Annotated in this window: 53 protein-coding genes (1 of these 53 only partly in view); 32 read left to right on the forward strand and 21 right to left on the reverse strand. The window is 38.1% G+C overall.

All coding sequences use genetic code 11. The features are described 5' to 3' along the window. Positions 1 to 24: 24 nt before the first annotated feature. Positions 25 to 1,326 carry a hypothetical protein gene (locus tag AC1DDX_RS02650; protein WP_477621761.1) on the reverse strand — a complete coding sequence of 434 codons (1,302 nt, stop codon included), beginning with the start codon at positions 1,324 to 1,326 and terminating at the stop codon, positions 25 to 27. A gap of 151 nt (positions 1,327 to 1,477) precedes the next feature. Between AC1DDX_RS02650 and AC1DDX_RS02655 the strand changes: the two genes are divergently transcribed. From AC1DDX_RS02655 to AC1DDX_RS02665, 3 genes are read left to right on the forward strand one after another with little or no spacing between them, the layout of a single operon-like run. After that, positions 1,478 to 3,160: a hypothetical protein gene (locus tag AC1DDX_RS02655; protein ID WP_216854413.1), complete on the forward strand. Its 1,683-nt coding sequence runs from the start codon at positions 1,478 to 1,480 to the stop codon at positions 3,158 to 3,160. A 14-nt stretch (positions 3,161 to 3,174) separates the two neighbouring features. Next, on the forward strand, positions 3,175 to 4,719 hold the full coding sequence (locus AC1DDX_RS02660) for a glycoside hydrolase family 172 protein (RefSeq protein ID WP_172661686.1): 1,545 nt from the start codon (positions 3,175 to 3,177) through the stop codon (positions 4,717 to 4,719). Positions 4,720 to 4,752: 33 nt separating this feature from the next. Further along, on the forward strand, positions 4,753 to 6,234 hold the full coding sequence (locus tag AC1DDX_RS02665; protein ID WP_337717319.1) for a family 43 glycosylhydrolase: 1,482 nt from the start codon (positions 4,753 to 4,755) through the stop codon (positions 6,232 to 6,234). An 18-nt stretch (positions 6,235 to 6,252) separates the two neighbouring features. Here the strand turns inward: AC1DDX_RS02665 and AC1DDX_RS02670 are convergent, their stop codons facing one another. Genes AC1DDX_RS02670 through AC1DDX_RS02680 form a run of 3 tightly spaced genes read right to left on the reverse strand, consistent with a single transcriptional unit; the run spans position 6,253 to position 8,653 of the window. Further along, positions 6,253 to 7,173 (reverse strand): molybdate ABC transporter substrate-binding protein, encoded by a 921-nt coding sequence (locus AC1DDX_RS02670; protein ID WP_337717321.1) that lies wholly within the window; start codon positions 7,171 to 7,173, stop codon positions 6,253 to 6,255. Positions 7,174 to 7,207: 34 nt separating this feature from the next. Further along, a complete protein-coding gene (locus AC1DDX_RS02675) occupies positions 7,208 to 7,669 on the reverse strand; it encodes a DsrE family protein (protein WP_172661683.1) in 462 nt (153 codons plus the stop codon). Further along, positions 7,670 to 8,653, reverse strand: a complete 984-nt coding sequence (locus AC1DDX_RS02680) for a c-type cytochrome (protein ID WP_337717323.1) — start codon at positions 8,651 to 8,653, stop codon at positions 7,670 to 7,672. Between the two features lie 132 nt (positions 8,654 to 8,785). Here AC1DDX_RS02680 and AC1DDX_RS02685 point away from each other — a divergent pair, with 132 nt between their 5' ends. Then, on the forward strand, positions 8,786 to 9,682 hold the full coding sequence (locus AC1DDX_RS02685) for a LysR family transcriptional regulator (RefSeq protein ID WP_172661681.1): 897 nt from the start codon (positions 8,786 to 8,788) through the stop codon (positions 9,680 to 9,682). A gap of 207 nt (positions 9,683 to 9,889) precedes the next feature. On the opposite strand, the gene AC1DDX_RS02690 is transcribed toward AC1DDX_RS02685, so the two are convergent. After that, complete coding sequence (locus AC1DDX_RS02690; RefSeq protein ID WP_172661680.1) at positions 9,890 to 10,699, reverse strand: helix-turn-helix domain-containing protein; 810 nt, start codon at positions 10,697 to 10,699, stop codon at positions 9,890 to 9,892. Between the two features lie 278 nt (positions 10,700 to 10,977). Between AC1DDX_RS02690 and AC1DDX_RS02695 the strand changes: the two genes are divergently transcribed. From AC1DDX_RS02695 to porN, 6 genes are all read left to right on the forward strand, one after another. Then, entirely contained in the window at positions 10,978 to 11,955 is a 978-nt protein-coding gene (locus AC1DDX_RS02695) for a DUF4271 domain-containing protein (protein ID WP_172661679.1), read from the forward strand. Between the two features lie 16 nt (positions 11,956 to 11,971). Next, positions 11,972 to 12,742, forward strand: coding sequence for a uroporphyrinogen-III synthase (locus AC1DDX_RS02700; protein ID WP_048907674.1), 771 nt, complete (start codon positions 11,972 to 11,974; stop codon positions 12,740 to 12,742). Between the two features lie 161 nt (positions 12,743 to 12,903). Beyond that, entirely contained in the window at positions 12,904 to 14,271 is a 1,368-nt protein-coding gene (gene porK / locus AC1DDX_RS02705) for a T9SS ring complex lipoprotein PorK/GldK (RefSeq protein WP_172661678.1), read from the forward strand. A gap of 40 nt (positions 14,272 to 14,311) precedes the next feature. After that, entirely contained in the window at positions 14,312 to 15,124 is an 813-nt protein-coding gene (gene porL, locus AC1DDX_RS02710; RefSeq protein WP_172661677.1) for a type IX secretion system motor protein PorL/GldL, read from the forward strand. Between the two features lie 46 nt (positions 15,125 to 15,170). Further along, positions 15,171 to 16,709: a type IX secretion system motor protein PorM/GldM gene (gene porM, locus AC1DDX_RS02715; protein ID WP_172661676.1), complete on the forward strand. Its 1,539-nt coding sequence runs from the start codon at positions 15,171 to 15,173 to the stop codon at positions 16,707 to 16,709. A 6-nt stretch (positions 16,710 to 16,715) separates the two neighbouring features. Then, positions 16,716 to 17,597: a type IX secretion system ring subunit PorN/GldN gene (porN, locus tag AC1DDX_RS02720; protein WP_172661675.1), complete on the forward strand. Its 882-nt coding sequence runs from the start codon at positions 16,716 to 16,718 to the stop codon at positions 17,595 to 17,597. Positions 17,598 to 17,722: 125 nt separating this feature from the next. Here porN and uvrC read toward each other — a convergent pair whose 3' ends face one another. The 4 genes from uvrC to AC1DDX_RS02740 are packed head-to-tail and all read right to left on the reverse strand — an operon-like array spanning position 17,723 to position 24,353. Next, complete coding sequence (gene uvrC / locus AC1DDX_RS02725; RefSeq protein WP_288883885.1) at positions 17,723 to 19,519, reverse strand: excinuclease ABC subunit UvrC; 1,797 nt, start codon at positions 19,517 to 19,519, stop codon at positions 17,723 to 17,725. A gap of 24 nt (positions 19,520 to 19,543) precedes the next feature. Then, positions 19,544 to 21,766 carry a penicillin-binding protein 1A gene (locus AC1DDX_RS02730; protein WP_172661673.1) on the reverse strand — a complete coding sequence of 741 codons (2,223 nt, stop codon included), beginning with the start codon at positions 21,764 to 21,766 and terminating at the stop codon, positions 19,544 to 19,546. A 2-nt stretch (positions 21,767 to 21,768) separates the two neighbouring features. Further along, on the reverse strand, positions 21,769 to 24,090 hold the full coding sequence (gene porW / locus AC1DDX_RS02735; protein WP_477621762.1) for a type IX secretion system periplasmic lipoprotein PorW/SprE: 2,322 nt from the start codon (positions 24,088 to 24,090) through the stop codon (positions 21,769 to 21,771). An 8-nt stretch (positions 24,091 to 24,098) separates the two neighbouring features. Continuing rightward, positions 24,099 to 24,353 (reverse strand): hypothetical protein, encoded by a 255-nt coding sequence (locus AC1DDX_RS02740; protein WP_477621763.1) that lies wholly within the window; start codon positions 24,351 to 24,353, stop codon positions 24,099 to 24,101. A gap of 211 nt (positions 24,354 to 24,564) precedes the next feature. Between AC1DDX_RS02740 and AC1DDX_RS02745 the strand changes: the two genes are divergently transcribed. The 10 genes from AC1DDX_RS02745 to AC1DDX_RS02790 all read left to right on the forward strand — a co-directional run bounded on the left by AC1DDX_RS02745 (position 24,565) and on the right by AC1DDX_RS02790 (position 31,660). Next, positions 24,565 to 24,783 (forward strand): AtpZ/AtpI family protein, encoded by a 219-nt coding sequence (locus AC1DDX_RS02745; RefSeq protein ID WP_172661671.1) that lies wholly within the window; start codon positions 24,565 to 24,567, stop codon positions 24,781 to 24,783. A 53-nt stretch (positions 24,784 to 24,836) separates the two neighbouring features. Beyond that, entirely contained in the window at positions 24,837 to 25,223 is a 387-nt protein-coding gene (locus tag AC1DDX_RS02750; protein ID WP_172661670.1) for a hypothetical protein, read from the forward strand. 17 nt (positions 25,224 to 25,240) lie between these two features. After that, positions 25,241 to 26,362, forward strand: a complete 1,122-nt coding sequence (gene atpB / locus AC1DDX_RS02755; RefSeq protein WP_172661669.1) for a F0F1 ATP synthase subunit A — start codon at positions 25,241 to 25,243, stop codon at positions 26,360 to 26,362. Between the two features lie 41 nt (positions 26,363 to 26,403). Beyond that, positions 26,404 to 26,616, forward strand: a complete 213-nt coding sequence (gene atpE / locus AC1DDX_RS02760; RefSeq protein WP_048907663.1) for an ATP synthase F0 subunit C — start codon at positions 26,404 to 26,406, stop codon at positions 26,614 to 26,616. Positions 26,617 to 26,708: 92 nt separating this feature from the next. Further along, positions 26,709 to 27,203 (forward strand): F0F1 ATP synthase subunit B, encoded by a 495-nt coding sequence (locus AC1DDX_RS02765; RefSeq protein WP_172661668.1) that lies wholly within the window; start codon positions 26,709 to 26,711, stop codon positions 27,201 to 27,203. Between the two features lie 34 nt (positions 27,204 to 27,237). Next, entirely contained in the window at positions 27,238 to 27,786 is a 549-nt protein-coding gene (gene atpH, locus AC1DDX_RS02770; protein WP_172661667.1) for an ATP synthase F1 subunit delta, read from the forward strand. Between the two features lie 62 nt (positions 27,787 to 27,848). Then, the gene (gene atpA, locus AC1DDX_RS02775; protein WP_172661666.1) at positions 27,849 to 29,423 is read left to right on the forward strand and encodes a F0F1 ATP synthase subunit alpha; all 1,575 of its coding nucleotides are present in this window, start codon (positions 27,849 to 27,851) and stop codon (positions 29,421 to 29,423) included. A 26-nt stretch (positions 29,424 to 29,449) separates the two neighbouring features. Beyond that, positions 29,450 to 30,331, forward strand: a complete 882-nt coding sequence (gene atpG / locus AC1DDX_RS02780) for an ATP synthase F1 subunit gamma (protein ID WP_172661665.1) — start codon at positions 29,450 to 29,452, stop codon at positions 30,329 to 30,331. Positions 30,332 to 30,415: 84 nt separating this feature from the next. Then, positions 30,416 to 30,631 carry a hypothetical protein gene (locus AC1DDX_RS02785; protein ID WP_172661664.1) on the forward strand — a complete coding sequence of 72 codons (216 nt, stop codon included), beginning with the start codon at positions 30,416 to 30,418 and terminating at the stop codon, positions 30,629 to 30,631. A gap of 165 nt (positions 30,632 to 30,796) precedes the next feature. Next, on the forward strand, positions 30,797 to 31,660 hold the full coding sequence (locus AC1DDX_RS02790) for a DUF4349 domain-containing protein (RefSeq protein ID WP_337717327.1): 864 nt from the start codon (positions 30,797 to 30,799) through the stop codon (positions 31,658 to 31,660). On the opposite strand, the gene ruvC is transcribed toward AC1DDX_RS02790, so the two are convergent. Next, entirely contained in the window at positions 31,650 to 32,216 is a 567-nt protein-coding gene (gene ruvC, locus AC1DDX_RS02795) for a crossover junction endodeoxyribonuclease RuvC (protein WP_172661662.1), read from the reverse strand. The two genes, AC1DDX_RS02790 and ruvC, sit on opposite strands and share 11 nt — an antisense overlap. 43 nt (positions 32,217 to 32,259) lie before the next feature. On the opposite strand from ruvC, the gene AC1DDX_RS02800 reads away from it, so the two are divergent. From AC1DDX_RS02800 to AC1DDX_RS02830, 7 genes are read left to right on the forward strand one after another with little or no spacing between them, the layout of a single operon-like run. Further along, positions 32,260 to 33,237 carry a hypothetical protein gene (locus tag AC1DDX_RS02800; RefSeq protein WP_172661661.1) on the forward strand — a complete coding sequence of 326 codons (978 nt, stop codon included), beginning with the start codon at positions 32,260 to 32,262 and terminating at the stop codon, positions 33,235 to 33,237. After that, positions 33,215 to 34,351, forward strand: coding sequence for a glycosyltransferase family 2 protein (locus AC1DDX_RS02805; RefSeq protein ID WP_477621764.1), 1,137 nt, complete (start codon positions 33,215 to 33,217; stop codon positions 34,349 to 34,351). Before AC1DDX_RS02800 ends, AC1DDX_RS02805 begins: the two co-directional genes overlap by 23 nt. Further along, positions 34,351 to 35,442, forward strand: coding sequence for an ABC transporter permease (locus AC1DDX_RS02810; protein ID WP_288881827.1), 1,092 nt, complete (start codon positions 34,351 to 34,353; stop codon positions 35,440 to 35,442). Before AC1DDX_RS02805 ends, AC1DDX_RS02810 begins: the two co-directional genes overlap by 1 nt. A gap of 34 nt (positions 35,443 to 35,476) precedes the next feature. Beyond that, positions 35,477 to 36,088 carry a ribonuclease HII gene (locus tag AC1DDX_RS02815; RefSeq protein WP_172661658.1) on the forward strand — a complete coding sequence of 204 codons (612 nt, stop codon included), beginning with the start codon at positions 35,477 to 35,479 and terminating at the stop codon, positions 36,086 to 36,088. 18 nt (positions 36,089 to 36,106) lie between these two features. Further along, positions 36,107 to 37,309 (forward strand): glycosyltransferase family 4 protein, encoded by a 1,203-nt coding sequence (locus AC1DDX_RS02820; RefSeq protein ID WP_172661657.1) that lies wholly within the window; start codon positions 36,107 to 36,109, stop codon positions 37,307 to 37,309. 40 nt (positions 37,310 to 37,349) lie between these two features. Next, on the forward strand, positions 37,350 to 38,429 hold the full coding sequence (gene gcvT, locus AC1DDX_RS02825) for a glycine cleavage system aminomethyltransferase GcvT (protein WP_172661656.1): 1,080 nt from the start codon (positions 37,350 to 37,352) through the stop codon (positions 38,427 to 38,429). Between the two features lie 16 nt (positions 38,430 to 38,445). Continuing rightward, positions 38,446 to 39,174, forward strand: coding sequence for a 2-phosphosulfolactate phosphatase (locus tag AC1DDX_RS02830; RefSeq protein ID WP_172661655.1), 729 nt, complete (start codon positions 38,446 to 38,448; stop codon positions 39,172 to 39,174). On the opposite strand, the gene AC1DDX_RS02835 is transcribed toward AC1DDX_RS02830, so the two are convergent. Both AC1DDX_RS02835 and gldB read right to left on the reverse strand, forming a co-directional pair. Then, a complete protein-coding gene (locus AC1DDX_RS02835; protein ID WP_288881834.1) occupies positions 39,158 to 39,949 on the reverse strand; it encodes a patatin-like phospholipase family protein in 792 nt (263 codons plus the stop codon). The genes AC1DDX_RS02830 and AC1DDX_RS02835 overlap by 17 nt on opposite strands. Before the next feature lie 6 nt (positions 39,950 to 39,955). Continuing rightward, positions 39,956 to 40,999, reverse strand: coding sequence for a gliding motility lipoprotein GldB (gene gldB, locus AC1DDX_RS02840; RefSeq protein WP_172661653.1), 1,044 nt, complete (start codon positions 40,997 to 40,999; stop codon positions 39,956 to 39,958). Between the two features lie 62 nt (positions 41,000 to 41,061). Between gldB and AC1DDX_RS02845 the strand changes: the two genes are divergently transcribed. Next, the gene (locus tag AC1DDX_RS02845) at positions 41,062 to 41,724 is read left to right on the forward strand and encodes a porin family protein (RefSeq protein ID WP_288881836.1); all 663 of its coding nucleotides are present in this window, start codon (positions 41,062 to 41,064) and stop codon (positions 41,722 to 41,724) included. Between the two features lie 38 nt (positions 41,725 to 41,762). After that, positions 41,763 to 43,403 carry an NAD+ synthase gene (locus tag AC1DDX_RS02850; protein ID WP_288881838.1) on the forward strand — a complete coding sequence of 547 codons (1,641 nt, stop codon included), beginning with the start codon at positions 41,763 to 41,765 and terminating at the stop codon, positions 43,401 to 43,403. Here the strand turns inward: AC1DDX_RS02850 and lnt are convergent, their stop codons facing one another. Genes lnt through rsmI form a run of 3 tightly spaced genes read right to left on the reverse strand, consistent with a single transcriptional unit; the run spans position 43,404 to position 46,438 of the window. Further along, a complete protein-coding gene (gene lnt / locus AC1DDX_RS02855; protein ID WP_337717331.1) occupies positions 43,404 to 45,023 on the reverse strand; it encodes an apolipoprotein N-acyltransferase in 1,620 nt (539 codons plus the stop codon). Next, a complete protein-coding gene (locus tag AC1DDX_RS02860; RefSeq protein ID WP_172661649.1) occupies positions 45,023 to 45,679 on the reverse strand; it encodes a PH domain-containing protein in 657 nt (218 codons plus the stop codon). The genes lnt and AC1DDX_RS02860 overlap by 1 nt, the downstream gene beginning before the upstream one ends. 48 nt (positions 45,680 to 45,727) lie before the next feature. Then, positions 45,728 to 46,438: a 16S rRNA (cytidine(1402)-2'-O)-methyltransferase gene (rsmI, locus tag AC1DDX_RS02865; protein ID WP_337717333.1), complete on the reverse strand. Its 711-nt coding sequence runs from the start codon at positions 46,436 to 46,438 to the stop codon at positions 45,728 to 45,730. A 77-nt stretch (positions 46,439 to 46,515) separates the two neighbouring features. On the opposite strand from rsmI, the gene serS reads away from it, so the two are divergent. Beyond that, positions 46,516 to 47,787 carry a serine--tRNA ligase gene (serS, locus tag AC1DDX_RS02870; RefSeq protein ID WP_337717335.1) on the forward strand — a complete coding sequence of 424 codons (1,272 nt, stop codon included), beginning with the start codon at positions 46,516 to 46,518 and terminating at the stop codon, positions 47,785 to 47,787. 78 nt (positions 47,788 to 47,865) lie between these two features. Here the strand turns inward: serS and AC1DDX_RS02875 are convergent, their stop codons facing one another. From AC1DDX_RS02875 to ileS, 5 genes are all read right to left on the reverse strand, one after another. Next, positions 47,866 to 48,180 (reverse strand): hypothetical protein, encoded by a 315-nt coding sequence (locus tag AC1DDX_RS02875; RefSeq protein ID WP_048907641.1) that lies wholly within the window; start codon positions 48,178 to 48,180, stop codon positions 47,866 to 47,868. Positions 48,181 to 48,290: 110 nt separating this feature from the next. Beyond that, positions 48,291 to 48,995: an SIMPL domain-containing protein gene (locus tag AC1DDX_RS02880; RefSeq protein ID WP_048907640.1), complete on the reverse strand. Its 705-nt coding sequence runs from the start codon at positions 48,993 to 48,995 to the stop codon at positions 48,291 to 48,293. Between the two features lie 86 nt (positions 48,996 to 49,081). Further along, on the reverse strand, positions 49,082 to 49,684 hold the full coding sequence (locus tag AC1DDX_RS02885; protein WP_048907639.1) for a lipoprotein signal peptidase: 603 nt from the start codon (positions 49,682 to 49,684) through the stop codon (positions 49,082 to 49,084). After that, the gene (locus tag AC1DDX_RS02890) at positions 49,684 to 50,067 is read right to left on the reverse strand and encodes a TraR/DksA family transcriptional regulator (protein WP_068891888.1); all 384 of its coding nucleotides are present in this window, start codon (positions 50,065 to 50,067) and stop codon (positions 49,684 to 49,686) included. Before AC1DDX_RS02890 ends, AC1DDX_RS02885 begins: the two co-directional genes overlap by 1 nt. Positions 50,068 to 50,072: 5 nt before the next feature. Then, positions 50,073 to 53,420, reverse strand: coding sequence for an isoleucine--tRNA ligase (ileS, locus tag AC1DDX_RS02895; protein WP_477621765.1), 3,348 nt, complete (start codon positions 53,418 to 53,420; stop codon positions 50,073 to 50,075). Positions 53,421 to 53,637: 217 nt separating this feature from the next. Here ileS and AC1DDX_RS02900 point away from each other — a divergent pair, with 217 nt between their 5' ends. After that, positions 53,638 to 54,186, forward strand: coding sequence for a GNAT family N-acetyltransferase (locus AC1DDX_RS02900; RefSeq protein WP_172661645.1), 549 nt, complete (start codon positions 53,638 to 53,640; stop codon positions 54,184 to 54,186). A 131-nt stretch (positions 54,187 to 54,317) separates the two neighbouring features. Continuing rightward, positions 54,318 to 56,549, forward strand: a complete 2,232-nt coding sequence (locus AC1DDX_RS02905; RefSeq protein ID WP_337717339.1) for a GH92 family glycosyl hydrolase — start codon at positions 54,318 to 54,320, stop codon at positions 56,547 to 56,549. Positions 56,550 to 56,552: 3 nt separating this feature from the next. On the opposite strand, the gene AC1DDX_RS02910 is transcribed toward AC1DDX_RS02905, so the two are convergent. Next, a protein-coding gene (locus AC1DDX_RS02910; RefSeq protein WP_337717341.1) for a Kelch repeat-containing protein crosses the window boundary here: on the reverse strand, positions 56,553 to 57,671 show its end. It continues 1,422 nt past the right edge of the window; only the last 1,119 of its 2,541 coding nucleotides appear in the window; its start codon lies off the right edge, out of view — the gene reads right to left on this strand; its stop codon occupies positions 56,553 to 56,555.

A 57,671-nucleotide genomic window follows, 5' to 3' on the forward strand; every position in this document is an offset into this window, starting at 1 on the left:
TAGAAAAAGCCTTGGATTGGCTGATCAAACGCGATTCGAAAGCCAATCCAAGGCTTTTTCTACACTCAATTGATGAGACCGCAACCAATCAACATTTCCGTTTAAATCAAATTGCTCGCTGGTATTAATCACGTAGCCTGTTTGAGAGTCTATTGTATAGCCCCACATTGCTTCATAATATCCGGTCTTAGAATTATATGTTCCCGGTATCTCATCACCAGCAGCATTGTGCCAGCGCGATAAAACACGGCCATCACCAAGCATGGCCTGGTCCCGCTCCTGATCTAGTGTTGCCGACATGTTGTTGGTATAGTTCGGGTCATTTACCGCCATCCCGATCTGTGCAAAGAAAGGCTCATGCAAACATTTCCAATTCGTTAACCAGCCATTTGCACCTATTATATTGTTATCTACTACACCATATCGCCCGGTTGTGTTTAGCAGTTCCCGTACTGCCACGGCATCAATACCCGCCAAGGTTCCCCTTGAATATTCGCGGTTATAATCCACATATTGCAGTTCAAAACTTACTTTAAGTTTTCCTTTTTTAACTTMAAAAGGAGCAAATACATCGGCCTTGCCCGACACAAACCTGCTTAAGTCGTATCGCTGTTTCAGTTGTGTATCTGTTACTAATTGCGTACAGGTAAACTCATTTTTCTCGCTATGCGAATACTTTGAAGCAATCTCCTTGCCTTTATCAGTTTTTGCTGTAATACGCAATGCATCTCCAGATTCGGTATTCCAGAAAGTTACTCCGCCTGTATGCACGCCATACGTATCGTTTACCTGTTTAAGGTATTTACACCAAACCATGCCACCATTATCCATAATTCCCCCTTTCCAAACAGATAGGTCAGTAAAATTCCATTTAGGAAATGCCATATCTTCCAGACTAGCAGCATTATTGTAATCACGTGTGATATCCCAAATTATCTTGTTGCCATTCAATTTGAAATCCCACACTTCTTTCACTGAAATTGTGCCATTTCCATAGCTAATGCCACTTAACGTTATCCCATTCGCGTTTTTAGTAAGCGTGATATGCTTATTATCATCGGCCGAAGAAAAGGTTGCATTACTTGTTCTGATTCCTGTATAAACCCCTGACGGAGAAAGCGTATTTTTCCCATTTAAACTCAATTGTTTAATTACACAGCCATTTGAATAATCAATTGTAATTGATGTTTTTTTATCAGGAACAGTGATTGTAATTGTTTTGGCACTAACATTATGCTTAATATCACGGTTCTCTATTTCAATAGAAAAACAGGTGTCTTGAAAAAGGAACAGAAAAAAGGAAAGTAGTAGGATAAATCTCATCATTATAAATTTTGGGTATATCTATCAAAGCTAACCGTAAATCAAAATAGCGCTTTTATAGTAAAGAACATTTTCTTTATACTTTTTGATACTTGCTTATCAGGCCAGAACAGTACAGGATGGCTAAGGATTTCATAGCGTTAAATTTGTGGTAATGATGAAAACCATTTATATTCCAATGAGAACAAGATTCCTTTTTTTACTTTGCTTCCTTGCAGGTATTGCAAGTCCATTTTCTGGTCATACCAAAGAAAAACCAAAACCAAAAATCATCAATATTGTGAATTTTATCCGTTTGCTAGAACCCAGAGATCCAAAGATTACTGAGGATGTGCTTTATCAAACGGTAGTTAAGCAAGTAGAAATGATGAAGAAGTACCGTTTAGGTGGGACTTTCCTATTACAGTATGATGCACTGATGGACAGCCGTTATCAAAAGCTGCTAAAAAGCCTACCTAAGGATGCTTTCGAAATTGGTGCATGGTGGGAAATTCCACAACCAATGGTAGAGAAAGCCGGACTGAAATGGCGTGGACGTTATCCTTGGGACTGGCATGCGGATATTGGTTTTTCTACAGGGTATTCTCCAGAAGAGCGTGAGAAACTGGCCGATGTGTACATGGCCGATTTTAAAAGCATATTTGGATATTATCCTAAATCCGTAGGCTCTTGGTTCATTGATTCTCATACCTTAAATTACCTGTACGAAAAATATCATATTATAGCCTCCAGCAATTGTAAAGATCAGGTAGGTACAGATGGCTATACCTTATGGGGTGGCTATTGGAATCAGGCTTATTACCCAAGCAAAATAAATTCGTACATGCCGGCACAAAATGAAAAGAACCAATTACCTGTTCCCATTTTCAGAATGCTTGGAAGCGATCCGATCCGTCAATACGACAATGGTTTAGGTACCGACAGACAAGGGGTAATTACACTTGAGCCTGTTTATCCTGATGCCGGAGGAGATTCTACCTGGGTAAACTGGTTCTTTAAAGAATTTGTTGAAGGAGAGTCTATGGAATTTGCCTACACTCAGGCGGGTCAGGAGAATTCGTTTACCTGGGATGCAATGTCAAAAGGTTTTCAGATTCAGTTACCGTTAATTGCAAAACTTAGAGACGAGAACAAAGTAAAAGTAGAAACATTGGCAGAATCCGGACAGTGGTTTAAAGATAATTATAAAGTAACCCCGGCAACTTCTGTTACAGTAAATACAGACCTTCCGGGAAGCAACCGGAAAACTGTGTGGTTCAACAGCAGGTTCTATAGGGTTAACTTATTGTGGGAAAACGGATCTTTAAACTTTCGTGATATTCACCTGTTTAATGAGGAATTCCCTTCTGTTTATACCAAAGATAAAGCAACCTCTAATGAGTGCTCTTTTTTTACACTTCCTTTTGTAGACGGTTATATCTGGAGTAAGCCCGGCACTATAGCGGGTATGCGTTTTAAAGCCCTGGAGAATGGCAAAGAAGTATTGCTTGAAGGAGGGAATCCTGTCATCGAAAGCCCGGCTACAGGAAAATTACACATCATATGGCCTTTAAAAGACAAGGGTGCATCGTTGGTTATGGATATTGATGAAAGGCAAATGACATTAAGTGTTAAAGGTGGCAAGCCTATCAACTGGTTCTTGGATATGACTGCTGCAGAAAATGCTGTGCTTCCGTTTAAAGCAATCAATGCCAATAAAATTGATTGCCAGTTTGAAGGAATGGACTATTCTATTACAGCAATTAAAGGTACCTTTAGTAAGCCAGATGATAAAACAGTTTTCAGGATAAAGCCAATTAAGAATACTGTGCAGGTTGATTTTTCTGGTAAAAAGTAGAGCGATTTAATCATATGCAAAAATTTACAACAGGTTTTTTAATAATATTATTGATAGCTGGCGGATTTATTGGACACGCACAAACGGTATCCACAGCCTCACTGCTTAAAGAAATGACAGATTTTAATGCTGTTACTTATTGGCCCAAGCCTTATTACAGTGCAGGGCAGGCCAGCAGTTACGATCGTCATTCCATTTCGCCGGATAAACCAGGATGGTTTGCCAATGGCGATAACTCACAATTTATAAGGGTAGAGCAGAATGAAGGGCATAAAGAATATGTTATGCTCGATCAGGAAGGCCCCGGTGCACTGGTGCGTTTCTGGCTAACCACTTTTAAAAGAGCGGGCAAACTGAGAATTTATTTTGATAACAATCCCATACCGGAAATTGTTATACCATCTTACGATCTGATGAAGATCGACCTAAAACCGGGCCCAGCCTTATTAATCCCTCATTCCAGTTATCAACCATTAGAAAAAGGAGGCAGTACACTTTATCTACCCATGCCTTACGCAAAACACTGTAAGGTTACCTGGGAAGATGCACAACCCGAAATAAAGGAACCCAGATATTATCAAATCAATTTCCGCAAATATGACCCAAGTACAACCGTCAGAACATTTAGTTTAAAGGAGGCTAGGAGTTTAACCACTTTACTAGATAAAGTTAACACGCAGCTTTTAAATCCTGTTAATGTTAGTAAAGGAAAACAGTCATTAATAAATCAAACTATTCTGCCAAAGCAAACGGCATCTGTAAACCTGCCCAAGGGAACAAATGCAGTTAAATTCTTAAGCATTGAAGTTTCAACGCAGGATAATCAAAGTCTAGAGAAGCTGTTGAGATCAACCATACTTAAGATCAAGTTTGATGGCGAGCAAAGTGTTGAATGTCCGATAGGTGATTTTTCAGGATCAGGAGTAGGTGGCAGGCCTTTRCAAAGTTGGTATAGAACTGTTACTGGCGATGGAAAAATTATATCCAGGTGGACAATGCCTTATCAGAAATCTGCTACTGTATCATTAGAAAACCAGAGCGATCAGTCGGTTTCCATCACATTAAAAGCAATCAGTCAGCCTTATTCATGGAATAGTAACAGTATGTATTTTCATGCACATTGGAAGTTTTCAGAAAAGGTTCCGATAAAGAAATGGGATGAGACATCCGGAGCTATTGAATGGCAGCTTAGCAAAATTAAAGGCAAAGGCATCTTCCTTGGAGATAGTTTTGCAGTATTCAATCACATGCATACCTGGTATGGTGAGGGTGATCAGAAGCTATATGTAGACGGCGAAACCTTCCCTTCAGAATTTGGCACAGGAGCCGAAGATTATTACAATACTTCATGGGCTCCAGTGGTGCTTTATCAATCTCCTTTTGCCAATGCACCTCGGGCCGATACCGAAGATTCTTATGGTCACAATACTTTTACCAGAACAAGGAATCTTGATGGCGTAACTTTTAAAACAGACTTTAAATATGATCTGGAAATGTTGGGCTGGGCACATGGCGAAGCCGACTGTGCTGCTACAACTTATTGGTATGGCTTTAGGTAAAACTAAATAAGAACCTTACTTTAAACAACACATATGAAAAGATGTTTACTATTAATGCTAATCGTTTTTGCGACCAATAGCCTTATGGCACAGCTTGGTGTGCGGTACGATCCTAAAATTCAAAGCACTAAGAACCTTCAATACTGGAGGCCTAAAGGTGATTTGTTTGTTGGTGATTGCATGCCTTTTTCGCGAAACGGCACTTACTCGTTTTATTGGCTTCTAGACTCCGCGCACCATGCAAGCCTTAAAGGATTAGGGGGCCATCAATGGGTTTTAAGTACCACAACAGATCTAAAAACCTGGAAGCAACATCCAGTAGTGCTTGGAATTGATGAGGAGTGGGAAAAATCCATCTGTACAGGTTCCATCGTGTATTATAAAAATAAATACTATGCTTTTTATGCAACACGGCTAGTCAACAAGGAAGGACAGGTAAACGAACAGCTGAGTTACGCAATAAGCCCTGATGGTGTTAACTTCGACAAGCAAAAACCAAACCCGTTTTATACCTCAGCTCCGGGTTATAGCAAAAGAGATTTCCGGGACCCAAAGGCGTTTGTTGATGAGAAAACAGGAGAGTTTCATTTATTTGTATCCAGCTGGCAAGAGAATTCTGTATTGAGGCATGCCGGAGGCGCTTTGGTACACCTTACTTCTAAAGATTTAAAGAACTGGATTGTACTTGACCCGGTATTAACCGGACAATCATCAGTACCAGAGTGCCCGGATTATTTCTTATGGAATGGCTGGTATTATTTGGTATATGGCGACAATGGAGATACCTATTACGTAAAATCTAAAAGTCCTTATGGCCCTTGGGAAGAGCCCCGTTACCAAACCATCAATGAGTCGTGGACAAATGTTGTTAAGACTGCTGAGTTTAAAGACAACAGACGTATTGCAGCCGCATGGATTCCTTCTAGAGATCAAAACAAGGATGATGGTGGAGAAAGGTTTGGCGGCAATGCCATCTTTCGCGAAATTATACAGGAAGCAGACGGGACACTAAGTTCAAAGTTCCCGACCGAGATGATCCCTGAAACTGGAACAGAGATTCAACCTGATCTGGTTGCCGATCTGCACGCTTCTATTGTCAGCAAAAACAGTATTTCAATTAAAGCACCTAATGGAGTAGGAGCAGCCCATGCAGCGGCTATTCCATTAAATAGCCGGATTACTATGGAAATAGAAACAGCTGGTTCGGTTGATGAGTATGGACTGTACTTAAGATCACGCGAAAAAGCAGAGGCTGGTTACCGACTAAACTTCTCACCAAATAATCAAACCGTAAGCCTTGGTAATACAATGATCAGAGCTGTTAGCGGTTTAAACAAAACCATTAAGCTTGATATAATAGTGAAAGACGATATTATAGATGTTTCAATTGACAACAAAAGATGCATTGTAAACCGTACTCCAGAACAAAGAGGCGGGTTTTTATGGTTTTACTCCAAGCATGGTGAAGTGAAATTCAAATCCATTAAAGTGAGCCCGCTTAAAGAAGAAAATTAATAAAATTTGAACTCCCGGTTAAGGGAGTTCAAATCCGTACTTGCTGTAAATGGCACGGGCCTCTTTACTTACAAGAAAATCCATAAAATCTCTAGCTGCTTTAGGATGCGGCGCTTTTTTAAGCTGACCGGCATAGTACTGAGCCTTGATGTTCTCGTTTTCGGGAATCTCAATGTACTCAATCGGGTGACCAATCATTTTCTGATAATGTACTTCAGAATACCAAACAGGCCCTGCATCACTTTGCTCATATAAAATGCGCATGGGTGTTTGCCTATGATGAATTTGAGTAAGGTATGTTGTCGAATCCTTCACTTTAGTTTCCATTATGGTGTTTCTAAGCGCATCTCCACCTACTTTTCTATAAGCTTCCTCAATGCGTTTTCCAATTCCTTCCCATTCAGGATTAGGCATGCTCACACGCACATCGCTGCGGCCCAGGTCAGCCAGCTTTTTTACTTGCTTTGGGTTTCCTTTTCGGGTCATTATAGCCAGTTTATTTTTAGCATAAAGCCCAGTTCTGCTAAACCAGTCCTTACTTTCATCAATTCTGCTTTTGCCGGCAGTGTATACATCTGGCTTTAATGTTATCCGCATGTTGCCAATAACAATGCTACCTGCTTCAATCTGCTTTGCTAAAATACCAGGAGGAAGGGTTTCTGCAAGCACCCGGGTATACTGCGGGTATTTAAGCTTAAATGATTTCATCAAATCATCAATAACCATAAACTGGTTGCCGGCAAAAAATACAACCAGCTGAGGGTCATTTATGTCGCCATAAATATCAGGGACATTATCAATCCCGGGAATTGTAAACTTCACCTTTGAATCGGGAGGTGTATTCCATGGCGGATCGAAACGATGATCCTGAGCCATTACAGTAGTGTTGTTAAAAAATACTACTGTTAGTATAAATATGATTAGTTTTAATTTGCTCATTATTGTTGGGTTAAACCTTCATTTTAAAGAATATTTATGGATGTACAATTGCCCATCCTTCATAGTGGCGCAAAATAATTTCACCATTACCACTCGGCGCATAGTTAATGAAATCATACAAAGAGCTCTTCTCAATTTTGCGCTCCCTAATTGTATTTTCACATTGAACAAGATCTACTCCACGAGATTTTAAATCGAGTAAAGTTTCTTTAAAGGGACCTTTTTTATCGAACACTGCTACGCCTCCGCTAAAGGCAATAAGCTCAATATGAAGTTTTCCCTTTAAGCGCGGATCTTCCAACGCGTTTTTAATATTTCTTAATGTTCCGGCTATCTTTTGCTCATCACCGCTGTTTAATGCATAAAGCGCATAATATTGTTTGTTCTTGCTTTTTGCCGGTTGAAATTCCTGACTGTTTTGAGCCATGGCCGGTTTGATGGCAGTGAATAATAAGATTGCAAATATTGCAAAGATGTACTTGGTTAGATTTTTCATTTATGTTTTTGTTTTGTGTGCATTTTTAATTGGTTGATATGGGCCATATTTGTGTTGTTTTTCCGAGAATTGATCTCCGTAGGGCCCATATGGAGCATCTACAGGTTTCTTCTTTAAATCGGGGTAGTCTTTGTGTTGATCTTTGTGAGGACGTGCCTGCGAGTTAACAAAAGCCGCTATGTCCCATGATTCCTCGTCTGTTAATATCGGATTTTTGTAAGAAGCACCAAAAGGCATATTGTTCTTAATAAAACCCGCAAAGTTAGAGAGGCGATAAAGTCCGGCGCCATCATTATAACTTAGTTTACCCCACAATGGTGGATAAACAAAGGTCTTGCCTCCAGCTGCAGCAATACCTTCTCCATTTTCGCCATGACAGCTTCTGCATTTTGAGGAATATAGCAATGCGCCTTTCTTAGGGTCGGCAGGGCGATCCAGCACGGCTATTTTTTCTGTACCCCTTCCATACATGCCTTCAGGTTCTTTAACACCCTGATTAAGCCATTCCATATAAGCCAGCATTGCTCTTATTTCTTTGGATGCAGAATCTGGCATTGTGCCATTCAGGCTACGCTCAAAACAACCTTTAATTCGTGCTGCGGGGCTGATTATTTTCCCTGAGCGAGCAGTAATCTTCGGGTAACTACTCATCACAGCAGCATAGTTATTACCGAATATCCTGGTGCCTGCATCTAAATGACAATTTTGGCAATTCAATCCATTGGTAAATTTACCCAATCTTCCTTTAGGGCCAAAGTAGGCAGAGGTATTTACAATCAAATCTTTACCATAGCGAATCATTTCGCCCTTGGAATTTTTTGGTATAGTGTGCTCTTCAGGAGCCTGCCATACATCTTTAACAACTGGAGTGGGTTTTGTTTCGCTTAAATTATGCTGTTGTATGTGCTTGCCCGGTTCGTTACAACTGCATATTAAGGCGGTGGTGCTAATAATAGCGAAGAGTTTTAATTGGTTAGTTAACATAAGGTTTCATTTGTGTGTTATCCAAAGATGGCATTAATGAAGCCAATGCAAAAGATGTTTATAGTTATAGGTCATAACAAAAAGTTATTAAAGGTCATTACATAATTCTATGGATATTTATATATTGTGCCTATGATATTCGATTTCAGGTTACAAGTATTTCAAACAGTTGCACTAAAACTGAGCTTTACCAAAGCAGCTGCCGAACTCTTTATTACGCAACCTGCCGTAACCAGACATATTCGTGAGCTCGAAAAACAGCTAAATACTGCTTTGTTTGTTCGAAACGGGAATCATATTTCCTTAACAGCAGCGGGCAATGTTTTATTAAAGCATACCGCGAAAATCTTTGAAATTTATTTACTTATCGAAAACGACCTGGCTCAGTTAAGTGATGGCCTAAGGGGTAACCTTCGTATAGGGGCAAGCACAACATTGGCACAAACTTTCATGCCCAAAATCCTTGCTTTATTTAAAACAGCTTATCCCGAAATCGTATTTACATTTACCAGAGGGAATACGGAATCTATTACACAACTGGTAATAGATGGTAAAATAGATGTGGCAATGGTAGAAGGGCAGATGCATTATCCACAGATAAACTATGAAAAATTTAGTGACGATGAATTGGTTTTGGTCACAAAGTCTGACAACCCACTAGCCCGCAAGGGCGAAATTACTCCGCTGCAACTACTGGACTTGTCGTTGGTGCTTAGGGAGCATGGCTCTGGTACACTGGATGTTATATCAAAGGCACTAAGCGAGGTCGGCATAAACCTAAAAGACCTCAAAATTGAACTGCAGCTAGAAAGTAATGTCAGTATTAAACAATACCTTCTTCATTCAGAAGCTGCAGCTTTCTTATCCATGCAAACTATTATTGGTGAACTAAAAAGGAACGAACTTAGTATTGTAGATATCAAAGGAATAGAGATGTTTCGCACTTTCCAGTTTATTCAGCTGCATGGCAGAACTTCAAAAGTTATAGAATCATTTAAGCTTTTTTGCAGAGGTCATATTAACATCTGATCAGCTTAGTATTGATGCTACTGTAAGCAACATCAACATTCCTAATCCCAACAATATCAGCGTTGGTAATAATAGCGATTGATGAGTTTTCATGGGTGGATGTTTAATAAAAGCACATCCAAATTTCAAGCAGCGCAATTGAATTTAATAGTAAAAAAACGACATCTTTGCTAGAATATTAAGCATAAAATGATGTTTCAAAATTGATTAAATAGCAAAGTTTCCAGCACGAAAGTCGCTTGGAGTAACATCAAGAAATTTTTTAAAGGATTTTATAAGATGCATCTGATCATAGTAATTAAACTCATAAGCTATTTCGGTCCAGCTTTTATCAGGAAAATTAATTTTATAATGCAGCAGGTTTTCAAAACGAACCATGTTGCTATATAATTTGGGGGTAGTGCCAATTTCTTTTGCGAAATTCCTTTCCAGCTGCCTGTCTGATAGCGATACCTTAGGCAAAAATACAGGTGCTCTATTGTTAAAAATCAGGCTTGTCATTTGATTTACCGCTTTAGAGGGGTAAATTTTGGCGTGTTTTAATGCCATTTGTAGCAAGTAAGGCTCTACAATTTCAATGCACTCATTAATGTCACTACAAGGCATCAGTCTTTCGGTTATTTCTTTAAATATACTGGCAAATAACAGCTGTCCATCAATAGCCTGATTGCAAAAAAGATTTGCCGGAATACCCAGTAATCGGTACAAACCGGCAGGTTTAAATTTGATAGTGAACGAAACAAAATGACCACTAATTGCAATGATATATTTTTTATGTGTACGCGGACCACGAATGGTACATCTTGCAAAAGATTCAGTCTGATTAGAATTGCAGTTAATCGTTTCGAAACTGTCGCCCAAAAAGAAATCAATAGAGCCCATTACACGTAAGGGCATGGCTTTAACCACAGGTTCATGTTTTGGTACAGTAAGTATCCTGAAAACATATTCAGATACAAAAGCCTGAAGCGCTTCAGTTGGGGCCGTTTTTTTAACAACCGAGTTGTAGGGATCCATACTTAGCCAATATAGGGTTAGTTAAAGATAAACATTTTTATACTACAGAAAAAGTTATAATCCGGCTCTGTACTCAGAGCATGCACGGAGGTAGCCGGGCTTGGACAAAATCGAGACAGAATAAGGACTGAGAGCAGATTGCTTCGGAAAAAAGGTACCTTTACCCGAAGCAGTCTCAAAGCAGTCTCGAACTAGTCTCGAACTAGTAGCGATCCAGCTAGGTCTCATTAAAGATGCTATTGGCATGATCTTCAAAAGTTTTATCTAAATTTGGGGCGATGAATTTGAGTCGTGTTATACTAATTGTCTCCTTATTTTTTGCCTTAGGCTATAGCCGGACTTATGCACAGATAGTACCGCAGACTGTTGATTCTGTTGTAACAACAACTTACAAACGTAAATTTGTAAAAGATCCGGCTTTTCTTGCCCGTCAGCAATTTGTTACGGATTCTATAATGACCCACAGTTGGCTTTTTCCAGATTCAATGGTCCATAAACACATGATTATGGATAGTATAATTAAGGCAAATGTTGTGGGTCGTTCTAATCTTATCAGCAGATATAAAGAGCTTACCACGATGAAGGTAAGTAAATACAGATTGGGCAAACCAGTACCAAAAGGTTCAGTTTGGGTGCCGGCTATTGTAGCTTTGCTTTTGGTTTTGTTTGCAGTGTTAAAAATATCCTTTAATAAACAGTTACAAACAATTGTGCAATCTTTTTTTAGTAACAGGGTTTTGAACAATCTTAATAAGGAAGATAACCTGTTTACATCGTGGCCTTTTTTACTCTTATTTGTTCAGTTTGGCTTTACAATAGGAATGTTCTTTTACCTTGTTTCAGGCTTTTATCACATCTCTTTTCCAGGTACAGGTTTCCAGTTTTACCTGAGCATTTCTATACTTATTGTGGTTTTATACATCATGAAAATAGTTATTTTAAGGATATTAGGGTACCTTTTTAACATTCAGAAGCCGGTTAATGAATATGTTACAATATTATATTTGAGTTATTTTAACCTCTCTTTAATCTTCATTCCACTGGTTATAGCATTCGCATTATCCCCCTTAAAATATGGCCCATACTACATTGCTATCTCTTTTATACTGTTAGGCGTGATCTTTGCTTTTCAGTTCATAAGGGCAGGGGTTAATATTTTATCTCATCATCGATTTTCAAAAGTCTATTTGTTTTTGTACTTTTGTGCCCTCGAAATTTGCCCTATATTAATTTTAATCAAGGCAATAGGATTATAACCGTGTAATTTGTAAAATGCAAGAAAAGACAGAAGATAGGTTGCGTAAGGTAAAGAGTATCTTAATAACATTACCGAAACCAGAAACAGAGAAATCTCCTTACTTTGATTTGGCAAAAAAGTATAACTTGAAAATTGATTTTAGGTCATTTATTCATGTTGAAGGAGTACCTGCCAGGGATTTTAGAAAGGACAAAATTACGTTAAGTGATTTCACCTCCGTGGTATTTACCAGCAGAAACGCCGTTGATCATTTTTTCAGAATTTGTGAAGAAATGAGGTACGAAGTTCCTGCCGATCTGAAATATTTTTGTATTTCAGAATCTACTGCTTTATATCTGCAGAAATACATTCAGTATAGAAAGCGCAAGATCTTTTTTGGAAAGCAAACTGCAGCAGATTTAGCCGAGGTTTTGAAAAAACACGCAGGTGAAAAGTTCCTTTACCCTTGCTCTGACGTGGCTACTGAGGATACTATGAATTTCTTGCAGAAGAATGGTTATGATTTTACTCCGGCTGTATTATTTAAAACAGTTGTTTCAGATCTTTCGGATCTGGCAGAAGTTTTTTATGATGTGATCGGGTTCTTTAGCCCATCAAGTATTCAGTCGTTGTTTACTAACTTCCCTGAATTTAAACAGAACAATACCCGTATAGCTGCTTTTGGAGTAAATACCCACAAAGCTGTTAAGGATGCGGGCCTTATTGTAGACATTGCAGCCCCTTCTCCAGAGGCTCCTTCTATGATTATGGCTATAGAAAATTATATTAAAAAGTCTAACAAATAATGCTTAACATACAGTTAAGCATTATTTCTTTAAAGTTTAATAATTAAGTTCATTTGAACTAAATTCTGTTCATTTTAGTCTTTAAGCATATTTTTACCCCCAATAATTGTTTATATCAATCATTATTGATAAAATTGTTAGGAAATTGCTTGATGCTAATTATGAGAAACAGATACTTATTAGGTTTTTTTATCGTTGCAATATTTCTTTCCAGTTGTGGAAAGGGCGGCCAGGGCGAACTGGTTGGTGTATACAATAAAAAATTCAGAAATAATAGGATTCCCTTGGGTATGGTTTACATACCTCCTGGTAGAACCCTTATAGGTATATCTGATGAGGACATCAATAACTCTCAGAGCTCGCCTAGTAAAATGACCTCCTTTAGTGCATTTTTTATGGATCAGACCGAGATTACAAATGCTGAATACAGGCAATTTGTAAACTGGGTTAGAGATTCAATTGCTGTAACCAGTTTAGGCCCCTCTGGTGCACCGAACTATTTTCAGGCACAACCACAAGGACCGGCAGGCTCAACTCCTCTTGGTGGAACAAGAAATATCGACTGGAGAAAAGTTGGTAACGGATCACAACTGTGGAGTAATAAAAATGGCGGATACGGCAGCAAGTTAACCGATATGTATTATAGCGGAGCTGATGCGATTCCCGGAAGAAACGAAATTGATATCAGAAAATTAAGATATGCTTACAGCTATGTAAGCACTGATCTGGCTGCCGAAGGAAGAAATGATCCTTCTAAAAAGAGACAGGATTTTATTGTTACTTATACAGATTTGCCTGATCCTTCTAATCCCAATCATCACCCATCTATTCCAGTTTACCCTGATACGATGGTTTGGAAAGTAGATTATTCCTATTCGCAGAATGACCCAATGGTTAAAACTTACTTTAACCATCCGTCTTACGATGATTATCCTGTTGTTGGTGTAAACTGGGAGCAGGCTTCTGCATTTTGTGTATGGCGTACACGCTTCTATGAATCAGTAGCGGTAGCAAGAAAACAACCGCTTAATTCAAGACCCGAGTATCAATTACCAAGTGATGCTCAGTTCGAATATGCTGCCAGAGGTGGTAACGTGAAAACCAAATATCCATGGGGAGGGCCATATGTGCGTAACACCAAAGGGTGTATGCAGGCAAACTTTAAAGTTGGACGCGGAAACTATTCAGATGATGGTGGTTTGTATACCGTAAACGTAAAATCGTATTTTCCGAATGATTACGGATTATATAATATGGCTGGTAACGTTGCCGAGTGGACTATAACTGCTTACAACCCATCAGCAGCGCCAATGCTACACGATTTTAATCCTAATTTTACTTATGTAGCTAAAACTTCGGACAGCAAATACAAAAAACGTAAGGTTGTAAGGGGTGGCTCATGGAAAGACATAGGTTTCTTCCTGCAAAACTCTGTTGGTACTTATGAGTATCAGGATGAAGCAAGATCTTATATTGGTTTCAGATGTATTTCTTCATATCCTGGAACTGATATTTCTTATAAAAACTAAACGAACAAAACCCAAAACCGATAATCCTTATTTTAATAAAATGGCAGCAAATAGAAAATTTGATAAGATGCACCTAGCTATATCGCTTGGTGCTAGTGTGGTAATTCTTGGAGCACTTTTCAAAATCCTTCACCTTGGTGGTGTTTGGGGTAATTATATGATTGGTGCCGGACTAGGGGTAGAAGCAATTCTTTTTGCGCTAACCGGATTCATTCAACCTGACCCTGAACCAGCATGGGAAAGGGTATATCCTGAATTAAGAGACGATTTTGATGGGGAACTGCCTAAGGCTTCGGCCAGACCGGTTGCTGCACCTGCTGCAAGTTTTTCTTCAACTGCGGCCTTAGATAAGATGCTTGTAGACGCTAAAATTGGTCCTGAATTGATTGAAAGCCTGGGTACGGGTTTACGTACTTTTGGAGATAAAGTTGCTGCTATATCTAATGTAGCTGATGTTTCAACTGCAACAGCTGAATTTACAGGTAAAATTAAAGGTGCTTCGGCAAGCTTTGATAGCTTAAACAGTGCATTTGAAAGAGCTACTTCTCAATTGGTAGAAATGGGTGAAAGCAATGTTGCTTCTAAATCTTACCATGAGCAGGTAAATACATTGGCTAAAAATTTATCAGCTTTAAATGCTGTATATGAATTAGAACTACAGGATTCAAGTGCTCATTTGAAATCTATGAATAAGTTTTACCAGAACTTATCGCTTACGATGAACAACTTTAATGAATCAATGGAAGATTCTAAACAGTTTAAAGATGAAGTAGGTAAATTAGCTAAAAACCTGTCATCGTTAAATGCTATTTATGGCAATATGTTATCTGCTATGAACCAGCCACGCGGATAATTAGTAATTATTTTATTTATTAATTAACCAAACAGACCTATTTAGAATGGCCGGAGGAAAACAGACAACGAGACAGAAGATGATCAATATCATGTATTTGGTATTGTTAGCTATGCTCGCCCTAAACGTATCAGATACTATATTAAATGCTTTTAAAAATATCAATGATAGTTTAGTTAGTTCAAAAACTAACGTAAATACAAGCATTGAACAATTATTTACATCATTTCAAAATACAAAACTTAAAGATGAGCCGGCAAGGGCTCAACCAATATGGGATAAGGCCAACAAAGCCAAAGCCTATGCAGATGAGTTGAATAATTATGTGCAGAAGCTGAAAGATAAGTTTAATGCCGCAGGAAAAGGTATTGATGAGGAAACAGGTGATCTTGTTGAAAGAGCAAACCTTGATATTGCACAGGGCATTATGATTAATCAGAAAGAAGGTCAGAAGCTTAAAGTTAAGATCAATGAAACCCGTGAGAAATTAATTGCCTTACTGGATGAGAAAGATCGTGCAGGTGTAACCTTTACGCTTGAGGCCAAAGACGCTGAGAAAAATATTAACGGCAATAAAAAGTGGGAGGATATTAACTTTAGCGAAGGCACTCCGCTTACTGCCGCAAATACAATTTTGACCAAGATACAGTCGGATGTTAAAAATGCTGAAGCTGAAGTTGTAAAGAAATTATTCGGTAACATGGATAAGGCCCTTGTAAATTTAGATCAGTTTGAAGCGGTTGCTGTTGCACCAAGTTCATATGTGGTACAAGGCCAGCCGTATACTGCTCAGGTTTTTTTAACGGCTAGCGACTCTAGATCTAATCCTGAAATTTCGGTTGGCGGAAATGCTTTATCTGTTAAAGAGGGTAAAGGAACTTATTCTGGTAGCACCGGCAGTGTTGGTGTTTTTAGATGGAAAGGGATTATCCGGGTTAGACAAACCGACGGACAGATTAAAGAATATCCAACTGCTGAGCAAAGCTATCAGGTAGCTAAGCCTTCGGCAACGGTATCACCAGATAAAATGAATGTTATTTATGCCGGTATTCCTAATCCATTCTCAGTTTCGGCGGCTGGTTTTCCTTTAGAAAGCGTTCGTGCTTCTATTTCAGGAGGATCTATTTCTGGCGGTAATGGTAAGTACACTGTTAATGTTGATGGTGGACAGGTTGGCAAAACTTTAAGTATTAATGTTTCTGCTACTAACGCCGGTAAAACATTAAATCTGGGTTCTCAGCAATTCAGAGTTAAAGGATTGCCTACTCCGAGAGCATATGTTAAAGGAAAAGCCGGAGGTAATGTTCCTTTGGAATGGCTGGAAGGTGCCGGTGGAATTGAGACACAGCTTGAAGATTTCGTTTTCGATGTTAAATTCAGGGTGATCAGATTTTCTGCTACCTTTATTAATCCGAAGGCTGATGCGGTTACCATTCAATGCAGTGGTGGTGGTTTTAACGGACAGATTAAAGGGGCTTTAAATTCTATTAAGCCAAATGCAACTGTTATCTTTAAGGATATTGTTTGCGAAGGGCCAGATGGAAGACAAAAAGTTTTAGACGGAATTACATTTGTAGCAAAATAGAATATTATGAAAAATGTCTTAGGTATTGTTGCATTATTGTTGTTAAGTATGGGTGCATTTGCACAGGTCCCGACAGCTCCGGCTAAGGTGGATTCACTTAAGAAAACTAAGATTAAAACACCTCCAAAGGATGGTTTTGCCGTAAGAAAGGACATCGATAGTAATGTGATGGTTCCATATGCTGATGTAAGGGAAGAGGATGTTTATTATGCGAAAAGAATTTGGCGTGAAATTGATTTAAGAGACACCATTAACTCGGTTCTTAAAGCTGAAGATGCTAAACTAATTGATATTTTATTAGAAGCGATTGGCAACGAGGAGTTAACAGTATATTCTAATAAAGATACTACCGCAGGGAAGATTCTTGACGATAATGATTCGTTTCGCATTGCTTTGACTGCTCAGGAGGCTTTGCAAAGTGCAAGAGGGGTAAGTGAAGGTGTAGCTGATTCTGCAACGGGTAAAATTGCCGAACCTTCTTTAAGAAGATTAAGATCGGATGAGTTTTTAAAATACAGAATAAAGGAAGATTGGATACTAGATTCTAAGCGCTCTGTTTTTGAACCAAGAATAGTTGGTATTGCGCCAATGAAAGAGGTTGAAGGACACTGGCAACCGGTATTTTGGGTTTATTATGATGATGCACGTGAGCTGTTAAGCAAAAAACGCCTTAATAACCCGGGTAATGATGCTTCTACTTTAACTTTTGATGATTTTTTTGTTAGAAGGTTGTTCTCGAGTTATGTTGTTAAAGAAACCAATCCGGGAAATAAAAATATTACGGATATGTTAGGTCTTACCGATCCTAAAGATCCTAGAAAGCTTTATGAGTCTGAACGGATAAAGAAATCGATCTCTGATTTTGAACAGAGTCTTTGGGAGTATTAGAACGGATTTTATTTTAACCTTTTCGTCATCTCGACTTTAGGAGAGATCTCTTGAACAATACAAACAAGAGATCTCTCCTAAAGTCGAGATGACGTGTTTTATACCCTATTGTATATTGTATAATCCTATTGTTTAAAATAATTGAGCAGAGTCTGTACCTGTTTTTTGTTTAACACTTCTGCAAGGGCTGCTTCTGATGCCTCTTTTATTTTCTTTACGGACTTAAAATGCCTTAACAGCTTATCGGCAGTCGTTTTGCCTATACCATCTATTTGTTCCAGTTCTGTTTTTAATGTTCCCTGATCTCGTTTTTTTCTATGAAAGGTGATACCGAACCTGTGCGCTTCATCTCGTAGTTGTTGAATCACTTTTAGTGTCTCAGATTTCTTATCCAGGTATAGGGGATAAGAATCTCCCGGGTAATACAATTCCTCTAAACGCTTGGCAATTCCAATTACGGTAACCTTTTTGTCTATACCCAGCTTTTTTAAACTCGTTAAAGCTGATGATAGCTGGCCTTTACCGCCATCAATGATGATAAGTTGAGGCAATGTTCCTTCTTCTTCCAGCATACGCTTATATCGCCTGTAAACAGCTTCTTCCATTGTGGCAAAATCATTGGGCCCTTCAACGGTTTTAACATTAAAGTGTCTGTAATCTTTTTTTGATGGCTTGGCATCCTTAAAAACTACAATTGCGGATACCGGATACTGACCTTGAAAATTGGAGTTATCAAAACATTCTATATGTTTTGGCAATTGAGTAAGCCTTAGATCCTTTTGCATTTGCGTAAGGATACGATCAGTTCTTAAATCAGGATTGAGCTTTTCGTACTGGTTTAACTTTTCTTTTTTGAAAAACAGCACATTCTTTTGTGAGAGCTCGAGTAGTTTTTTTTTCTCACCCAGTTTGGGTACAGTGAACTTCAGATTGGTATCGAGAAGTACAATGTCAAAAGGAACAATGATCTCTTTAGATGTACTGTGGAATTTTGTTCTGAACTCCGTGATGGCGATGGTTAGTAATTCCTCATCGGTTTCATCTAATCGTTTCTTGATTTCGATGGTTTGAGTCTGAATAATACTGCCATTCATTACCTTTAGGTAATTTACGAAAGCATACCGCTCATCTGAAGCAATACTTACTACATCTATATTGGTAATTGCACTGTTTACTACGGTAGACTTACTTTGGTATTTTTCTAACACCTGCAGCTTTAGCTGGTATTGATGGGCGTATTCAAAGTTTAGCTGTTCAACAGAGTTTTTAATTACCTGCTTTACATCTCGTATTACATTTCCTATTTTTCCATTAAGGATATCCTTGATTTCCTCTATACCGTTGTCGTAATCGTCATGCGTTTGATAAGCCTGACAAGGGCCTTTACAATTACCGATCTGATACTCCAGGCAAACTTTAAATTTGCCTTCGTTAATGTTTTTATCGGTAAGCGGGAGATTGCAGGTACGAAGCGGGTATGTTTCTTTAATTAGGTCAAGTATGGTATGCATCATGCCAACAGAGGCATAAGGGCCAAAATAGGTAGACCCATCTTTAACCATTTTTCTGGTCCAGAATACACGCGGGAAGGCTTCCTTTTTGATGATGATCCATGGGTATGTTTTATCATCCTTAAGCATGATATTATACCTTGGCTGGTGCTTTTTTATGAGGCTGTTTTCGAGCAGCCATGCATCAATTTCAGTATCAACAATGGTAAAGGATATTTTTCTGATTTTGGAAACAAGTACCCTTGTTTTTCCATTCATCTGATTATCCTTATTGAAATAGGAGCCAACCCTGTTTCTTAGGTCTTTTGCCTTACCAATGTAAATTAGAATGCCCTCGGTATCCCAAAACTGATATACGCCGGGTTTATGAGGAATATCACTAACAGCCTTTTTATATTCAAAAGCACTCATTGACACTAAGGTAGGTTAAGTTGGTTAAAAACCTAATTTCTCATCAAGCTCCGTTTTTTGCTCCTGCTGCTGATACTGGTTACAGTCAAAAGTGATGGAAACACCGCTTTTAGGAGGTTCGAAATCTGCTTTAGAGATATTTAATTTAGGGTTTGCATATACACGTTTCATGAAGCCGGCAAAAATAGGCAGAGCCGTTGTAGCTCCATCACCTTGTGCAGTACTGGTAAAGTGAAATGCACGGTCTTCACACCCGGTCCATACACCTGCAACCAATTGCGGACTGATTCCCATAAACCATCCGTCTGAATTGTTTTGTGTTGTTCCTGTTTTACCGCCAATTGGAGTTTTAATGCCAAACCTGCCAGCTAGCCTCCAACCAGTTCCGTTGGTAACTACACCTCTAAGCATACGGGTCATCACATAGGCCACTTCTTCGTTCATTGCCGGAACAGGGATTGGTTTTTCGCTGTGCAAGACCACACCGTTTTTATCTTCTATTCTTAGAATATAGGTTGGTTTTGTCCAAATACCTTTATTAGCAAAAACACTGTAAGCGCCAACCATATCATAAACAGAAGCATCGAATGAACCAAGAGATATAGACGGGTAAGCCGGTACTTCTGATGTAATACCCATCTTTTTAGCCAGTGTAGCCACGGCAGTAGGGCCTACTTGTTTCATCAGGTAAGCAGCAATATAGTTTTGCGAAAGTGCAAGTCCTTTTTGCAAAGTCAGGTAGCCCGGAACGGTACCTCCGGAACGCGGGGTCCATGGTGGACTTCCCGGAACTTCTATTGTAACCGGTTCGTTAAGCACAGAAAAGCATGGAGAATACCCGTTTTCAATTGCTACGGCATAGGTAAATGGTTTAGCGGTTGAGCCCACCTGCCTTGTACCCATTTTAACCTGATCATATTTGAAATGTTCGTAGTTGATACCACCAACCCAGGCTTTAACATATCCTGTTTGCGGATCCATGGCCATCATTGCATTTCTTAAAAGCATTTTGTAATACTTTACAGAATCAATAGGCTTCATTAAGGTATCTATATTTCCTTTCCAGGTAAAGATGGTTAAACGGGTGGGAGTATTAAAGTCTTCTTTAATTTCTGCTTCCGATTTACCTTCAAGCTGTAAAGCTCTGTATCTGTCAGATCTTTTAACACCCTGTTCTATCTGGGCTTCTTTTCCTTTGAATGGGTTTCGTCCTTTCCAGCTGTTGATAAACGACTGCTGAAGGGTTTTCATGTATTCCTTTTGCGCATCTTCAGCTGCAACCTGCATGTCGTAATTTAAGGTTGTGATTATCTTTAACCCATCCCTGTCAAGATCATATGGAGTTCCATCTGGTTTTGTTATAGAACGCTCTTCAAATATTCTCCTGATATCATTCTTTAAAACAGCCCTAAAATATGGTGCAATTCCGTCGTTAACAGTTGCTGCGCTAAAGTGTAACCCTAGTGGTTTTTGTTGCTCAGCATCAAATTGTTGCTGGGTAAGCAGGTTTTCTTTTAGCATTAACCCCATAATTGTATTTCTTCTGGCTAAAGACCGTTCAGGGTTTCGGGTAGGTGAGTATCTGGTGATTCCTTTAAGAATACCAACCAGGGTTGCTGCCTGTGAAACAGTTAATTTATCTGGCGTTGTGTTGAAATAAACCCTGGCGGCCGATTTGATACCATATGCCTGGTTGCCAAATTCTACCGTGTTAAGATACATCACAATAATTTCTTCTTTGGTATAGTTGCGCTCTAGTTTTACGGCAATAACCCATTCCTGAAATTTCTGTAAAATACGCTTGGCAAAGTTTTTTTGTCTTCCTTCTTCTGAAAACAGGTTTAAAGCAAGCTGTTGGGTAATTGTACTACCCCCTTGTTTTTTCCCGATTAGGGCATAAAAAAATATGGTAAATGTACGTTTGAAATCGATACCTGAATGTTCTCTGAATCGGATATCCTCGGTTGCAATTAACGCATTAATTACGTTTTCTGAGATTTCCGGATAGGTAACATTTGATCTGTTTTGTACAAAATAGGTGCCTAGAACCCTTCCATCATCAGTTACAATTTCTGATGCCTGGTTACTTTTAGGGTGTTCAATATCTCTGAATGATGGGAGCTCTCCAAATAATCCAAATCCGATGCAAATGATAAACAGGGAAAAGAGAATTATTCCCCCGATTAATAATTTCCATAATGTAAAGTTATACTTTCTGATGTCTTCCTGCGAAAGTGCTTTCCTCATTTTTAATAGTTGTTTTTATAAAATTCTATGTACTTATCCAGCAAAGCTTTACTGGTAAGTTTTTCGAAATTCTCTTTGCTGATGATGAAACTTGTGTAGATATTAACGGGAACTTTCATGATTTGTTTTAGCTGTGGAGTGATTCCGGATGCATAGGTTTTTGCCTCGTCAAAATTACTAAAGTTCCCCACATAAATGAGTTGATCATTGTCAAATTCTTTTAATTGGTGTTTCAGACCACTTCCGGCATAGTTTCCGCGGTTAAACTGACCAATACCAAAACGTGACGAGCTTAGTGTTAATGAGGCATCGGATACATCTATTACATAATAGTAAACTGTTGATGTTGCTGTGCTGAATGGGCCGTCGACCTTTACTTCGGTAGCTTTAGGCACATCTGGAGCTGCTTGCAGAGGGGATGCAGCCTTAACCGGTTCCTGAACTTTTGCCGTTTGTTCTGGTTTTTGGGAAGCAACTGGTTCCGGTGCTTTGGCAACGGTTGGTATTGATTTGGCCGGGCCGAAAAAAGGCGGTTCGTTAGGATCAAAATCTATCAGTGCAGTATCCCTTTTTTGAAAATCTGAGAGATGATCATTGATATAAGCTGCATTTTCCTTAACAAGAGGAGTGATCAGTTTGTCGTCTGGAAATTGCTCTGTTATGCTACTAAAAGCGGTTAGCAGGGCATCTACGTTGTTTGTTCTCCCAATTGCAATTGCTTTTAAATAGGCAAACTGTGGTGCAAGGAAACTACTGGTGTTATTTTTCGAGATTTCATTTACACGATTGATTACGGTATTGAAATCTTTCTTTAAGTACTGCTCAAATAGATCGTTGTATTGTTTGTTTGTTGCTGTTTCAAGTTCTGATTGCTTTAATGAGAATGAAGGATCTATAATGATTTTCGCATACATGGACGAAGGAAAGTCTTTTAAAACTCTGCTCTTGAAATCTGCAGATTTTGCTTCATCACCCCCCTTGTTAATTAAAAACAGGCTATAATAGGTTGCTGCCAAATGATTGTTGGCAGGGAATCTACTCAATAATAACTGATAAACTTCTGCTGCTTCTTTAGGGCTATTCAATTCCTGTAAGTAGAAACTTGCTATTTCGTAGTAAGCATCAATGATCTTTTGATTGGATTTTGCAAGAAGTTCCGGTGTAACAGGCAACGCATCGGTATATTGTTTTATCAGGGTTTGAGGGTCTTTAACAACGGGAGCGGCTTCGTCGGGCTCAGTTGAGGTATTAATGTTATTCGCAATTTCCTGTGAAGTTTCCTGAGCCGAGGTTCTAATGCTTTGACGCCAGTTGTTCTCTAACTTTCTATTTCCCCATTTTCTTTTAAAGTCTGAAAATCCTATACTTACTGCAGCTGGATTGCTAAAATAAAAAGAGCTTTGTAGCTGGGCAGTGTTGTTACGGCCATAGTTTGGTTGGTAACCTGCTGTTGAAGCTGAATTGGTGTTTGCAGACTGCTGAGTTGTGGCTACGGGAGTTGCAAGCTGTTGTATTTTTGCAGCCCTGTCTGCCTCTGGCAATTTTGCAATGCTTTGTAAGGTATCTTCGACGCTTATAATTTGATACCTGTTGGTTAAGTATTGCAGGTTTTGGTTTTTCTTAAGAATAAGCTCGTATCCCGGGTAATTTTTAGGAAGGGTATTAACCGTGCTGTCATAATAGGATTTGGCTTTAAGGTAATCTTTAAAAACTTTGAAGTTTAAATCGGCGATTCTTAAATAGCTAAGACCTTTTTGATATTGGTTTGTAGTGCTTTTTTGAATAGATAACTGATAGTATTTTAATGCTTCAGTGTATTCTTCATCTGCAGCATGGCTTTCTGCGATTTGAAAATATACCTGATCATTGTAATCAAGGTTTTTGTCGTCCTTTAAGAGCCTAAGCAATTGATCCTGTTTATTTGCTTTTTGTGGGCCTCCCTGAAGTGTTCTTAGCTTAATCTGATTAAGATTAGCGTTGAAATACATTTCGAAAGGAGCGTTACTTTTTACTACTTTTCTATAGTTTATTAATGCATCAGGATAATTTTTTTGTCGCTCATAAAGCTGAGCAAGTATATAGGTCCAACGTATTCTGTTATCAGTTCCAGTACCAGCTTTAATTGCATCTTTTAAATAGGAAATGGCGGCTGCATTGTTGTCCAGATAAATACACATTTGGGCAAGTGTAGCAAATGGTTCGGCAAGGTTGCTTTTCTTTTTAATATCCGGAAGGATAGATTCGAGTGAGTCTAATACTTTATTGGCCTCACTGATTCTTTTTAGCTGCATAAGGCTTCGCGCTTTCCAATTGAGTGCTTCCAATTGGCTGTTTACATTGCCTTTGTAAGTTTTAGCGGTATAATCAAAATATTCTGTAGCATGGTTTGGGCTTTTTTAATAATATCATCCATTGGTTTTAGGTTCAGGGAGGTGCTTACCTCATTGTTATCCGTTTCCGGGCCTAAATAAACCGGGAGTATCTGGTCGTAATTATCAACATAGGTTTCGGTAATTTCCTGTTGGTGATTTATTAAGAGAACTTTAGCGTTATAGATATAATTATAGCGAGCAGTTAAGTTCTGCATACCTCTGCTCGAAGCGGTATCTTTTTGAGAGCTGCAGGAATATATTATGCAGAGGCATAAGCTAAATAATATTATCTTTAAATTGTAGATCGCGTAATTTTTCAAAAAATATAGATTAAGTTGATGCTTAATAAAAACAAAATATATACAAAAGTATTTTATTCATCAATAACTTCTTAACAAAACCCATTTTATTTAAATATATCAGTGTATGGTAGATCCTGAGGAAAAGAAAAAAGGCTTAAAGACATTTGCTAAATACTCTTCAATTAGTTTTCAAATGCTTGCAACAATAGGGGTTTTTGCATTTATAGGCTATAAAATTGATGAATACAGAGGGAGTAAAACGCGTATTATTACGGCTATATTTAGTTTAATTGGGGTTGGGGCAGCTATGTATCAGGTTGTAAAACAGTTGAATAAAAACTAAAGTCGATTATTTTAAGCCGAGGTAAATACCTACTTTTGTAAAAAATATAGATTTTGAGCCTAGCACGTTTTACCGTTTCCTATTTACTTTATTGTATTGTTTTGGCTGGTATAGCCTATCTGTTGCCAGTTGTTTTTCCTGATACCCGGATTTTGACCAGCAAATTTTGGCTGGTATATTTCTTCTTTGCCATTATCACCTACATCGCTTATTTCTGTGCTGATTTAGGCCTTAAACGTAATCCTGAAGTTGGAATAATGGCCATTATGGGGTCTATCGCCGTGAAAATGTTTTTTTCTTTGGCTTTTGTGCTGATTTACAGCCTAAATGCTAAGGAAAAGGGGCTGATTTTTGTGCTGAATTTTTTTTCTTTATATTTATTGTTCAGCTTCTTTGAAATATACTCTTTGTTACGTAACTTGCGCCACCAAAATAAATAGTAAAAATCTGCGACTAAATGGATTGTAGCCACGTTTTTGAGTTTAAAGTGAAAAGGTTAATTGTTGTTTTTACGCTTTTTTTAGCGTTTCTGTCGGTTTCGTCTAGGGTTTTTGCTCAAGGGGATACTGCAGTTGTTTCTGCTGATACTGCCGTAACTGCGGCTCATGTTGAAGGTGCTCATGGTGCCGAACATGGTGAGAAGAAATTTGAACCAACCAAGGTAATTATGGAACACATTGCGGATTCGCATATGTGGCATCTTTGGGGTCACCTTTCAGTTCCTCTTCCTGTAATATTATACACTCCAGCTGGTGTAGAATTTTTCTCTTCTGGTAACTTTCATCATGGTGAGCATGATTATACCGGATCTAAAAACACTTATCGTTTGGTTGAAGACAAGATTAAAATTGTTGGAGCCGATGGTCAGGTGGATGAAGCAGCTTCATCTAAAATTCTTGATTTTTCTATCACCAAGAATGTTGCTGCAATGTTTGTTGCAATAGCAGTTATTCTGATCATATTTATATCGGTTGCCGGTGCATATAAAAAACGTGTTGGTAAAGCACCTAAAGGTTTGCAGTCGTTTGTTGAGCCAATCATTATTTTCGTAAGAGATGATATAGCTAAGCCGAATATCGGACATAAGCACGCTAAGTTTATGCCTTATCTGTTAACCGTGTTTTTCTTTATCTGGATTAATAACGTTTTAGGTTTAATTCCTATTTTCCCAGGGGGCGCTAATGTAACTGGTAACATCTCGTTAACATTTGTTCTTTCATTGTTTACCATGATCATTGTGAATATCAATGGTAACAAATATTACTGGAAGCACATCTTTTTACCTAACGTACCTTTCTGGTTATGGCCGCTTATGGTTGTAGTTGAGGTTGTAGGTGTGATTTCTAAACCCTTTGCATTAATGGTTCGTTTGTTTGCTAACATTACTGCAGGCCACATTATTGTGTTGAGTTTGATCTCATTGATATTTATTTTTAAAACATTGGCTATTGCGCCGGTATCTGTTGCTTTCGTATTGTTTATGGATGTATTAGAATTACTGGTTGCATTTTTACAAGCCTTTATATTTACATTACTTACTGCTTTGTTTATTGGTATGGCAGTAGAAGAGCATCATTAATTAGAAACTATTTTTTACAAATTATATAAATTAAATTAGTTATGGTAGGTTCAATCGCGGCGATAGGTGCCGGTTTAGCAGTAATTGGTGCCGGTATCGGTATCGGTCAGGTAGGTGGAAAAGCAATGGAAGGTATTGCTCGTCAGCCAGAAGCTGCATCAAAAATTCAGACTGCAATGATTATCGCTGCTGCCCTTATTGAGGGTGCTGCTTTATTCGGTGTGGTAGTTGCATTATTAGGCTTAGGTGTTTAATAACTCAAACTGAAAAAGTTTAGGCAGGTATTTAACGATTGGTTATTTACCTGCCTTAATAAAGTAGAATAAGTTTAAAAGTATTATATAAAATGGAATTAGTAACCCCTACCATAGGATTAGTTTTTTGGACAGCAGTCGCATTTGTTTGCTTATTAATATTGCTTAAGAAATTTGCATGGAAACCCATTCTTGCTGCTATTCATGAACGTGAGCAATCAATTGATGAGGCTTTAAATAAAGCTGAACTTGCGAAACATGAGATGGCTCGTTTAACTGCTCAGAACGAGGAGTTGATGAAAGAAGCCCGTGCTGAGCGCGACCATATCTTAAAAGAGGCTAAAGCCCTTAAAGATAGTATTGTTCATGAAGCTAAAACACAAGCTCATAATGAAGGTACTAAGCTAATCGAGAAAGCTAAAATTGAAATTGAAAATCAGAAGAAAGCTGCTTTAGCAGAACTTAAGAGTCAGGTTTCAACTTTATCTTTAGAGATTGCTGAGCGTGTATTACGTAGCCAGCTTGAAGATAAAGCAAAACAGCAGGATTTAGTTGCTAATCTTTTAAAAGATGTTGAATTAAACTAATTGATAGTTTGTTTAGCTAGATATACCAAAGAAAATGTCAGAAAATAAAGCAGCATCGAGATACGCCAAATCATTAATAGATCTTTCTACAGAGCAAAATGCTTTGGAAGAAATCAAAAATGATATGGTTCTTTTAGAACGAGTAATTAATGATAATTCTGAATTAGAAGCTATCCTTAAAAACCCTATAGTTCCTTTAGATAAAAAAGCAGGGATTTTAGAAAACATATTTGGTTCTAAGGTTCATCAGGTTACAAAAGTCTTTATGAAATTGGTTGTAAGCAAAGGTCGTTCTGCTATTTTATTTGGTACAGCAAAAGCTTTTATTGCTCAATACAACTTTATTAAAGGTATTGTTACTGCAGATGTAACGTCAGCTGTTGAACTTACACCTGCAAGCAGAGCTGAAATTGTAGCTATTGTTAAAAAGGAAATAGGTGCGAATGAAGTTGTTGTTAAAGAAAAAGTTAATGACAAATTAATTGGCGGCTTTATTTTAAAAGTTGGAGATAAACAATTTGATGCAAGTATTTCAAGTGGTTTAAATAAACTTAAAAAGGAATTTGCTCAGGGAATTGTTTAATCCTGAGATGAAATAATAAGAGATAATAAATACTGAATTTACAAAAGAAATAATATAAAATTATGGTAGAGGTAAGACCAGACGAAGTATCGGCAATTATCAGGCAACAATTGGCGGGCTTCAAATCAGAAGCAGAACTTGAAGAAGTTGGCACCGTATTGCAGGTGGGTGATGGTATTGCCCGTGTTTATGGTTTAACTAAAGTTCAATCGGGCGAATTAGTTGAATTTGAAACCGGCTTGCAAGGTATTGTTTTGAACCTTGAAGAAGATAATGTTGGTGTGGTTCTATTGGGCCCTTCAGACAAAATCAAAGAGGGTGATACTATTAAACGTACTAAGAAAATTGCCTCTATTAAAGTTGGTGAAGGTATGCTGGGACGTGTTGTTAATACGCTTGGTGAGCCAATCGACGGTAAAGGACCTATTTTAGGTGAAACTTACGAAATGCCGATTGAGCGTAAAGCACCAGGTGTAATTTATCGCCAGCCGGTAACTGAGCCTTTACAAACTGGTATTAAAGCTATCGATGGGATGATTCCTATTGGTCGTGGTCAGCGTGAGCTTGTTATTGGTGATCGTCAGATTGGTAAAACAGCCGTATGTATTGATACCATTATCAACCAAAAAGAATTTTATGAAGCAGGTAATCCTGTATTCTGTATATATGTAGCTTGCGGTCAGAAAGCAAGTACTGTAGCAAACATTGTTCGTACTCTTGAAGAGAACGGTGCAATGCCATATACAGTAGTTGTTGCTGCTTCTGCTGCTGAACCTGCTCCATTGCAGTTCTATGCTCCTTTCTCAGGTGCAGCAATAGGTGAGTTTTTCCGTGATACTGGAAGACCAGCTTTAATTGTTTATGATGATTTATCTAAACAAGCTGTTGCATACCGTGAGGTGTCATTGTTATTACGTCGTCCACCCGGTCGTGAGGCTTATCCAGGTGACGTGTTCTATCTTCACAGTCGTTTGTTAGAGCGTGCTGCAAAGATCAACTCGAATGATGAGATTGCACAAGCGATGAACGATTTACCGGAATCGTTAAAAGGTATCGTTAAAGGTGGCGGTTCATTAACTGCATTGCCTATTATTGAAACTCAAGCGGGTGACGTTTCTGCATATATCCCTACCAACGTAATTTCAATTACTGATGGTCAGATCTTCTTAGAAAGTAACTTGTTCAATGCGGGTATTCGTCCGGCCATTAACGTAGGTATCTCGGTATCACGTGTGGGTGGTAATGCTCAGATCAAGTCAATGAAAAAAGTTGCTGGTACATTAAAATTGGATCAGGCTCAGTACCGTGAGTTAGAGGCGTTCTCTAAATTCGGTTCAGACCTAGATGCTGCTACTAAATCAGTTCTTGATAAAGGTGCACGTAACGTTGAGATTTTGAAACAAGGTCAGTTCTCTCCTGTAACTGTTGAGAAACAAGTTGCTATCATTTATATCGGTACTAAAAACTTAATGCGTTCAGTTCCTATAAATAAAGTAAGAGAATTTGAAGCTGAATATTTACAGCAATTAGAATTGCGTCATCCAGAAACGTTAAAAGCTTTAAAAGCAGGTAAGTTTGATGATTCAATCACTGGAGTATTAGAAACTGTGGCTAAAGAGCTTTCAAGTAAATACTAATAAAGCTGAACTGAAGATAAAGAAGAATGGCTAATTTAAAAGAAGTAAGAATTCGAATAGCATCGGTACAATCTACTCAGCAGATTACCAAAGCCATGAAAATGGTTTCGGCCGCTAAGTTGAAGCGTGCAACTAATGCTATCATACAGTTACGTCCTTATGCTACCAAGCTAAAAGAGATCTTAGGAAATCTTTCAGCTAGTTTAGAGGGATCATCGTCACCTTTTATACAAGAGCGTGAACCTAACAAGGTTTTGATCGTTGTGGTTTCTTCTAACCGTGGTTTAGCTGGTGCGTTTAATATGAACGTAATTAAAGCTACTAATAATTTGATTGCCGAGAAGTATAGCGAACAGTTGAAAAATGGTAATGTAAGTATTGTAGCTATAGGTAAGAAATCTCAGGATTTCTTTGAGAAACGTAACTACAACGTAATTGGAAACAATAACGAGGTGTATTCTGAACTTACTTTCGAAAATGTTACCAAAATCACTGATGCTATCATGGTAGGCTTTGCCAAAGGTGAGTATGATAGAGTTGAACTGGTATACAACAGATTTAAAAATGCTGCTGTTCAAATTTTAACTACTGAACAATTAATTCCATTAACTAATGGCCAGGATGCTACAGAAGAGAAATCTACTAACGTAGACTATATTTTAGAGCCTTCTCAGGAAGAAATAGTTGAGCAGTTAATTCCTAAGTCAATTAAAATTCAATTATACAAAGCTGTATTGGATTCTCATGCTTCTGAACATGGTGCCCGTATGACATCAATGGATAAAGCAACTGAAAATGCAGGCGACTTGTTGAAAGCTTTAAAGCTTTCGTACAACCAGGCTCGTCAGGCTGCAATTACCACAGAGCTTACAGAAATTGTAAGTGGTGCAGCTGCTTTGAATGGGTAGAATTGAGTGATATAAAAAGATCAGCGTTATATGCTGTATTAGTTTAAAAAATATTATTTTTGCGCAGTACATAAAAACAGTAAAATGGAACAGACACCAAAACACAATACAGAAAGCATGAAAAGAGCTAACGAGATCTCAATTTATAAGTTGATGACCGTTGGGATTTTAGTTGGTATTTTGGGCGTATTTTTACGCTTTGCTGGTGACTCTACCACATTGTCTATTATTTCATGGGCAATACTTTTAATCGGTTCTATAATCGCTTGTAAAGGTGTATTCAAAATATTAGACGCATAGTATAAAAATATTTTTTTAGAAACGTCCTCATTAGCAAAAGCTGGTGAGGACGTTTTTTTTTGTAACGTTTATATGATTTACATTAAAATTGATCTTATTTATTGAAATTTTTAGGTTACCTAATTTAATATTTGGTATTAAGGAAAAAACCTAATCATTAATACTATGAAAAAATATTTAATCTATTGTGTATTCGCAATAGCCATGTTTTCGTGCAACAGTAATAAAGATTCAAAATTAGAAAATTCTGACTCCGCAAGTGCCAATCTGGAGGCAACAGATTCACTTCTAGCTGAAAAGATCATCAAGACTGCAGATATGCGTTTCAGGGTTAAGGACGTTCAGAATACGAAAGAGAAATTAAGCTCAGCAATAAAAGCCGAAGGAGGAACCATTGCAGAGTTCACGGTTCAAAGCAATATCCAACAAACAGAAAAGGTAAAATATTCTACAGACTCATTATTGGAGCTTACTTCCTACCGCACGGAAGGATTTATAATAGCAAAGGTTCCTTCAGATAAGCTGGATGAGTTCACCAATAAAGTAGCAAAGTTTGCTGTTTTTATAGATCAGCAATCGCTTAAAATGGACGATCAAAGCATTGTCTATTTGAGCAATAAATTAAAGAATGAAAATAGGGTTGAGGCTGTAGAACAACTTAATAAGCATGCCAATAAGAAAAGTAATAATGTAGAAACCTCGCTATCTCTTAAAGATGATTACGTAGATAAAAAGATAGAGAATCTGATGATTGACAGTAAAGTTCAGTACAGTACAATTACCCTTAATTTTTATCAGAACAATACTGTTAAGAGCATTCTTGTTGGAAATGATGATTTGTATAGCTATCGTCCAAATTTCTTTACCCGATTGGGATTAAGCTTTCAGAACGGATGGTACATCTTTAAAGAAGTTATACTTGTTGCAATGAACTTATGGGTTTGGATATTAATTGGAACAGCAGCGTATTTCGGCTTTAAATATTATCGTAAAAGAAAAGTAGTTAACGCAAATCAGGTTACTGCTTAAGACGTTTTTTATTGTCTTTGGCAAATGCTTCCCAGCCGGAGTAGGATTTACCTGCTCCGCTGGTGCTTACCCTCTGAAAAGAATGGCAAACAGCAACAGCTAGACCATCGGTTGCATCTAGAAATTCGGGTGTTTCCTTAAAATTTAATAGTCGCTGTAACATGGCGGCTACCTGTTCTTTACTGGTATTTCCGTTGCCTGTTATGGATTGTTTGATTTTCCGGGGTGCATATTCTGCAATGGGGATATTTCTGGATAGGGCAGCTGCCATTGCTACACCCTGTGCCCGACCTAATTTTAGCATAACCTGAATGTTTTTCCCATAAAAAGGAGCCTCAAGTGCCAGAACATCGGGTTTAAACTCATCCAAAAGGAGAATGGTTTTTTCAAAAATGCGCTGTAATTTCAAAAAGTGATCGTCCATATGATCCATTTTAACGATCCCCATGGTGATTAATTCAATTTTACTTCCTTTCTCTAACACTACTCCATATCCCATTATTGAAGTTCCCGGGTCTATACCCATGATCACCCTTTCCTTTTTTTCAGCCAACATAAAACAATATTAAGCATATTTGCAGATAGTAAATACAAAAAAGTTGACATCGCGGTACAAAAAAATACTTTCCTACTTTATTAAAACAGCAATTGTTGTATTTGCCTTTTGGATCATTTACAACAAACTGTCAAATAATGAGAATTTAAACTCATTTAAAAATTTATTAAAGCAAATTCCTGAATCAGAAATTATCCTGGTGATGACTACGGTTATTGTTCTTATGCTTTTGAACTGGGGGCTGGAAGCGCTAAAATGGAGAAGGTTAGTTTCAGGCATAGAGAAAATTAGCATTTGGAGATCTATTGAATCTGTATTCTGTGGATTAACCTGGGCAGTGTTCACACCCAACAGAATTGGAGAATATGGTGGCCGGGTCTTCTTCCTGTCGCCTAAAAGAAGGATTGTAGGTGTAGTGGCCATGGCGGTTGGGAATATAGGCCAAATGGTACTTACCAACGTGTTTGGCGCAATAGCACTATGTATTTTCATCTACAAGTTTGTAAATATAGATTACCGCTTGTTTTATGCCCTGGTAATCCTTTCAATAATGTTCTGCTTGTTTTTTATCATTTTTTATTTTAATATAAAATGGTTAAATGGAATTTTGGTGTCCATGCGTTTTACACGTAAATACAAAAGATTCTATGGGATTCTTGCAAGATATCAGAAAAGGGAGCTGCTAAACATATTGTTGTTTTGCTTGTCAAGATACGTTGTGTTTAGTACCCAATACTTTATCCTTTTCTATTGGCTAATACCTGAATTACATTATCTTGATATCATGATGATGGTGAGTATTCTGTTTTTTGTGCAATCGACTTTACCTTCTCTTGATCTTTTTGATATAGGGGTTAGGAGTGTTACGGCATCATACTTTTTTGGCTTCATAACAGATCAGAATATTGCAGTTATAGCGTGCACTGCTGGTATCTGGCTAATAAATATTATAATTCCTGCTATATTAGGAACTTATTTCGTTTTTAAACTTAATTTCTTTGGAAATATTCAGCGCAGTTAGTTACCTCTCCTCTTTCTTAACTATTTTATATGTAATAGTGGTTATAGCCTTTATTAAAGGGTGGCATAGCCTTATATATTTTAAGACTTCTGAGGGTGAAGGAAAAACCAGGGTGTCCATTTTGGTAGCCGCACGTAATGAAGAAACAAATATTTCAAATACTATTGATGACCTGCTTGCTCAAAATTATAATAAGGAACTCACGGAAATTATCTTCATCGATGATCATTCTACAGACAGAACCGCTGAAATTATAAGATCGTATGCAAGCAGAGGTGTAAAATTAATTTGCCTTAATGAGGATCAAGCTTTAAACTCCTATAAAAAAAAGGCGATACAAACAGCTATAGGACAGTCGACCGGTACATTGATAATTACTACTGATGCTGATTGCAGAATGGGGCCAGACTGGTTAAAAACGATAATCCAGTTTTATGAGGCAGGAAATTATAAAATGATTTCCTCACCTGTTGCTTATTTTCAGGAAAAAAGTTTCTTTGAGCGGGCACAATCGCTGGAGTTTCTTTATTTAATAGGCTTGGGTGCTTCAACCATAGGGAACAAACAACCGTCTACCTGCAATGGTGCCAATTTGGCCTATGAGARGGAAGCCTTTTATGAAGTAGGTGGATTTAAAGGAATTGATGATCTCGCTTCTGGTGATGATGAATTACTTTTGCATAAAATAGCAGCTCGCTTTGATAACAATGTTGGATTTTTAAAGAATAGAGATGCTATCGTTTATACACATGCGAAGCCCACATTAAAGGAATTCATTCAGCAGAGGAAACGTTGGGCTTCAAAAAGCACCAGATACAAAAACAAGTCGATCATTGTTCTTGGTGTTTGCATATGGTTGTTCAACCTAAGTGTACTTATGAACCTGGGTATTGGTTTGTTTATAGGGTTCTATTTTAAATTGGCTGTATTTCAAATACTGGCAAAAATAATAGTCGAATTCTTATTTTTATATGATGTAACTGGTTTTGCAAGAAGGCGAAAATTATTGCTTCTGCTGCCTGTGTTAAACATATTGCACATGATATACATCGTTTATATTGGTATTGCCGGCAACTCCGGAAAATATAACTGGAAAGGGAGAATGGTAAAGTAGTGGAAGCAAACAATAGCCCTTCAAGAAAAGTCTGGAAACGGTTTAGAAAGAATAAACTAGCCTTTGGTGGGTTGTTATTTATTGTTACGCTTATCATTATGGGTATTCTTGGTTATGCAATTACTCCTGATCAAACCCCGAATGCGAATACCATGCATCTTCAGCTTACAAATAAAAAACCAGGAAGAACCTTTGATTTTTTAATTGTCAGTAAAAACAAGAACATTAGGAAAGTTAATTTCTTTGAGAAGATGCTTTATGGCCAGGAGGCAGACTTTAAGAGTGTACCTATCACTTCTTACCGTGAAAGCCAGGGCAAAGTTTATGCAAGAGAATATATTGGCGATGATGAGCAAGCGGAGGAAACAAGTTTCCCTTTAGTTAAAGGTACTAACCGCTATACGCAGACTTTTTGGCTAGGCACTGATGTTTATGGACGAGATCTGTTAAGCAGATTGATCCTGGGAATTCGCGTGTCATTGTCGGTAGGGTTAATGGCTGTACTTATTTCCCTTTTTATTGGAGTTAGTTTAGGGGCCTTGGCAGGTTATTTTGGAGGTAAAACTGATGCTGCAATCAGCTGGTTTATGAATGTGATCTGGTCGCTACCATCCCTATTACTGGTCATTGCAATTTCGTTTGCCCTCGGTAAAGGATTCTGGCAAATATTTATAGCGGTTGGGTTATCTACCTGGGTAGATGTTGCCCGTTTGGTACGCGGACAGGTAATTGCATTAAAGGAGGTAGAATTTGTAGAAGCATCAAAAGCACTTGGATATTCTACTCCAAGAATCATCATAAAGCACATCCTACCTAATATTGCCGGTCCAATACTTGTGGTTGCTTCTGCGAATTTCGCTTCGGCAATACTTTTAGAAACAGGATTAAGCTTTTTAGGCTTTGGGGCACAACCTCCAATGGCTAGCTGGGGAGGTATGATAAAGGAGCATTACGGATATATTATTATGGATGCTGCCTATCTGGCTATTCTACCTGGACTTGCAATTATGCTTACCGTATATGCGTTTAATTTATTAGCTATTGGACTAAGAGATGCATTTGATGTAAAGTCGCAAAATATCTCTGTATAGGCACAACTATTAAATTTACTAACTTTGTTGTAATATGCTATTGAACTGTTACCAGAATGAATTATTAGAAGCCGGATGTGATGAAGCAGGGAGAGGTTGTTTGGCAGGGCCAGTATTTGCTGCTGCTGTAATTTTACCTCCTGATTTTATTGCCGGAGAGTTAACTGATTCTAAAAAGCTTACTCATAAACAGCGTTGTAATTTAAGGGTAATTATAGAAAGGGAAGCAATTGCCTGGGCTGTAGCAGAAGTTGATCACCTGGAAATAGATAAGATTAATATCCTCAATGCATCCTTTCTTGCAATGCATAGAGCAGTAGAAAAGTTAGCCATAAAGCCAGAATATCTGAGCATAGATGGAAACCGTTTCAAAGCATACCCAAACATTCCTCATACCTGCATTGTGAAAGGAGATGGTAAATATTTAAATATTGCAGCAGCGTCTATTCTTGCTAAAACCCATAGAGATGAATTTATGGAAAATATATCGATCCAATATCCTCATTATCAGTGGCATCAAAATAAAGGGTATCCTACAATAGTACATCGGATGGCTGCCTTAGAGCACGGCTTGTCGCCATTTCACCGTAAAACTTTCACAATTAGCAATCCGCAACTGGCCCTATTTTCCGAAAACGAAGGATAATTAGTATTTTCACGTGATTTGAAAATATTAATTCTGACAAATAGGGTCCCCTTTCCGCCAAATAGTGGATATCCCATAGTAGTTTATAACACTATTAAGGGGTTGCTACAACTTGGCCTCGAAATAACCTTATTTAGCATCAACACTAATAAACACAGAGTTGATGTGGATGATATTTATGACCCTGTTTTTGACAGCATAAAATTCCATTCCTTTAGCTTGGATACCGAGGTTAATGTTTGGGGAGCGTTATTTAATGTTTTCTCTAATCAGTCTTATAACGTTTCAAGATATTTTGATGATGAGGCGGCTAAACTGCTTGAAGATATTTTAAGGGAAAATGAATTTGATATTATTCAATTCGAGGGGCTGTTTGTGGTGCCTTATCTGGATATTGTTAAAGCGAATAGTAAGGCCAAAGTGGTTTATAGGGCGCATAATATAGAGTTTGATGTTTGGGAGCGTATTGCAAGAACCGAAAAGTTTACACCAAGACGGATGTATTTACAATTTCTTGCGCGTCGTTTAAAGGTTTATGAAACCGAACAGATGAACAGGTTTCACCAGGTTTTTGCTATAAGCGAGCAAGACAGGCAAAGTATTCTTCGGTTTGGTTGTGAAACAGCTCTTGAAGTTTTTCCGGTAGCACTAGACTTTAAAAAATATGTTACCGACCCCTCTAAAACCAGCTTTCCTACGTTGTTTCATTTAGGGGCTATGGATTGGCGACCAAATAAAGAGGGATTGGAATGGTTTCTTGATGAAATATGGCCGGATATAGAAAAATTGAGTAGTGAGCTGCGATTTTATATCGCTGGAAAAAACATGCCCAGAGAGTTTTTTGAGTATGACTCTGAAAACCTGGTAGTAGAAGGTGAAATTTTTGACGCAATAGAATTTATTAATTCTAAAGCGATTATGATAGTTCCGCTGTTGTCTGGCAGTGGGATGCGGGTAAAAATTATCGAAGGTATGGCCATGAGCAAATGTATCATTGCAACAAGCATGGCCGCCGAAGGAATCAAGTGCGAACATGGTAAAGATATTCTTATAGCCAATACTGCCGACGAGTTTTACAGGTCTATACTGCAATGCATCACCAACCCTAAAAAATGGCGTGAAATAGGTGAAAATGCGAGAAAAACGGTAGAGCGTGATCACGACTTTTTTTCCATCTCTAAAAGGATGTTGAATATCTACCAAAAGTTAGTAAGTGCTTAAATTTTATATACCTTTGCCCACGTTTTTACAGATATATAATATGAAGAATACCGCATTAACAGATAAACACATCTCTTTAGGGGCTAAAATGGTGCCATTTGCAGGTTATAATATGCCAGTTCAGTACGACGGTATAAATGCAGAACATGCTGTGGTTAGAAACGGCGTTGGCGTTTTTGACGTTAGCCATATGGGCGAATTTATTTTAAAGGGCGAGAATGCGTTAGACTTAATTCAACGTGTTACCAGTAATGATGCTTCAAAACTTTATGATGGAAAAGTACAATACTCTTGCCTTCCAAACGAAGACGGAGGCATTGTTGATGATTTGTTGGTTTATCGTATAGATGAAAAAACCTATATGCTGGTTGTTAATGCATCTAACATAGATAAAGACTGGAACTGGATTCAGAAATTCAATGATAAAGGTGTAGAAATGCATAATATTTCTGATAAAACATCTTTACTTGCGATACAAGGACCTAAAGCGGCCGAAGCATTGCAAGGTTTAACTGATGTTGATCTCGCTTCTATGGAATATTACAACTTCGTAAAAGGTACATTTGCAGGTGTTGATAATGTTGTGATCTCTGCAACTGGTTATACTGGTGCCGGAGGTTTTGAGATCTATTTTGATAACGAACACGCCGATAAAATCTGGGATGCTATTTTTGAAGCAGGTAAACCTTTCAATATGAAACCTATTGGCTTAGGTGCCCGTGATACTTTGCGTTTAGAAATGGGTTTCTGTTTATACGGAAATGATATTGATGACGCTACCTCTCCAATTGAAGCAGGATTAGGATGGATCACTAAATTCACTAAGGAATTTACCAACTCTGATGCTTTATTAGCTCAAAAAGAAGCTGGTATTGCGCGTAAACTAATAGGATTTGAAATGATTGACAGGGGGATCCCTCGTCATGACTATGAAATAGTGGATGCCGAAGGGAACGTAATAGGTAAGGTTACTTCTGGTACTCAATCTCCGTCTTTACAAAAGGCAATAGGAATGGGATACATTTCAAAAGGCATGGATAAAGAAGGAACCGAGATTTTTATCAATATCCGTAATAATAAAATTAAAGCCAAAGTAGTTAAATTCCCTTTTTATAAATAAAAGCCATATCCTGTCGATGCAAAAAAGTATAGAAGTTTGTTTAACGCCCGCATTATTAGATCTGTATGCTATTGAAGATAGCATTGTGGTAGTTATTGATGTGCTCAGAGCGACTTCTTCCATCGTGTATGGAATAGATAACGGCGCAACTGCAATTATACCGGTAGCAAACGTAGAAGATTGTCTTAACTATTCTGATAAAGGATTTTTACTGGCAGCAGAGCGTGACGGACAAGTGGTAGAAGGATATGACTTCGGGAATTCACCTTTCTCCTATACAACTGAAAAGGTTGGTGGCAGAACTGTAGTGCTTACAACTACTAATGGTACAAAAGCCCTTCATATGGCGAGAAAACGAGCGCATCAGGTAGTGATGGGCTCTTTTTTAAATCTACAGGCCCTATGCAACTGGCTTAAAATTCAGGATAAAAGTGTTTTGTTACTTTGTGCAGGATGGAAAGATAAATTCAATCTGGAAGATACCCTGTTTGCCGGAGCTGTAGTTGCTGAATTGCGTAAGGAATTTACTCATTTCGATGATTCTTCTGTAGCTGCAGAAGACTTATATAAACTGGCCAAAGATGACCTTAGAAGTTATCTTCATAAATCTTCCCATAGCCACAGACTAGCTGAATTAAATATAGAAGAAGATGTAAGGTTCTGCTTGCAGTTAAACCTTTGTCAGGCGATTCCAGTTATGGATGGTGATGCTTTAGTTTCTTTAAAAGCTACTCCAGTTCTTTAATCGGAACCTTTATCAGATTCTTTAGGCTTTCGTTACTTTTAATGGTTTTCAACGTTTCTTCATATGCGAGCCAATAGATAGTTTCGGCTTTTTTCATGTCAAAAGTACTGATCTCACCCATTCCTTTTGGCTCGATTAGCACATTACAGAAGGCGGCCTTTTCTTCCATATCTTTATTTACAGACATCAGCCCCGCTCTTGCCATTAACGCCGTAATCTTGGTGATTTTTTCAACGGGTTTTAAGTGGTTGCATGACGATCCGATAATGAAATCGCAGTTATTTAATAAAGGTTCAACCGGAAAGTTATTTAAAATGCCGCCATCAACATACATCTCATTATTTATCATAATCGGTTTAAATATGCCCGGAATGCAGCTAGATGCTTGTATGGTCCTGATCAGGGGCCCTTTGTCAAAGTATACCAATTCTCCTTTGCTGAAATTAGTTGTAGCAATGGTAAGTGGGATTTTTAGGCTTTCAATTCTATCATCAGGAAAGTATTCTTTAAATAAGCTTGATGTATTTTCAATATTAATTAAGCCTAGTGAGCCTACCGCAGGTCGAAGGAATTTTAAGAGTTTGGTCTTTATAAAAATATTTAAAGCATCTTCAGGATCGATGCCTGAAGCAAATAAGGCTCCTGCAATTGAACCTGCACTGGTTCCGCTAATGTGACTAAACTTAATGCCGGCATTTCCAAATGCCTTTAAAACACCCAGGTGTGCAATTCCTCTGATTCCGCCACCAGATAATACGATTCCTATTTTAGTCATTTAGCATTATTTAGGTTTGTACTTTGATAAATTTAATATTTTTTGAGCATCCTGTTCAGCCATCAATTGCTGTAAGGTAACATCTTTATTTTCCTGCATGTACTTTCTTATAATCTGCCATCCGGTCCAGATACCTAATTTAGGAGCTGACTCGTTCTTCTCTCCAAGTCCGGGCGTAAAAGGGCCTTCGCTCAAAAGCACCTGTATCTTCTGGTAATCGGTTTCAAATAATAGGTTGTTCTGTAGATAATAGGCCCAAATGTCGCTTTCAAAAGTCTTACACCAGTCTATATGTTTTTGAGTATATCCTATTTTAACTGAATCCGGAACTTTCTCATCAAGCACCTTGTCCATAAAGTATAAAATTTTTCCGTTATGAATCATCTTTGAAAGTAAGGTTCTGTCTTCGTCCCGTTCATGAAATAGTTCTTCTCGTGCATAAGTCTCAGTTATTCGCGGAACAATGTATTCAGGAGTAAAACGTCGGGAAAGGTAAGTTGGTACACTTTGCACTATGGCTTTGTAAAATTGGTTGTTTTTTCCCATAAACATATCCAACCCAATGCCCATGTAATTATCGCCAATTGGCGTCTGCACAGCAAAACCAGAAACAAATGATATAAACTGAGGAACTTTTGCTTTAGGATAATAGTAAAGGACGTATTTAAAAGTTTCAGATAAGTCTTTTTCTATTGGTGTTATGTCTTTAAAAACACTATCCACCTCTTTGTTTAAATCTGAGTACGCAGAATCCTGGTATAGGGTGGTTAAGATCTCTTGATTTGTATAGTCAAAATTACCAACCATCCTATGCACATAGTCATCGTAAAAAGTACCGTATTTCTTTGTTAGGAACGCATTGGTCTCACTTAGATTTTTAGATTTTCCGGCATATAAATCTCTATCGAACCGGGCAATTTTGACATCTAAATGTATTGCGCTAACATCAGGTTTAGTACTTTGGGTACACGAAACAAGTAGTGACGAAAAAAAAGCCGACACAAATAGAAAAAATAGATAGCTTTGGTGGAATTTTACGTTATATATCATTGTAAACAAATATAAAGTAAGTTTATTCAAGCTTCATAGGCATTAAAGGAAAATATATTTATATGAAACACACATTTATCGCGATATTATTATTGTTTGTAACAGGAAGCGTTTTTGCACAAGATTCTTTATCTCCATATTACGGTTTCAGACTTGGATTAACCGCTCATCCAACAATAGGTTGGGTAAAACCACAGGTGGGTAAAAGTAATGGAGTTGCTCTTGGATTTTCCTATGGTTTAATGGGGGACTTTAATTTTGCTGAGAACTATAGTTTTGCAACGGGTGTTACCATCACTACAATTAATGGTAAAAGCACGCAGATAATTACTGAAGAAACTACTCCTCCAACTCAAATACCCTATGAACTTAAGTATAAGCTTCAATATATCGAAGTGCCACTTACAGTTAAACTAAAAACTGTTAAAATTAATGATATCCGCTGGTATGGCCAATTTGGTTTATCAAATGATTTTAATATCGGAGCCAAACAGGATGCCGATGCCGCAGGAAAATCAAGCTTGCGCGATGAGAATATTTCGAAAACAATTAAGCTATATCGTGCCGGCCTGATATTAGGTGCAGGAGCAGAATTTGACCTAAGTGGAAATACAAGTATTGCAGCAGGACTAACGTATAACAATGGCTTTACCGACATTACCACCGATAAAAATAATAATATCCGCAATCATTATCTTGGTATTAATTTTGGCGTTTTCTTTTAATAAACTTACTTAGCAGTACTTTCTACAATTACAAGCTCATGAATATAGCACTGGCGCAACTCAACTATCACATTGGTAATTTTGAATACAACACAAAAAAAATAATCGACAACATTCAGTTGGCAAAAGATAAAGGAGCCGACCTGGTTGTATTCGCTGAGCTGGCTATTTGTGGTTATCCACCACGTGATTTCTTAGAATTTGATGAGTTTATTGGTCTGTGCGAAACTGCTGCACAAGAAATTGCAGCTCATTGTAAAGGGATTGCCTGTATTGTAGGTTTGCCTGTTAAAAACGAGGTGCTTGCAGGAAAAGATTTATACAATGCGGCATATTTCATAGAGGAAGGAGAGGTAAAAGCCATTGCAAAAAAAGCATTGCTTCCAAATTACGATGTATTCGACGAATACCGTTATTTTGAACCTGCCACTCAATTCGAATGCATAACTTTTAAGGGCCGTAAAATAGCCCTAACCATTTGCGAAGACTTATGGAACATCAACAACAATCCATTGTATGTTTCCAATCCGATGGATGAATTGATTAAGCAAAACCCTGATCTGATGATTAATATTGCGGCGTCGCCATTTTCATATTGCCATGATGATGAAAGGGTAGTGGTTCTGGCAGATAATGCTAAAAAATATAAACTTCCTTTATTGTACGTTAATCAGGTAGGTGCGCAAACTGAAATCGTATTTGATGGCGGTTCACTGGCATTTGATAAAGAAGGTAATCTTCTGGATGAAATGGCTTATTTTAAAGAAGAGTTAAAGATCTATGAAGTTGAAGGTGATTTAATTAAAGGATATACGCCCAAAATACATAGAACTATTACCGACATAGAGCAGATTTACGAAGCGTTAGTCTTGGGTATTAAAGATTACTTTGTAAAGTCGGGCTTTAAAAAAGCAGTGTTGGGCCTTTCAGGAGGTATAGATTCGGCTATTGTATGCGCCCTGGCATGTAGGGCTTTAGGAGCGGAAAATGTAATGGCGGTGTTAATGCCTTCAAAATATTCGTCTGACCATTCTATTCAGGATGCACTTGATCTTGTTAGAAATATTGGTTGTCAGCATGAAATCATTCCAATTAAAGAGGCGGCCAATGCGTTTGACAATATGATGGCGGCTGCTTTTAAAGGATTACCTTTTAACCTTACTGAAGAGAATATTCAGGCAAGATGCAGAGGGATCATTGTGATGGCGATGTCTAATAAGTTTGGCTATATCCTTCTAAACACATCAAACAAAAGTGAATGCGCGGTAGGGTATGGTACACTATATGGTGATATGTGTGGCGCAATTGGCGTAATTGGAGATGTATACAAAACCCAGGTTTACCAACTGGCTAATTATATTAATAAAGACGGAGTGGTAATACCAGAAAATTCCATTGTTAAACCACCGTCGGCAGAACTTAGGCCAGGCCAAAAAGATTCAGATTCATTACCTGATTACGATATCCTTGATAAGATACTGTTTCAATATATAGAGCTAAAGCAAAGTTCATCAGCAATCATTGCACAAGGCTATGATGATGCGCTGGTAAGAAGGATCATTAAAATGGTAAATACGGCAGAGTTCAAGCGTTATCAAACACCGCCGATATTAAGGGTTTCTCCAAAAGCATTTGGTATGGGCCGCAGAATGCCCATAGTTGGAAAGTACCTTTCTTAGTTACTTTTTAACCCACTTTCTGTAAGGAATAATTAGTGCGAGCAAGCCAGCCAATACAGATAGAATTTTAGGAATAAAATCGCCATTTCTTACATAAAAAGTAAGATCATCATTTAAATTGATATCTGCTTTAATGGCTGTTCTGGTCCACCATTTGGTTTGCTGTATAATATCGCCTTTCTGGTTAATGAAACAAGAAATACCCGTATTGGCTGATCTTACAACATACCTGCGGGTTTCTATAGCTCTTAGTTTGGCATATAACAAGTGCTGGTCCTTTCCTGATGTATTTCCCCACCAGCCATCATTGGTTACAATAGCAATAAACTGTGCGCCATTCTTAACAGCTTGGGCCACCCAACCTCCCCAGATCGATTCATAGCAAATTACAGGTACAGCACCTACTCCACCATACGAATAAAATACTTGAGGGTCTTTTTGCCAGCCATAACCACCTACTGTTCCTCCAAAACCTTCAAAAACCGGTGCTAATACTGATAATGCTGTGGGAAAAGGCATTTTCTCTACTCCTGGTACCAATTTAGATTTGTGATAGAATTGTACATTAGCAGAGTTCTCTATCTGTAATGCGGCATTAAAAACATCAACATAGGTGCTATTATCATATTGTCTGGCCGAAGGCGTTTGTTTGTCGTTGTAGAACTTAATACTCTCAATGCCACTAATAATACTGCCATTTTTGTATTTTTCAAGGAATTTCTGAGCATCCAGGAATTCAGAATTGGTGCGGATTCTATCTTCATCAGAGCGATCTGAAATTGCTGTTTCAGGCCATATAAAATATTCGGTACTTGGCTGAGCAACGGAGTCGGATAAATGAGTAAGGATTTTAAGCTGCTCACTTGAAGAAATACCACCAAATTTTTTGTAAGGATCTATATTGGGTTGTACAACTACTACGTTAACAGGAACCTCTTTTTCTTCGTACTCGTAGTATAAGGTTAGGGACAATGCAATCGGCGCTGCAATAATCACAACCCACAGAAGTGCAAATTTAAATCGGGCAAAGCCAATAGCAGTACCCGGTTTAAGTGCTTTAAAGGCCTCATAAGCAATAATGTTACTTAGTAGTATCCAGAATGAACCGCCATAAACACCAGTGTATTCATACCATTGCGCAAGCTGATGCATGCCCGATAGGCCATTCCCTAAATTCATCCATGGAAAGGAAAGATCCCAGCTCTGGTGCAAAAACTCCATTGCAATATAAAAGCATATTAGCCCCAAATAGGCAATGTATTTATTTACCAGTCTGCCTAGTCTGTAATATAGCCAGAAAGCAAAAGTCATGAGCAGTGCTCCTAAGCCATAAGGGATAAGCGAAACAAAGAAAGATACCACAGGGCCATTTACTGAACTTATGGCATTATACACCCAATAAATAGATGCGGTATTCCAAATTAGAAAGGTTAATCCTGCTGTTAGGAAAATACGCTTACCTTTTTTAGGATTTTCGCTTTGTTTAATTCTTTCTAAGGCAATAAGTAATGGAACAAGACCAACCAGTAATAATGGAGTGGTAAACTTAATAGGAGGCCAGGCCAGCCACATTAAAAACGCACTTAGTAAAGCAAGGAGAGCAGTGTTTCTGAATTTCATTATAAGCTGTCTAAAATATCGGCTTTTTTAGCTTCATATTCTTCCTGCGTAATAAGGTGTTTATCATACAGGCTTTTTAGTTTTCTTAGCTTTAATGTAGTTTCATCTTCTGGTTCTTCTACCGGTATTGCAGGCGCAGCAGGGGGTGGAGAAAAGAATGCTTGTGGCTCGTCTTCTTCCACTGGTTCCGGAGCGGGCAATGTATTTACAGTTACTGGCGATGTGGATGATCTTCTTTCTTCCAGATCAAGTTGTCTTTGTTGCTCTTTAAAACTTTCTAATTGCTCATATGCAGCCTGATATAACTTGCGGGCCTGCACTTTAGGGATATATTCTGTGATGATATTTTCGCCATGTAAAGGCACGCAAATGAATTTAGAACCAAATAATTCTTCTTTAAAGGAAACTTCTTTAATGCTCTTCCAGGAAATGTCTTTAAAATTCATGGTAATTCCAAAATTGCCAGGCTCACAATAGAAGATACGCTTGTTACTTACTGCAATACAATCAGGTAAAAGATTTACCGCCGGCTTTTTTTGTACAGCCATGTAAATCAGTTCCTCATTGCTGGTTAACATATCATTTAATTTACCTAAAACTTTTTCTACAGCTTTAGGATCCTGTTCGTCACTTAAAAATCTATCTATTAATATCATGTTATTTTCTTATAATAATTTCAGTAGTGAGCTATCAAAAATTGAACCCTAATTATCGCGATCATACTTAGCTTTCTTTTTTACTTCTTCAGCTCCCGCAATACAAATTACGAATTCTCCTTTTAATATATTGTTTTCAAAATGTGATTTAATTTCGGTTAAAGTACCTCTCACAGTTTCTTCATAAAGTTTGGTTAACTCACGACTTACCGATGCCTGACGATCTGCACCCAAATACTGTGCAAATTCCTCAAGTGTTTTAAGTAACCGATGCGGGCTTTCATACAAAACTATTGTCCTTTCTTCCTCAGCCAGTTTTTTAAAACGTGTTTGTCGTCCTTTTTTTACGGGCAAAAAGCCTTCAAAAACAAAGGCGTCAGAAGGCAATCCTGAGTTTACCAGGGCAGGCACAAAGGCCGTAGCTCCAGGCAAGCACTCTACTGCCAAATCATTTTTTATTGCTTCCCTAACCAAAAAGAAGCCAGGGTCGGATATTGCAGGTGTTCCGGCATCTGATATCAAAGCTACCATTTTACCTTCTTTCAAAAACTTAATGATTTCTGAGGTTGCCTGATGTTCATTGTGTTGGTGATGTGAATATGCTTTTTTATCAATCCCGAAATGCTTCAGCATAGGGGCGCTGGTACGGGTATCCTCTGCAAGGATCACATCAGCTTCTTTTAAAATCCGGATTGCCCTGAAGGTCATGTCTTCAAGATTTCCAATAGGGGTGGGCACAAGAAATAGTTTACCTTCCATAATTATTAGGTCTCGTATTGTGCTACTGCATTCGCAATGACGAGTTAAGTTATTATCTTTGTTTAAAAAATAAAATAATGCTGCAAGTTAACTATATCCGCGAAAATAGAGAGAAAGTTTTAGAAGGACTAAGTGTACGTAATTTTAAGCACCCAGAACTGGTTGATGAAATTATTAAAATTGACGAAGAACGAAGACAAGTTCAAACCTCGCTGGATAACCTTTCCGCAGTAGCCAATGCAGCTGCAAAACAGATTGGTGAACTAATGCGTAGCGGAAAGAAAGAAGAAGCAGAGGTACTTAAAGCAGAAACTACGTCAAATAAGGAAGAGCATAAGAACCTTTCAGATCAGTTAACAGAAGTGGAAGACGCCTTATATGGTTTGATTGTACAGCTACCAAACCTACCTCATCACCTTGTAAAACCAGGGAGTGTAGCTGAAGACAATGAAGTTGTTTATGAACACGGCAATCCTGCCGATTTACCGGAAGGTGCACTGCCACACTGGGAATTGACTGCTAAATACGATATTATAGATTTTGAGCTTGGTACAAAAATAACCGGCGCAGGTTTTCCTGTATATAAAGGCAAAGGCGCGCGTTTGCAAAGAGCACTTATTAATTTCTTTTTGGACCACGCAACAGAAAAGGGATACAGAGAAATGCAAGTGCCTCATTTAGTTAATGAAGCCTCAGGTTTTGGTACCGGACAGTTACCTGATAAAGAAGGACAGATGTACCATGCGGGAGTAGATAATTTATACCTTATACCAACAGCCGAGGTGCCTGTAACTAACCTTTATCGTGATGTGATTTTAAAGGAAGAAGAGCTTCCCATAAAAAACACAGCATACACGCCGTGTTTTCGCAGAGAAGCAGGATCATACGGCGCGCATGTACGTGGATTAAACCGCTTGCATCAGTTCGATAAAGTTGAAATAGTACAGGTTGTACATCCGGATAAATCTTATGAAGTTCTGGAAGACATGAGTGCGTATGTTCAATCGTTGCTTCAGGAGCTAGGTCTACACTATCGTGTATTGCGTTTATGTGGTGGCGATATGGGCTTTACCTCTGCAATGACTTACGATATGGAAGTATGGAGTGCTGCGCAACAACGCTGGCTAGAGGTATCTTCAGTATCTAACTTTGAAACATACCAAAGTAACAGACTTAAATTAAGATTTAAAGGTGCTTCTGGTAAAACGCAATTGGCACATACATTAAATGGAAGTGCACTGGCGCTACCTCGTATTGTTGCCGCTATTCTGGAAAATAACCAAACTGAAAAAGGAATTAAAATTCCTGAAGCTTTGGTAAAATATACAGGTTTTGAATACATTGATTAAATAAGATCAAAACTTCATAAGCAAAAAAAGCTTCCCAATTGGGAAGCTTTTTTTATAGGTAGATGTAAATAAGGTATTCTATAGAATAAGAATTAATAATAAAATAATGATGATGATTGCACCAACTGAAAGGTAAACACCGCCACCTAACGCATTTGCTTGTTTTTTCAACCCTCTCAATTCTTTACGTAACTCTTTCTTCTCAGTTTTTGACAACTGAGATTTGTCCATTGAACGGATCTCCTGAACACGGTCAGTGATCTGTTTTAGCTGAATTTGCTGCTCGGCAGTCATCTCAGTTTTAATCTTGTCTGTCTTTCCTGCGGCAGAAACTGTGTTTGCGCTGATTGCCAATGTGAAAACTAGCACTAAAGAGTAAATTAATCTTTTCATACGATTTGAATTTTGTGATATTATCTAAATAACAAAAAACCTACCAAAAGTTATTGGTAGGTTTTTTAAAGGTATTTCCTTAAAACTGTATACTCAAGTAGTCACTACTACTATTTAATTTCGAATACTGTATTCATTATATAGTTCAGTTTTATTTTTTTAAAGTCAATCTCCGGTGCAGCAGCGCCTGCCATATCAGCACTTTCAGCTTTCATCATCATTACATTACGATACATTGGCTGTGGATATTGTTCATTGTTCACTTCCTGGATGTCAATTACACTACCTAATTTATCCCCAAGGGCTTCAACCAGGTAAGACGCTTTTTCTTTAGCAGCCTGTAGTGCTTTAATTTTTAGTTCTTTTTTAAGTGTTTCAATTTTTGAATAATCATAACTGTCAACGTTGGTATAAGCGATTCCTTTAGGATCAATAGAACCAATGATATCATTCCATTTATTCAAATCAGATACTTTTAAGCGATACTGTTTGCTAGCCAGATAATCAGGGTTTTTCTTTTTCTCCGTAACTATAGCATAGCTTGATAAATTGTTGATGGTTAGGTTTTCTTTGTCGATACCTGCTTTTTGAACAGCAGCATACAACTGGCTTTCCAAAGTAGTGATCTCCACCTTTTTCTTACTGTTGTTATCTTTTAAATATTCTTTTAAAGAGATACTGATGTAAATAATGTCTGGAGTAACTTCGGTTTCCGCAGAACCGCTAACACTAATCTTTTTTCTTAAATCTACTTGTTGAGCCATAGCGCTTATACTTAATAAGGAAACGAAGGCAAGGGTTAATAACTTTTTCATAATGATAAATGTTTTTCTTTTGTGTATTTAATAGTTAGATGAAATTACCATACCAATTCCACAAATCATTAGCACAAATCATAAAATTATTCTTCAACTATCTCATTATTAGGGCCAATTTCTTCTTTAAATTCTTCCTTAAAATAAGTTTTCTGGAACACAAGTATGATGATTACACCAACAGAGATGGCCGCGTCTGCAATATTAAATACCGGTCTGAAAAAGATAAAGTCCTCTCCGCCCCATATTGGAAACCACGAAGGAAAATGACCTTCCCAGATGGGGAAATAGAACATATCTACCACTCTTCCATGGAACCATCCTGCATAACCATATATTACGCCATACAGTACTGAATCTATAATATTTCCTAGTGCACCTGCAAATATCAATGCCACGTTTAAGATAAGACCACGATGGTATTTCCTTTGGATCAGGTAATGTAATCCATAACCGATACCGGCAACGGCTGCTATTCTGAATAATGATAAGGCAAGCTTACCAAACTCCCCGCCAAACTCAAGTCCAAAGGCCATCCCGTTATTTTCGGTAAAATGAATAATGAACCAATTGCCAATGATCTTGAACTCCTGACCCATAAACATATTGGTCTTGATCCAGGTTTTTAAAACCTGATCGGCAAGCAAAACCAGGAAAATTATTAATAAAGGTTTTGTATAGCCTTTCATTACGACTGCTTCAGTTTAGCTTCCATGCTTAAAGTTGCGTGCGGTACAGCACGTAAACGTTCTTTCTGAATCAGTTTACCTGTTTCTCTGCAGATACCATAAGTTTTATTCTCAATACGCACTAATGCAGCCTCTAAATTTTCAATGAATTTTTTCTGACGTGCAGCCAGTTGGTTTAATTGTTCTTTTTCAAGAGTTGCAGAACCATCTTCAAGCGTTTTGTAAGTGCCAGAGGTATCTTCTGTTCCGTTAGAATTAGGACTGCTTAGAGAGTTCGTTAAATCAAGAAACTCTTCTCTGGCCATACGTAATTTTTCCTGAATCAATTCTTTAAATTCTTGAAGTTCACTGTCAGAGTACCTTGTTTTTGTAGCTTTTTCCATAATAATTATTGTTTGGCAATCGAAATTTGTAATTCAACATCATCGATTACTATTTTGTTTCCATTATCTAAACTTTCTGTTAATTTAACCTCATCCGCTAAAATTTCCGAGCAAATGTATGTTTTATTTTGAGCTACAGCTGCAGCTACTAAATTATGGTTTTGTAAAGTCACAGTAATTCTATCTGTAACTTCAAAATTAAGTTCTTTTCTTAAATTCTGAATTCTGTTAATTAGTTCACGCGATAATCCTTCCTGTTTCAGTTCGTCAGTTATCGTAACATCAAGAGCAACAGTTAAGTTACCCATATTAGTTACCTGCCATCCTGGTATATCCTCAGCAATGATTTCAACGTCGCTCAACTCGATAACATAATTAGTGCCAGTAATTTGATATTTCCCTTCATTTTCAAACTGACTCAATTGTTCCTGTGTCAAGTTGTTTACTACTTCGGCAACCATTTTCATGTCTTTACCAACCTTAGGGCCTAGCGCTTTAAAGTTAGGTTTGATCTTTTTGGTAATGAAGCCAGCAGTGTCGGTAATATACTCAATATCCTTAATATTCGTTTCTGATAGGATTAATTCTTTAACTAATTCAACCCTTTCAGCAAATTTATTATCAAGTACCGGGATTAGGATTTTAGCCAAAGGCTGACGAACATTGATACTTGTTTTTTTACGCAGCGACAATACCATCGACGATATGTCTTGTGCCAGATGCATGCGTTCATTCAGTTCTGTGTCAATCAAGCTCTGATCAGCTTCCTTAAGTAGGGCAAGATGTACAGATTCAACATTATTAGCAGCATCTCCTGCAGTTAAATTCTGGAATAACCAGTCCGCAAAGAAAGGAGCTATAGGCGACATCAGTTGCGAGATACTGGTTAGGCAAGCATATAAGGTTTCATACGCAGCTTTCTTATCCGCAGTCATTTCGCCCTTCCAGAAGCGGCGGCGTGATAAACGGATGTACCAGTTACTCAAGTGTTCATCCACAAATGACTGAATTGCTCTTGCAGCTTTTGTAGGCTCATAAGCAGCATAGCTTTCATCCACCTCTGCAATTAATGTTTGCAGTAAAGATAGAATCCATCTGTCAAGCTCACTGCGTTCAGCAACTGGAGTGAGCTTATCCTGGTCTATTTCAAACTTGTCAATATTTGCATAAAGGGCAAAGAACGCATAGGTATTGTAAAGCGTTCCAAAGAACTTGCGGCGTACCTCTGCAATTCCTTCAATATCGAACTTTAAGTTGTCCCAAGGATTTGCATTAGATATCATATACCAGCGTGTAGCGCCCAGGCGTTTAGACATTTTCTGCCCGTTTTTGTCGAGTACCAATCCATTTGAAACTACATTTTTATAGGCAATTTTATCAAAAACCAGTGCTCCAATAGCGTGTAAGGTATAGAACCATCCACGAGTCTGGTCAACTCCTTCGGCTATAAAATCAGCAGGGAAGTCTTTTTGCTCATCAATTTTATCTTTATTTTCAAAAGGATAATGCCATTGCGCGTAAGGCATTGCGCCAGAGTCAAACCATACATCGATCAGGTCACTTTCACGATTCATAGGTTTTCCCGAAGGTGAAACCAATATAATTCCGTCCACTACATTCTTATGCAGATCTACTAGATCATAATTGGTTTCAGACATGTTGCCGATCTCAAATCCTTTAAAAGGATTTTCTTTCATAAAGCCGGCTTCTATTGACTTTTCTATGGCATTATATAACTCTTCAACAGAGCCAATTAATATTTCTTCTCTTTTGTCTTCCGTTCTCCAGATTGGCAAGGGAATTCCCCAATATCTAGAGCGCGAAAGGTTCCAGTCGTTTGCATTTTTTAAMCAGTTTCCAAAACGGCCCTCTCCTGTAGACTTTGGTTTCCAGTTGATGGTCTCGTTCAAATCAAACATCCTGTCCTTAATGTCAGTTACTTTGATGAACCAGGAATCCAGAGGGTAATATAATAACGGTTCATCAGTTCTCCAGCTGTGCGGGTAACTGTGAACATACTTTTCTACCTTAAACGCTTTATTTTCTTCTTTCAGGCGGATAGCAATTTCTACGTCTACTGATTTCTCAGGAGCCTCACCTTCGTTGTAATATTCATTTTTTACATATTTCCCTGCCAGATCACCTACGTGAGCAGTAAATCTTCCCTGCAAGTCTACCAATGGAACCGGAGATCCATTCTCATCCAAAACCAGCATCGGAGGGACCTCAGGTGTGGCTTCTTTAGCTACTTTAGCATCATCGGCACCAAAGGTGGGCGCTGTATGTACAATACCTGTTCCATCTTCTGTAGTCACAAAGTCTCCGGAGATCACACGGAAAGCATTTTCAGGATTTTGGTATGGTAAAGTATAAGGTAAAAGCTGTTCATATTTAACACCTACCAGGTCTGCGCCTTTACACCCCGTTAAAATTTGATAAGGGATCTTTTTGTCACCCTCTTTGAAATTACTGAAATCTTCCTCAGCAGTGCTTTCAAAGTATATTTTATTAAACTGTTTTCCTACCAGGTTCTTGGCTAAGATTACATTTACAGGAAGGTAAGTATATTGATTAAAGGTTTTTACCAGTACATAGTCTATTTTTGGACCTACAGTCAGCGCTGTGTTCGATGGTAAAGTCCATGGCGTTGTTGTCCATGCCATGAAATGTATATCTCCAAACCCTGTCAGGAAAGCAGGTAATGTGTCAGGTAACGATTTAAACTGGGCAACTATGGTAGTGTCGGTTACATCACGATAAGCTCCCGGCTGATTTACCTCATGTGAGCTTAATCCTGTTCCCGCTTTTGGAGAGTAAGGTTGGATGGTATAGCCCTTATATAATAAACCTTTATCGTAGATCTGTTTCAAAAGCCACCAAACCGATTCCATATATTTCGACTTATAAGTAATATATGGATCATCCATATCCACCCAATAGCCCATTTTCTCGGTAAGGTCGTTCCATACATCTGTATAACGCATTACGGTTCTTTTGCAAGCCTCATTATACTCTTCAATTGAAATGGTCTTTCCTATATCTTCTTTGGTGATGCCAAGTTCCTTTTCAGTTCCCAGTTCTACAGGAAGTCCGTGAGTATCCCATCCTGCTTTTCTTTTTACCTGAAATCCTTTAATAGTTTTATAACGGCAGAAAATATCTTTAATAGCACGCGCCATTACGTGGTGAATACCAGGCATTCCATTTGCAGAAGGCGGCCCTTCGTAAAAAGTAAATGGGTTTGATTTTGATCGGGTCGAAATGCTTTTTTCAAAGATGTTCTCCGCTTTCCAAAAATCAAGTATCTCTTTTCCTATTTTCGCTAGTTCTAACTGTTTAAATTCCCTATACATCAATCAAGTATCTCCAAAAATTAAGGATGCAAAGTTAAGTTATTAGAATGAGAAATTGAAGTGTTGTTTAAAGCTTTTAAACAGCCTAGTGCATCTTGATAGCTCCTGGCGGGTGTTTCGGTATTTGCTCGGTTTACCTTGTTCGCAAAAAGTACCTTAAAGAAAATAAATTTGCATTTTCGCAGTTATTAAAATAATACTACATCCCTATTTACTCATGAAAAACCTTGATTTTTCTATTTTTCCCGTAATAAAGACCTCCCGTCTTTTACTTAGAGAATTAGCTGCCCAAGATGCCCTGCAAATTCACATGCTGCGGTCTGATCCTAAAATTGCGGCCATGACTGGCAGAACACCTTCTACTGGTATAGAAGATGCCATGGCTCACATTTATAAGATTGGAAAACTCATAGAGAACAATGCCAGTATTTACTGGGCAATTTCTTTACTTGACAACCCTTCTTTAATCGGAACCATCTGCCTCTGGAATTTTGATGCTGAAAATGCCATTGCAGAGATTGGTTACGAGCTGCTTCCCGATTTTCAGGGAAAAGGATTTATGAGAGAGGCTATTACTGCTGTGATAAAGTATGGATTTGAAGAATTGAAAGTAAAAACAATAACAGCTTTCCCTTCAGCAAATAATATCAGTTCAGTAAAAGTTTTAAAGATGGCTGGTTTTAAAAGAGATAACAAAGTCTATCCGAATTCGCACGGCGATAGTGTAGATAATGTGGTTACGTTTTCTTTAACATTGCCAGAATAACTCAAAAACCGGTATAAATTTTTCATTATTCTATTACAATTAAGGATTTATTATGATGTAATTAATCCCCGATGTTTTATTTGTGTAGTTCACCAAATGTAAACCTATTAATAAACCATCAATTAGAATTCATGAATTTTTTTTATTGCAGAACGAGAACGAAACTTAGTATTTGTATAGTCCTTGCACTTTTCGGAATAACTGACATAGCCAATGCACAAAGCAAAAACAGTCAAAAGTTAACGGATTTTGTAGACCCATTTATTGGGTCGGGCTCACACGGACACGTTTTTATTGGAGCCAGTGTTCCTTTTGGAGGCGTGCAAATTGGCCCCGATAATTTTTATAAAGGCTGGGACTGGTGTTCGGGATACAATTATCAGGATAGCGTAATCAGAGGCTTTGCGCAAACCCATTTAAGCGGTACCGGAATAGGCGATCTTTCTGATATTGCCATTATGCCTTATACAGGAAGTGCTAAAACAGATAAGGGCCAGGAAAAGGTTCCGGGAAGTGGCTATGCTTCACTTTTTTCCCATAAGAATGAACAAGCAAAACCAGGTTTCTATTCGGTAAAACTGGGAAACGGCGTCAATGTAGAGTTAACCGCGTCCGAGAGGGTAGGTTATCATCGGTATCATTTTCCTGCAGGAAAAGAGGCACATGTGATCATCGATTTAAAAGAAGGTATTAATGATCAGTCTACCGATACCCATATTGAGCAGGTTGATGATTTTACATTCAAAGGTTATCGTAAATCATCTGGCTGGGCTAAAGATCAATGGATCTATTTTGCCATAAAATCGTCAGTAGCCATAAAGAACTTTGCATTATACAATAACAATACGCTTTTAAAAGATAAGGCGGCAACTGATAAAGCAATAAAGGGGCTCTTTAATTTTGATCAGGCACCTGCTCTTTTAGAACTTAAGGTTGGAATATCGCCTGTAAGTTCAGAAAATGCACTTGATAATATCACTGCAGAAATCCCAAAATGGAACTTCGAGCAGATCGTAAAACAAGCAGATGATAAATGGAACAAGGAACTATCCAGGCTTACGGTTGAATCTAAGAACATCACAGAAAAGAAAATCTTTTATACAGCGATGTATCACACTATGATCAACCCATCATTGTTCAATGATCATAATGGCGATTATCGTGGCGCCGATAAAAAGGTATATAAAAGTGGCTCGTTCGCTAATTACAGTGTTTTTTCAACCTGGGATACTTATCGGGCAGCTCATCCGCTCTATGTACTTACACAGCCTAAACGTGCTGCTGATATGATAAATTCAATGCTGGCCATTTATGATCAGCAAGGGCATTTACCAATCTGGCACCTTATGGGAAATGAAACAGGTACAATGGTAGGTATGGCAAGCAGACAGATTGTTGCCGAGGCCTATCTTAAGGGGATAAAATTTGATGGCGAAAAGGCCTTTGAAGCTTTAACAAACAGTTCAGAAGTGAATTTACTTGGCCTGGAGTATGCTAAAAACTTTCAGGTAATACCTAGTGATAAAGAAGGAGCTTCAACCGCCAAAGGAATGGAATATGCAATAGGGGACGGAAGTATTGCACTAATGGCGCAAAAAATGGGAAAGGGAAATGAGTATAACAACTTCAAAAAACGTGCTGAGAACTATAAGCTATACTTTGATCCGGCTGATAAATTCTTTAAAGGAAAACTATCAGACGGCAGCTGGACTCCTGGCTTTGATCCGTTTAAAAGTAAAAACGTACTTTACTCAGAAGGAAATGCCTGGCAATACAACTGGCTTGTTCCTCAGGATGTAAACGGTTTAATCGGTTTGCTGGGCGGTAAAGAAGCCTTTAATCAGCGGCTTGATCAATTTTTTACACTACCATTTCAGGACGAGGGAGGGTTGGAGGATATGACGGGGCTGATTGGGCAGTATGCTCATGGAAATGAGCCTGGGCACCACATTCCTTATCTGTACAACTACGGTGGACAGCAATGGAAAACGGCTGAAAAGGTAAGACATATTTTAAAAGAAATGTATCATGATCGTCCAGATGGCATCATCGGAAATGAAGACTGCGGACAAATGTCGGCATGGTATGTATTTTCGTCTTTAGGGTTCTACCCTGTATTTCCGGCCTCTGGAACTTATGCCATCGGGAGTCCGTTATTTGACAAAGCCACAATTAATTTAGAGGGCGGAAAAAAATTCATTGTTGAATCTGTAAGCAACAGCGACAAGAATATTTATATCCAAAGCATTCTATTGAACGGGAAAAAATATGAGGAAAGCTATTTACAGCATGCCGATATTATGAAAGGTGGTACACTAAAAATTACAATGGGAAGTAAGCCAAACTATAATTACGGCAAATAACCATTACCCCAGTATTTCCTGAAAGGTTTTATTAAAGCTTTCTGCATAAATGGCTTTATATTCTTTATTGAAATTCTCGAATATAGATTTAGCCAGAGAGTGCTTACCTAAAAATACAAGAGCCTGGCATTTAATTGCCATGGCTTCTTCATTTACCGGATCAAAGTTAAATACACAATCCGCTAAAGATATTAAAAATTCAGGATCATCCGAGATCTTCATGCTTGCCGCCATATGGAGGTAAGTATCGATGATCTCGTTTGAAATTTCATACTTCAAAGGATCCAGCCAGCTGTATTCTGCATTTGAAAGAAACCCACCCCGAGATACAATTTTTGTAAGATCTATGATCTTGTTTTTGTTGATGTCGGTTTTGCTTTTAACAATATTCAGATATTCTTTATAGTCTATTCTGATCTTGTCGTAATCGATCAGCATTTTCCAGTAACCGGTCTCTTTAGATATCTCACAGCTATCCATGCTTTCCAGAAGCAGCTTCAGCTTTGCAATACTAACAGATCTGTTATTCCTGGCGCTGCCAACAGACTTGTCGGCCCATAAAATCTCTTCCAGTTTTTCTGAACTAACGCCTCGTCCCCAGCGCACGGTAAACAATAATATTAGCAGGAAAAGCTCTTTTATTACTGGGGTAAAGAGCTTGGTAATATCTTTTCCTTCTCTGTCAAATAGCTGAAGGTCGCCAAACAGAAACATGGTATTTCTTATATCATCAGGCATATCAGTATTTTCTTGCTTTATGTTTACCAGTTCAGGTTCTTTAAGGGTTATTACCGGTACTTTAACTGAGGGCTTAGCTAATGTCTTTTGGTTTCTGATTCGTTTGTATCCTAAATATAACATGCACAGAATTAGCGCTCCTGAAATTACCATATACCAGTTTATTGTAAAACGGGGTGGGGTATTGTGCACTGCCTGTTGTATTTCGGGAGGGGCATGTAAAGTATAGATCTTAACGGAGGAACTGTTTGCTTTCTGATCATAATAAAGCAATACGGCTACAAACTTTTTGCTAACCTTACAATAATACAAGTCTGCAAACGATGATATGTCGTGGAAAGTATAAGGAATGCGGCTGCCTACAAATTCATAGGAAGGATTTTT

It is taken from the genome of Pedobacter sp. 10L46_2, from assembly GCF_056395165.1.

Excerpts from the sequence above, each read along its gene's own strand:
- AC1DDX_RS02905 (WP_337717339.1), top strand. The coding sequence starts at position 54,318 with ATGAATTTTTTTTATTGCAGAACGAGAACGAAACTTAGTATTTGTATA.
- AC1DDX_RS02670 (WP_337717321.1), bottom strand. The coding sequence starts at position 7,173 with ATGAGCAAATTAAAACTAATCATATTTATACTAACAGTAGTATTTTTT.
- AC1DDX_RS02690 (WP_172661680.1), bottom strand. The coding sequence starts at position 10,699 with ATGGATCCCTACAACTCGGTTGTTAAAAAAACGGCCCCAACTGAAGCG.
- AC1DDX_RS02740 (WP_477621763.1), bottom strand. The coding sequence starts at position 24,353 with ATGCAGAACTTAACTGCTCGCTATAATTATATCTATAACGCTAAAGTT.
- AC1DDX_RS02745 (WP_172661671.1), top strand. The coding sequence starts at position 24,565 with ATGGTAGATCCTGAGGAAAAGAAAAAAGGCTTAAAGACATTTGCTAAA.
- AC1DDX_RS02685 (WP_172661681.1), top strand. The coding sequence starts at position 8,786 with ATGATATTCGATTTCAGGTTACAAGTATTTCAAACAGTTGCACTAAAA.
- AC1DDX_RS02850 (WP_288881838.1), top strand. The coding sequence starts at position 41,763 with ATGAATATAGCACTGGCGCAACTCAACTATCACATTGGTAATTTTGAA.
- AC1DDX_RS02695 (WP_172661679.1), top strand. The coding sequence starts at position 10,978 with ATGAATTTGAGTCGTGTTATACTAATTGTCTCCTTATTTTTTGCCTTA.
- AC1DDX_RS02655 (WP_216854413.1), top strand. The coding sequence starts at position 1,478 with ATGATGAAAACCATTTATATTCCAATGAGAACAAGATTCCTTTTTTTA.
- rsmI (WP_337717333.1), bottom strand. The coding sequence starts at position 46,438 with ATGGAAGGTAAACTATTTCTTGTGCCCACCCCTATTGGAAATCTTGAA.
- AC1DDX_RS02680 (WP_337717323.1), bottom strand. The coding sequence starts at position 8,653 with ATGTTAACTAACCAATTAAAACTCTTCGCTATTATTAGCACCACCGCC.
- AC1DDX_RS02845 (WP_288881836.1), top strand. The coding sequence starts at position 41,062 with ATGAAACACACATTTATCGCGATATTATTATTGTTTGTAACAGGAAGC.
- AC1DDX_RS02880 (WP_048907640.1), bottom strand. The coding sequence starts at position 48,995 with ATGAAAAAGTTATTAACCCTTGCCTTCGTTTCCTTATTAAGTATAAGC.
- AC1DDX_RS02885 (WP_048907639.1), bottom strand. The coding sequence starts at position 49,684 with ATGAAAGGCTATACAAAACCTTTATTAATAATTTTCCTGGTTTTGCTT.
- AC1DDX_RS02785 (WP_172661664.1), top strand. The coding sequence starts at position 30,416 with ATGGAACAGACACCAAAACACAATACAGAAAGCATGAAAAGAGCTAAC.
- AC1DDX_RS02890 (WP_068891888.1), bottom strand. The coding sequence starts at position 50,067 with ATGGAAAAAGCTACAAAAACAAGGTACTCTGACAGTGAACTTCAAGAA.
- AC1DDX_RS02700 (WP_048907674.1), top strand. The coding sequence starts at position 11,972 with ATGCAAGAAAAGACAGAAGATAGGTTGCGTAAGGTAAAGAGTATCTTA.
- porK (WP_172661678.1), top strand. The coding sequence starts at position 12,904 with ATGAGAAACAGATACTTATTAGGTTTTTTTATCGTTGCAATATTTCTT.
- ruvC (WP_172661662.1), bottom strand. The coding sequence starts at position 32,216 with ATGTTGGCTGAAAAAAAGGAAAGGGTGATCATGGGTATAGACCCGGGA.
- AC1DDX_RS02665 (WP_337717319.1), top strand. The coding sequence starts at position 4,753 with ATGAAAAGATGTTTACTATTAATGCTAATCGTTTTTGCGACCAATAGC.
- AC1DDX_RS02815 (WP_172661658.1), top strand. The coding sequence starts at position 35,477 with ATGCTATTGAACTGTTACCAGAATGAATTATTAGAAGCCGGATGTGAT.
- AC1DDX_RS02765 (WP_172661668.1), top strand. The coding sequence starts at position 26,709 with ATGGAATTAGTAACCCCTACCATAGGATTAGTTTTTTGGACAGCAGTC.
- AC1DDX_RS02900 (WP_172661645.1), top strand. The coding sequence starts at position 53,638 with ATGAAAAACCTTGATTTTTCTATTTTTCCCGTAATAAAGACCTCCCGT.
- AC1DDX_RS02875 (WP_048907641.1), bottom strand. The coding sequence starts at position 48,180 with ATGAAAAGATTAATTTACTCTTTAGTGCTAGTTTTCACATTGGCAATC.
- AC1DDX_RS02830 (WP_172661655.1), top strand. The coding sequence starts at position 38,446 with ATGCAAAAAAGTATAGAAGTTTGTTTAACGCCCGCATTATTAGATCTG.
- AC1DDX_RS02860 (WP_172661649.1), bottom strand. The coding sequence starts at position 45,679 with ATGATATTAATAGATAGATTTTTAAGTGACGAACAGGATCCTAAAGCT.
- AC1DDX_RS02730 (WP_172661673.1), bottom strand. The coding sequence starts at position 21,766 with ATGAGGAAAGCACTTTCGCAGGAAGACATCAGAAAGTATAACTTTACA.
- AC1DDX_RS02835 (WP_288881834.1), bottom strand. The coding sequence starts at position 39,949 with ATGACTAAAATAGGAATCGTATTATCTGGTGGCGGAATCAGAGGAATT.
- atpA (WP_172661666.1), top strand. The coding sequence starts at position 27,849 with ATGGTAGAGGTAAGACCAGACGAAGTATCGGCAATTATCAGGCAACAA.
- porL (WP_172661677.1), top strand. The coding sequence starts at position 14,312 with ATGGCAGCAAATAGAAAATTTGATAAGATGCACCTAGCTATATCGCTT.
- serS (WP_337717335.1), top strand. The coding sequence starts at position 46,516 with ATGCTGCAAGTTAACTATATCCGCGAAAATAGAGAGAAAGTTTTAGAA.
- gldB (WP_172661653.1), bottom strand. The coding sequence starts at position 40,999 with ATGATATATAACGTAAAATTCCACCAAAGCTATCTATTTTTTCTATTT.
- gcvT (WP_172661656.1), top strand. The coding sequence starts at position 37,350 with ATGAAGAATACCGCATTAACAGATAAACACATCTCTTTAGGGGCTAAA.
- atpB (WP_172661669.1), top strand. The coding sequence starts at position 25,241 with ATGGATTGTAGCCACGTTTTTGAGTTTAAAGTGAAAAGGTTAATTGTT.
- uvrC (WP_288883885.1), bottom strand. The coding sequence starts at position 19,519 with ATGAGTGCTTTTGAATATAAAAAGGCTGTTAGTGATATTCCTCATAAA.
- porM (WP_172661676.1), top strand. The coding sequence starts at position 15,171 with ATGGCCGGAGGAAAACAGACAACGAGACAGAAGATGATCAATATCATG.
- atpE (WP_048907663.1), top strand. The coding sequence starts at position 26,404 with ATGGTAGGTTCAATCGCGGCGATAGGTGCCGGTTTAGCAGTAATTGGT.
- atpH (WP_172661667.1), top strand. The coding sequence starts at position 27,238 with ATGTCAGAAAATAAAGCAGCATCGAGATACGCCAAATCATTAATAGAT.
- porN (WP_172661675.1), top strand. The coding sequence starts at position 16,716 with ATGAAAAATGTCTTAGGTATTGTTGCATTATTGTTGTTAAGTATGGGT.
- AC1DDX_RS02790 (WP_337717327.1), top strand. The coding sequence starts at position 30,797 with ATGAAAAAATATTTAATCTATTGTGTATTCGCAATAGCCATGTTTTCG.
- AC1DDX_RS02675 (WP_172661683.1), bottom strand. The coding sequence starts at position 7,669 with ATGAAAAATCTAACCAAGTACATCTTTGCAATATTTGCAATCTTATTA.
- atpG (WP_172661665.1), top strand. The coding sequence starts at position 29,450 with ATGGCTAATTTAAAAGAAGTAAGAATTCGAATAGCATCGGTACAATCT.
- lnt (WP_337717331.1), bottom strand. The coding sequence starts at position 45,023 with ATGAAATTCAGAAACACTGCTCTCCTTGCTTTACTAAGTGCGTTTTTA.